Annotated in this window: 52 protein-coding genes, 2 tRNA genes and 1 riboswitch (1 of these 55 cut by a window edge); of the genes, 34 read left to right on the top strand and 20 right to left on the bottom strand. The window is 71.3% G+C overall.

Going from position 1 to position 55723, the window contains the following annotated elements:
• The 5 genes from AC07DU_RS03390 to AC07DU_RS03370 all read left to right on the top strand — a co-directional run.
• Positions 1–1381: the 3' portion of an ATP-dependent DNA helicase UvrD2 gene (locus AC07DU_RS03390; protein WP_360888048.1), read on the top strand. Its footprint begins 857 nt before the window's first position; only the last 1381 of its 2238 coding nucleotides appear in the window; the start codon falls outside the window, past its left edge; the stop codon is at positions 1379–1381.
• 167 nt (positions 1382–1548) lie between these two features.
• Positions 1549–1884, top strand: a complete 336-nt coding sequence (locus AC07DU_RS03385; RefSeq protein ID WP_479109401.1) for a hypothetical protein — start codon at positions 1549–1551, stop codon at positions 1882–1884.
• Between the two features lie 194 nt (positions 1885–2078).
• Positions 2079–2450 carry a WhiB family transcriptional regulator gene (locus AC07DU_RS03380; RefSeq protein ID WP_360888051.1) on the top strand — a complete coding sequence of 124 codons (372 nt, stop codon included), beginning with the start codon at positions 2079–2081 and terminating at the stop codon, positions 2448–2450.
• Positions 2447–2776, top strand: coding sequence for a hypothetical protein (locus AC07DU_RS03375; RefSeq protein WP_360888054.1), 330 nt, complete (start codon positions 2447–2449; stop codon positions 2774–2776). Before AC07DU_RS03380 ends, AC07DU_RS03375 begins: the two co-directional genes overlap by 4 nt.
• Before the next feature lie 101 nt (positions 2777–2877).
• The gene (locus AC07DU_RS03370) at positions 2878–3084 is read left to right on the top strand and encodes a hypothetical protein (RefSeq protein ID WP_479027025.1); all 207 of its coding nucleotides are present in this window, start codon (positions 2878–2880) and stop codon (positions 3082–3084) included.
• A gap of 12 nt (positions 3085–3096) precedes the next feature.
• Here AC07DU_RS03370 and AC07DU_RS03365 read toward each other — a convergent pair whose 3' ends face one another.
• A complete protein-coding gene (locus AC07DU_RS03365; RefSeq protein ID WP_479109399.1) occupies positions 3097–4425 on the bottom strand; it encodes an ABC1 kinase family protein in 1329 nt (442 codons plus the stop codon).
• A 181-nt stretch (positions 4426–4606) separates the two neighbouring features.
• On the opposite strand from AC07DU_RS03365, the gene AC07DU_RS03360 reads away from it, so the two are divergent.
• The gene (locus AC07DU_RS03360) at positions 4607–7555 is read left to right on the top strand and encodes a tetratricopeptide repeat protein (protein ID WP_479109397.1); all 2949 of its coding nucleotides are present in this window, start codon (positions 4607–4609) and stop codon (positions 7553–7555) included.
• Here AC07DU_RS03360 and AC07DU_RS03355 read toward each other — a convergent pair.
• On the bottom strand, positions 7549–8679 hold the full coding sequence (locus AC07DU_RS03355; protein WP_479109395.1) for a ThiF family adenylyltransferase: 1131 nt from the start codon (positions 8677–8679) through the stop codon (positions 7549–7551). The two genes, AC07DU_RS03360 and AC07DU_RS03355, sit on opposite strands and share 7 nt — an antisense overlap.
• Before the next feature lie 224 nt (positions 8680–8903).
• Between AC07DU_RS03355 and AC07DU_RS03350 the strand changes: the two genes are divergently transcribed.
• The 4 genes from AC07DU_RS03350 to AC07DU_RS03335 all read left to right on the top strand — a co-directional run bounded on the left by AC07DU_RS03350 (position 8904) and on the right by AC07DU_RS03335 (position 12739).
• Positions 8904–9443 (top strand): M48 metallopeptidase family protein, encoded by a 540-nt coding sequence (locus tag AC07DU_RS03350; RefSeq protein WP_360888065.1) that lies wholly within the window; start codon positions 8904–8906, stop codon positions 9441–9443.
• Between the two features lie 139 nt (positions 9444–9582).
• Positions 9583–11265 (top strand): TerD family protein, encoded by a 1683-nt coding sequence (locus AC07DU_RS03345; protein ID WP_479109393.1) that lies wholly within the window; start codon positions 9583–9585, stop codon positions 11263–11265.
• A gap of 20 nt (positions 11266–11285) precedes the next feature.
• The gene (locus AC07DU_RS03340) at positions 11286–11966 is read left to right on the top strand and encodes an AIM24 family protein (protein WP_360888748.1); all 681 of its coding nucleotides are present in this window, start codon (positions 11286–11288) and stop codon (positions 11964–11966) included.
• Positions 11967–11983: 17 nt separating this feature from the next.
• Positions 11984–12739 (top strand): AIM24 family protein, encoded by a 756-nt coding sequence (locus tag AC07DU_RS03335; protein ID WP_453373320.1) that lies wholly within the window; start codon positions 11984–11986, stop codon positions 12737–12739.
• 78 nt (positions 12740–12817) lie between these two features.
• Here AC07DU_RS03335 and AC07DU_RS03330 read toward each other — a convergent pair whose 3' ends face one another.
• Entirely contained in the window at positions 12818–13348 is a 531-nt protein-coding gene (locus AC07DU_RS03330; protein WP_479027036.1) for an NUDIX hydrolase, read from the bottom strand.
• On the bottom strand, positions 13345–14763 hold the full coding sequence (locus tag AC07DU_RS03325; RefSeq protein ID WP_479109391.1) for a zinc-dependent metalloprotease: 1419 nt from the start codon (positions 14761–14763) through the stop codon (positions 13345–13347). The genes AC07DU_RS03330 and AC07DU_RS03325 overlap by 4 nt, the downstream gene beginning before the upstream one ends.
• A gap of 192 nt (positions 14764–14955) precedes the next feature.
• Here AC07DU_RS03325 and AC07DU_RS03320 point away from each other — a divergent pair, with 192 nt between their 5' ends.
• The 4 genes from AC07DU_RS03320 to AC07DU_RS03305 all read left to right on the top strand — a co-directional run bounded on the left by AC07DU_RS03320 (position 14956) and on the right by AC07DU_RS03305 (position 18315).
• Complete coding sequence (locus tag AC07DU_RS03320) at positions 14956–16140, top strand: SDR family oxidoreductase (protein WP_479027039.1); 1185 nt, start codon at positions 14956–14958, stop codon at positions 16138–16140.
• Positions 16141–16302: 162 nt separating this feature from the next.
• A complete protein-coding gene (locus tag AC07DU_RS03315; RefSeq protein WP_360888078.1) occupies positions 16303–16764 on the top strand; it encodes a molybdenum cofactor biosynthesis protein MoaE in 462 nt (153 codons plus the stop codon).
• Positions 16765–16933: 169 nt separating this feature from the next.
• Positions 16934–17128 (top strand): hypothetical protein, encoded by a 195-nt coding sequence (locus AC07DU_RS03310; protein WP_360888080.1) that lies wholly within the window; start codon positions 16934–16936, stop codon positions 17126–17128.
• Positions 17129–17223: 95 nt separating this feature from the next.
• A complete protein-coding gene (locus tag AC07DU_RS03305) occupies positions 17224–18315 on the top strand; it encodes a YlbL family protein (protein ID WP_479027043.1) in 1092 nt (363 codons plus the stop codon).
• Between the two features lie 39 nt (positions 18316–18354).
• Here the strand turns inward: AC07DU_RS03305 and AC07DU_RS03300 are convergent, their stop codons facing one another.
• On the bottom strand, positions 18355–18924 hold the full coding sequence (locus AC07DU_RS03300; protein WP_360888086.1) for a PPA1309 family protein: 570 nt from the start codon (positions 18922–18924) through the stop codon (positions 18355–18357).
• Positions 18925–19054: 130 nt separating this feature from the next.
• Here AC07DU_RS03300 and AC07DU_RS03295 point away from each other — a divergent pair, with 130 nt between their 5' ends.
• The 4 genes from AC07DU_RS03295 (at position 19055) to AC07DU_RS03280 (ending at position 24279) form a co-directional block, all read left to right on the top strand.
• Positions 19055–21931, top strand: a complete 2877-nt coding sequence (locus AC07DU_RS03295; RefSeq protein WP_360888754.1) for a UPF0182 family membrane protein — start codon at positions 19055–19057, stop codon at positions 21929–21931.
• Positions 21932–21983: 52 nt separating this feature from the next.
• Positions 21984–22057, top strand: a tRNA-Met gene (locus tag AC07DU_RS03290).
• Positions 22058–22249: 192 nt separating this feature from the next.
• Positions 22250–24121 carry a tetratricopeptide repeat protein gene (locus AC07DU_RS03285; RefSeq protein WP_479027047.1) on the top strand — a complete coding sequence of 624 codons (1872 nt, stop codon included), beginning with the start codon at positions 22250–22252 and terminating at the stop codon, positions 24119–24121.
• An 84-nt stretch (positions 24122–24205) separates the two neighbouring features.
• Positions 24206–24279: transfer RNA gene (locus tag AC07DU_RS03280), tRNA-Met, on the top strand.
• 131 nt (positions 24280–24410) lie between these two features.
• Here the strand turns inward: AC07DU_RS03280 and AC07DU_RS03275 are convergent.
• Positions 24411–24827: a Fur family transcriptional regulator gene (locus AC07DU_RS03275; RefSeq protein ID WP_360888091.1), complete on the bottom strand. Its 417-nt coding sequence runs from the start codon at positions 24825–24827 to the stop codon at positions 24411–24413.
• Positions 24828–24955: 128 nt separating this feature from the next.
• On the opposite strand from AC07DU_RS03275, the gene AC07DU_RS03270 reads away from it, so the two are divergent.
• Positions 24956–26425 (top strand): catalase, encoded by a 1470-nt coding sequence (locus tag AC07DU_RS03270; protein ID WP_479109389.1) that lies wholly within the window; start codon positions 24956–24958, stop codon positions 26423–26425.
• Between the two features lie 89 nt (positions 26426–26514).
• On the opposite strand, the gene AC07DU_RS03265 is transcribed toward AC07DU_RS03270, so the two are convergent.
• Together AC07DU_RS03265 and hisN are read right to left on the bottom strand one after the other, a co-directional pair.
• Positions 26515–26907 (bottom strand): CBS domain-containing protein, encoded by a 393-nt coding sequence (locus tag AC07DU_RS03265; protein WP_479027158.1) that lies wholly within the window; start codon positions 26905–26907, stop codon positions 26515–26517.
• 208 nt (positions 26908–27115) lie between these two features.
• A complete protein-coding gene (hisN, locus tag AC07DU_RS03260; RefSeq protein ID WP_479109387.1) occupies positions 27116–27919 on the bottom strand; it encodes a histidinol-phosphatase in 804 nt (267 codons plus the stop codon).
• Between the two features lie 123 nt (positions 27920–28042).
• Here hisN and AC07DU_RS03255 point away from each other — a divergent pair, with 123 nt between their 5' ends.
• Entirely contained in the window at positions 28043–28585 is a 543-nt protein-coding gene (locus AC07DU_RS03255) for a TetR/AcrR family transcriptional regulator (protein WP_479027056.1), read from the top strand.
• Here AC07DU_RS03255 and AC07DU_RS03250 read toward each other — a convergent pair.
• The 4 genes from AC07DU_RS03250 to AC07DU_RS03235 form a co-directional block, all read right to left on the bottom strand.
• Positions 28551–28874 carry a DMT family transporter gene (locus tag AC07DU_RS03250; protein ID WP_360888101.1) on the bottom strand — a complete coding sequence of 108 codons (324 nt, stop codon included), beginning with the start codon at positions 28872–28874 and terminating at the stop codon, positions 28551–28553. The genes AC07DU_RS03255 and AC07DU_RS03250 overlap by 35 nt on opposite strands.
• A 124-nt stretch (positions 28875–28998) precedes the next feature.
• Positions 28999–30009: a ribosome small subunit-dependent GTPase A gene (rsgA, locus tag AC07DU_RS03245; protein WP_360888104.1), complete on the bottom strand. Its 1011-nt coding sequence runs from the start codon at positions 30007–30009 to the stop codon at positions 28999–29001.
• 8 nt (positions 30010–30017) lie between these two features.
• Positions 30018–31370, bottom strand: coding sequence for a 3-phosphoshikimate 1-carboxyvinyltransferase (gene aroA, locus AC07DU_RS03240; protein ID WP_479027060.1), 1353 nt, complete (start codon positions 31368–31370; stop codon positions 30018–30020).
• A gap of 64 nt (positions 31371–31434) precedes the next feature.
• On the bottom strand, positions 31435–32148 hold the full coding sequence (locus tag AC07DU_RS03235) for a M50 family metallopeptidase (protein ID WP_360888110.1): 714 nt from the start codon (positions 32146–32148) through the stop codon (positions 31435–31437).
• Between the two features lie 53 nt (positions 32149–32201).
• Here AC07DU_RS03235 and AC07DU_RS03230 point away from each other — a divergent pair, with 53 nt between their 5' ends.
• The 8 genes from AC07DU_RS03230 to def all read left to right on the top strand — a co-directional run bounded on the left by AC07DU_RS03230 (position 32202) and on the right by def (position 39662).
• Positions 32202–33020, top strand: coding sequence for an SOS response-associated peptidase (locus AC07DU_RS03230; RefSeq protein ID WP_360888113.1), 819 nt, complete (start codon positions 32202–32204; stop codon positions 33018–33020).
• Between the two features lie 18 nt (positions 33021–33038).
• Positions 33039–33683, top strand: a complete 645-nt coding sequence (locus tag AC07DU_RS03225) for an alpha/beta hydrolase family protein (RefSeq protein ID WP_360888116.1) — start codon at positions 33039–33041, stop codon at positions 33681–33683.
• A gap of 273 nt (positions 33684–33956) precedes the next feature.
• The gene (locus AC07DU_RS03220) at positions 33957–34601 is read left to right on the top strand and encodes a sigma-70 family RNA polymerase sigma factor (protein ID WP_326593567.1); all 645 of its coding nucleotides are present in this window, start codon (positions 33957–33959) and stop codon (positions 34599–34601) included.
• Positions 34598–34903 (top strand): mycothiol system anti-sigma-R factor, encoded by a 306-nt coding sequence (rsrA, locus tag AC07DU_RS03215; protein WP_360888119.1) that lies wholly within the window; start codon positions 34598–34600, stop codon positions 34901–34903. Before AC07DU_RS03220 ends, rsrA begins: the two co-directional genes overlap by 4 nt.
• Before the next feature lie 210 nt (positions 34904–35113).
• Positions 35114–36577, top strand: a complete 1464-nt coding sequence (locus tag AC07DU_RS03210) for an HD-GYP domain-containing protein (protein ID WP_479027068.1) — start codon at positions 35114–35116, stop codon at positions 36575–36577.
• The gene (locus tag AC07DU_RS03205) at positions 36574–37827 is read left to right on the top strand and encodes an HD-GYP domain-containing protein (protein WP_360888124.1); all 1254 of its coding nucleotides are present in this window, start codon (positions 36574–36576) and stop codon (positions 37825–37827) included. Before AC07DU_RS03210 ends, AC07DU_RS03205 begins: the two co-directional genes overlap by 4 nt.
• Positions 37828–37932: 105 nt before the next feature.
• Positions 37933–38934 carry a tetratricopeptide repeat protein gene (locus AC07DU_RS03200; protein WP_360888127.1) on the top strand — a complete coding sequence of 334 codons (1002 nt, stop codon included), beginning with the start codon at positions 37933–37935 and terminating at the stop codon, positions 38932–38934.
• Positions 38935–39017: 83 nt separating this feature from the next.
• Positions 39018–39662: a peptide deformylase gene (gene def, locus AC07DU_RS03195; RefSeq protein ID WP_360888130.1), complete on the top strand. Its 645-nt coding sequence runs from the start codon at positions 39018–39020 to the stop codon at positions 39660–39662.
• Positions 39663–39683: 21 nt separating this feature from the next.
• On the opposite strand, the gene AC07DU_RS03190 is transcribed toward def, so the two are convergent.
• On the bottom strand, positions 39684–40649 hold the full coding sequence (locus tag AC07DU_RS03190) for a helix-turn-helix domain-containing protein (RefSeq protein ID WP_479109384.1): 966 nt from the start codon (positions 40647–40649) through the stop codon (positions 39684–39686).
• A gap of 81 nt (positions 40650–40730) precedes the next feature.
• Between AC07DU_RS03190 and AC07DU_RS03185 the strand changes: the two genes are divergently transcribed.
• Positions 40731–40949 (top strand): hypothetical protein, encoded by a 219-nt coding sequence (locus tag AC07DU_RS03185; protein ID WP_479027075.1) that lies wholly within the window; start codon positions 40731–40733, stop codon positions 40947–40949.
• Between the two features lie 75 nt (positions 40950–41024).
• Here the strand turns inward: AC07DU_RS03185 and AC07DU_RS03180 are convergent, their stop codons facing one another.
• From AC07DU_RS03180 to AC07DU_RS03155, 6 genes are all read right to left on the bottom strand, one after another.
• A complete protein-coding gene (locus tag AC07DU_RS03180) occupies positions 41025–42041 on the bottom strand; it encodes a ribonucleotide-diphosphate reductase subunit beta (RefSeq protein WP_360888139.1) in 1017 nt (338 codons plus the stop codon).
• Complete coding sequence (locus tag AC07DU_RS03175; protein ID WP_360888142.1) at positions 42041–44428, bottom strand: ribonucleoside-diphosphate reductase subunit alpha; 2388 nt, start codon at positions 44426–44428, stop codon at positions 42041–42043. Before AC07DU_RS03175 ends, AC07DU_RS03180 begins: the two co-directional genes overlap by 1 nt.
• A 155-nt stretch (positions 44429–44583) precedes the next feature.
• Positions 44584–44660, bottom strand: a riboswitch (adenosylcobalamin-variant (AdoCbl-variant) riboswitch).
• A gap of 63 nt (positions 44661–44723) precedes the next feature.
• Positions 44724–45236 (bottom strand): GNAT family N-acetyltransferase, encoded by a 513-nt coding sequence (locus tag AC07DU_RS03170; RefSeq protein WP_453373336.1) that lies wholly within the window; start codon positions 45234–45236, stop codon positions 44724–44726.
• Positions 45237–45321: 85 nt separating this feature from the next.
• On the bottom strand, positions 45322–45519 hold the full coding sequence (locus tag AC07DU_RS03165; RefSeq protein WP_360888148.1) for a YbdD/YjiX family protein: 198 nt from the start codon (positions 45517–45519) through the stop codon (positions 45322–45324).
• Positions 45516–47735, bottom strand: a complete 2220-nt coding sequence (locus tag AC07DU_RS03160) for a carbon starvation CstA family protein (RefSeq protein ID WP_479109879.1) — start codon at positions 47733–47735, stop codon at positions 45516–45518. Before AC07DU_RS03160 ends, AC07DU_RS03165 begins: the two co-directional genes overlap by 4 nt.
• Before the next feature lie 130 nt (positions 47736–47865).
• Positions 47866–48630 (bottom strand): GntR family transcriptional regulator, encoded by a 765-nt coding sequence (locus AC07DU_RS03155; RefSeq protein WP_453373359.1) that lies wholly within the window; start codon positions 48628–48630, stop codon positions 47866–47868.
• A 290-nt stretch (positions 48631–48920) separates the two neighbouring features.
• Between AC07DU_RS03155 and AC07DU_RS03150 the strand changes: the two genes are divergently transcribed.
• The 4 genes from AC07DU_RS03150 to AC07DU_RS03135 all read left to right on the top strand — a co-directional run bounded on the left by AC07DU_RS03150 (position 48921) and on the right by AC07DU_RS03135 (position 53675).
• Complete coding sequence (locus tag AC07DU_RS03150) at positions 48921–50201, top strand: extracellular solute-binding protein (protein ID WP_361946713.1); 1281 nt, start codon at positions 48921–48923, stop codon at positions 50199–50201.
• Positions 50202–50291: 90 nt separating this feature from the next.
• Positions 50292–51287: a carbohydrate ABC transporter permease gene (locus tag AC07DU_RS03145; RefSeq protein WP_360888154.1), complete on the top strand. Its 996-nt coding sequence runs from the start codon at positions 50292–50294 to the stop codon at positions 51285–51287.
• Positions 51284–52168, top strand: a complete 885-nt coding sequence (locus AC07DU_RS03140) for a carbohydrate ABC transporter permease (protein WP_479027086.1) — start codon at positions 51284–51286, stop codon at positions 52166–52168. The genes AC07DU_RS03145 and AC07DU_RS03140 overlap by 4 nt, the downstream gene beginning before the upstream one ends.
• Positions 52169–52175: 7 nt before the next feature.
• Positions 52176–53675 carry a glycoside hydrolase family 3 protein gene (locus AC07DU_RS03135; RefSeq protein ID WP_479109381.1) on the top strand — a complete coding sequence of 500 codons (1500 nt, stop codon included), beginning with the start codon at positions 52176–52178 and terminating at the stop codon, positions 53673–53675.
• 78 nt (positions 53676–53753) lie between these two features.
• On the opposite strand, the gene nagB is transcribed toward AC07DU_RS03135, so the two are convergent.
• Complete coding sequence (gene nagB / locus AC07DU_RS03130; protein ID WP_479027091.1) at positions 53754–54539, bottom strand: glucosamine-6-phosphate deaminase; 786 nt, start codon at positions 54537–54539, stop codon at positions 53754–53756.
• 226 nt (positions 54540–54765) lie between these two features.
• Between nagB and AC07DU_RS03125 the strand changes: the two genes are divergently transcribed.
• Positions 54766–55632 (top strand): leishmanolysin-related zinc metalloendopeptidase, encoded by an 867-nt coding sequence (locus tag AC07DU_RS03125; RefSeq protein ID WP_479109379.1) that lies wholly within the window; start codon positions 54766–54768, stop codon positions 55630–55632.
• Positions 55633–55723 lie beyond the last annotated feature (91 nt).

Raw genomic sequence — 55723 nt, 5'->3', positions numbered from 1 at the left:
TGACGCCAGCCAGACCATCTACTCCTTCACCGGCGCCACCCCCGACCACCTGCTGAACTTCCGCACCCGCTACCCGCAGGCCACCGTGGTCAAGCTGGTCCGCGACTACCGCTCCACGCCCCAGGTGGTCCACCTCGCCAACGGGCTCCTGAACCAGGCCAAGGGGCGCGCCGCCGAGCACCGGCTGGAGCTGATCTCCCAGCGCGAGACCGGCCCCGACCCGGTCTACGCCGAGTATCCCGACGAGCCCGCCGAGGCCGAGGGCGTCGCCCACCGGATCCGCGACCTGATCGCCGCGGGCGTCCCCGCCGGCGAGATCGCCGTGCTCTACCGCATCAACGCCCAGTCCGAGGTCTACGAGCAGGCCCTCGCCGACGCCGGGGTGCCCTACCAGCTGCGCGGAGCCGAGCGGTTCTTCGAGCGCCAGGAGGTCCAGAAGGCCATCCTCGCGCTGCGCGGCGCCGCCCGCTCCGGCGGGAACGACCCGCTGCTCGACGACATCGTGGAGCTGGGCTCCCAGGTGCGGGCGGTGCTCAGCTCCACGGGCTGGACCTCCGAGCCGCCCGCCGGCTCAGGCGCCGTGCGCGACCAGTGGGAATCGGTGGCCGCGCTGGTCAGGCTCGCCGAGGACTTCGCCCGGACCCGGCCCGGGGCCACCCTGGCGGACCTCACGATCGAGCTGGAGGAGCGCAAGGCCGCCCAGCACGCCCCGACCATCCAGGGCGTCACCCTCGCCTCGCTGCACGCGGCGAAGGGCCTGGAGTGGGACGCCGTGTTCCTCGCCGGCCTCACCGACGGCATGATCCCGATCACCTACGCGAAGACCGACGAGCAGATCGAGGAGGAGCGGCGGCTGCTGTACGTGGGCGTCACCCGGGCGCGTTTGCACCTGACGCTCTCCTGGGCGCTCTCCCGGGCCCCCGGCGGCCGGGCCTCGCGACGCCCCAGCCGCTTCCTGAACGGCCTGCGGCCGGGCTCCGCGGCCCCGGGGAGCGGGCCGGGCTCCGCGGCCGAGCGGGGCGCGCGCGGCAAGCGCGGCCGCCGCGGCCCGGTGCTGTGCCGGGTCTGCGGCAAGACCCTGACCGAGGCCGGCGAGCTGAAGCTGATGCGCTGCGAGGACTGCCCGTCCGACATGGACGAAGGGCTCTACGAACGGCTGCGGGAGTGGCGCGCGGACCAGGCGAAGGAGCAGGGGCTGCCCGCGTACTGCGTCTTCACGGACAAGACGCTCATGGCGATCGCCGAGGCCGCGCCGGGCGAGGCCGGAGAGCTCTCGATGATCTCCGGAGTGGGCGGCCGCAAGCTTGAGCGGTACGGAGCCGAGGTCCTGGCCATCTGCACAGGTCAGGAGCCCGGCGGCGAGGATCCTGACGACGCGTGAAAACTCGTCGTAAAAATAGTTTGCACATGCCCAGCGAAGACCCATAGGTTCTTAGCAACGGAAACGGTGGCTTCTCCGAAGCCCTGGATCCGTGCTGTACTTATCCGAATACGTATGGGACAGGCCCCCGGGCCGGGTCCCCGAGACGCCGAGAGGAGGCGAGACCAGTGACCAGCTTCATGACCTTCACCAAAATGACCGATCGCCCGGTCCCCGCTTCCTGCCTGCTCGGTTCCGTCTCCCTCCGGGGTACCGGTGTGTCCGCGATTTCCGCCGACCGCCGCGCCCTGCTGGCGACCCTTGCGGTCAGTGAGCGCAACGAGCGACCGACCGAGGCACCGGTGGCAGTACTGGCAGCAGAAGCCCAGGCGCATGGCGCCTATGGCTCCGGTGCCGCAGCCGGTGCCGCCAGTGCCGGATTCAAGACGCAGCAGACGAAGAAGCAGCAGCACCACCTGATGTGGGCCTTCCGCGGGCTCGAACCCTGGAGTGATCCAGCCTGATCGCATGATCAGGCCGGCGCCTTCAGGGCCGCGGAACCCCACCCGGGATCCGCGGCCCTTCTGTTTGTCCCCGAACGGGGACGACGGAGCGAAGGGGCCACGGGACTGGCAGGACCAGTCGGTGTGAAACCAGCCCAGCCGACCCGGCCGACCGGCCGGAACGACTAGCCGACCAAGACGAGGAAGAAACCACCGTGCAACTCGAAGCGCACGCCCCGTCCGTATCGCAGACCCAAACGATCTCCCCGCCCGCAGTCCCGGAGGACCACACCTTGACCCCGCTCACCGCGCTGACCGCGCTCGACGACGCCATCGAGAACCTCGGCGTCCCGGTTCCCTGCCGCACCTTCGACCCCGAGGTCTTCTTCGCCGAGTCCCCGGCGGACGTCGAGTACGCCAAGTCGCTCTGCCGCACCTGCCCGCTGGTCGAGGCCTGCCTCGCCGGGGCGACCGAGCGCCGCGAGCCCTGGGGCGTCTGGGGTGGCGAGCTCTTCGTCCAGGGTGTCGTCGTCGCCCGGAAGCGGCCCCGTGGCCGCCCGCGCAAGAACCCGGTCGTCTCGGCATGACCGCCCTCGGCACCATCGACCGCCCCCTCACGCACGACCCCTTGAAGCAGGCCCTCATGACCGCCCACACCACGAGCGAGCAGCCCCACGGCGCCGCCCACGCAGACTTCATCACCGCCGGCGCGAACACCTCGCGTCAGAACAGGACCCGCGAAATGCAACTCATCCCAGAAGCCCTGGCTCGTGCCCATATGGACGACCGCATGCGCGAGGTGGACGCCGAGCGTCACGCCCTGCGCCTGGTCGCCGCCCGCCGCATGCAGCGGCGAGCCGAGCGCGTCTCGATGCGCGCCCGCCGCGCGCTGGCCATGGCCGTCATGCACTAAGAGCTGAAGAACAGGGTCCCCGGGGGGACCGGTCCGAACGGACCGGTCCCCCCGGGGCGTTGCGGACGGCTGTCCGCCCCCGACGGGGATATCGTCTGAAGGTGGACCATCCGACACCCCGCCCCACCCCGTCGGGATCCGAGGCCCAGCCCGTCGTCTGCGCGCGCTGCGGCACCCAGGCTCCCGACGGCGCCCCGCCCACCTGGACCTGCTCGGTGGAGAACGGCACCAGACAGTTCTTCTGCGTCGACTGCGCGCGCGCCAACCTCCGGGCGATCGAAGGCAGGCTCGACTCCTCCTGGTGGTGACCCGCTACGGCGTCACTCCGAGGCGGCGAACCCCGGCAGCCAGGCGTCCAGTTCGTCCCGCAGCCGCACCGTCGCGCCCAACTGGCACATCACCCCTATGGTGCTGAGCGTCACCCGGTGGATCAGCAGGTACGAGGGCGGCAGATTGATCTGGCGGCCCAACTGGTGCGCGGGGGAGCGGGGATCGGCGATCCGCGCCGCCTGGCCGCGCAGCCACGGCCGGGTGAAGGTGAACTCCTCCGCCTCGGCCGGCTCCAGCATCGGCCTGAGGTAGTCCAGCACCGCCTCGGGGTCCAGGTCGACGGACTCCTTGACGAACCCCTCGGCGCGCAGGTGCCCGTAGACCCCCTCGGCGTCATCGTCCAGCGTCATCCGCAGCGAGCGTCCGATGGGCCGGGGCCAGCCGCCGGGGAGCCGGTCGACGGTGCCGAAGTCCAGGACGCCCAGCCGCATCCGGCCGTCCGCCCCCGTGATCAGCCGGAAGTTGCCCGGGTGCGGGTCCGCGTGGAGCAGACCGGTGCGCGCGGGACCGGAGAAGAGGAAGCCGGCCAGCAGCTGTCCGGCCCGGTCGCGCTCCTCCTGGGTGCCGTCGGCTATCACCTCCGACAGCGGGGTCCCCTCCATCCACTCGGTGACCAGCACCTGGTCGCCCTGGTGCACCACGTCCGGCACGCACACGTCCGGGTCGTCCACGAAGGCGTCCGCGTGCGTCCGCTGGGCCTCGGCCTCCAGCTCGTAGTCGAGCTCCTCCGAGACCCGGTCGCGCAACTCCTTGATGAGCGGCTTGATTTCCATGCCGGGGACCAGCGGCCCCAGCAGCCCCGCGAACCGGCCCAGCTGCTTCAGGTCCGACAGCAGCGCCTCCCCGGCCCCCGGGTACTGGACCTTGACCGCCACGTGCCGGCCGTCGTGCCACACGGCCCGGTGCACCTGCCCGATGGAGGCCGCCGCGGCCGGCTTGTCCTCGAACTCCTCGAACAGGTCCCGCCAGTCCGCGCCGAGGCGCTCCGCCAGCACCTGGTGCACCGTCGCCGCGGGCAGCGGCGGGGCCGCCTCCTGGAGCTTGGTCAGCGCCGCCCGGTAAGGCCCCGCGACCTCCTCCGGCAGAGCCGACTCGAAGACCGAGAGGGCCTGCCCGAACTTCATGGCGCCGCCCTTCAGCTCCCCGAGCGTGCGGAACAACTGCTCGGCCGTGCGCTGCTGCAGCTCGCGCGCCACTATCTCCGCCGACCTGCCGCCTATCCGTTTGGTCAGCCCCCACGTGGCCCGACCGGCGATGCCGAGCGGCAGCGCGGCCAGCTTGGCGGTACGGGTGACCGCCTTCCGGGGAAGATCAGACATGCGCCCCTCCATTTCCCAGACAGCTGCGCCGCAAGCGGCGGTTTCAGGAAGGCCCTTCGGCCCGACAGACCCGACCCTCCGCATCCTGTCATGGCCTCGCCGCAGCCCGGAGTGGGGCACCTGCCCCGAAGACGAGGGGAATCCCGCCATCGGCGGACGGGGCCCGCTGTGGTGAGACAGCATGAATGGGCAGGGGGACGTGGTGATCGCGAGGGAGCTGTGGATGGCCGGGCGGGGCCCTACGAGGCAGGAACTCATCCGGCGGAGGCGTTCGAGCGGCTTCATCGGGCGGGAGGGGGAGGTATCGGCCTTCAGGGATGTGCTCAGGCAGGCCCCGGACGAGGCGGCACAGTTCCTCTTCCACGTGAGAGGCCCGGCCGGAGTCGGTAAGTCCACTCTCGTACGCCAGCTGGAGACCATCGCCCGTGACGGCCAAGCCGTCACCGCCTACGTGGACGAGTCAGTGGCGGACACAGTGGAAGCGATGGAGGTCATCAGCGCGCAGTTCGCCCATCAGGGGGCGGCACTGAAGGGTTTCGACAAGCTCCTCGCCACCTACCGTCAGCGCCGGCACGAGGTGGACGCCGGGATGGGTATCGCTGCGGCGGGCATGGACCTTCCCGCCGGGGGGGAGGCTCCGCCCCCTTCGCCGTCGAGCGTGATCGCCTCGCAATTGGGCCTGGCCGGACTGGGCATGATCCCCGGCGTCGGCATCTTCACCGGCGCGGTCGACCCGACCCAGGTTGCCGCCGGAGCGGATCGGATGAAGGCCCTGATCAGTACCCGGTTCCGCAACCATGGTGATGTTGAACTCGTCCTGTCCCCGCTGGACGCCCTGACCCCCCTCTTCCTCGAGGAACTGTCCGAGGTGGCGCGCCGCAAACCATGGGTCGTGCTCTTCTTCGACACCTATGAACGCACCGGCCGGATGCTGGACACCTGGCTGCGCGACGTACTGGTCAGTGACCGCTACGGGGAGTTGCCCGCGAACGTGCTGGTTACCTTGGCAGGGCAGGGCCGGCTGACGCCCGGGTGCTGGCAGGACTGGCAGGACCTAGTCACAGACTGGCCGTTAGACGCGTTCACCGAGACGGAAGCCCGCAAGCTCCTCACGGGGAAGGGTGTGACAGACGAGCGGGTCGTCAAAGTCATCCTCCAGTTGTCGGAGTGCCTTCCCGTCCTCGTATCCACCCTCGCCGAGACTCAGCCGGGCAGCGTGGAGGAGATCGGGGACCCGAGCGGCACCGCCGTGGAGAGGTTCCTCAAGTGGGTGTCCGATCCGGCCCGTCGGGCCGCGGCGCTGGCGTGCGCCTTCCCTCAGGAGCTTGACGAGGACGTGTACCGGGCCGCGGTGGAGGCGGATGCGGCCGAACTGTTCGGCTGGCTCCGGTCGATGCCCTTCGTCACCGACCGCTCGGGCCACTGCCGCTACCACGAACTCGTCCGCGGCACGATGCTCCGCCTACAGCGCAGGCAGTCGCCGACACGATGGGAGCAGCTGCACACCCGGCTCGCCGACGCCTTCGCGCAGCGCCGTAGACGGCTGGAGGAGTCCACCGCCCCGTCCTGCGGCTGGTGGGCGGACGAGACCTGGCGCGGATACCGGCTCCAGGAGACCTACCACCGCCTCTGCGCCGACCCCCGGACCGCCCTCCCCGCCGCGCTGCGGGAGCTCCTCGACGTCTACGGCCGCGACGTGACCCGTCTCCGCCGCTGGGTCCAGACCCTGATCAGGGGCGGCCGTGACGCAGACTCGGACGCGATCACTTACTGGGGCGAGCAGCTCCAAGCGGCCCTGGACGGTCCTCGGGCGGGCGTGGCGGTCCTGACCCTTCTCCTGCACCGTGCTGGTTTTGACAGCGCCGGCCAGGCCCTAGCCCTCGCCGTGCGCGGCCAGGACCACCGCAACGCCGAGAGGTATCCGCAGGCCCTGGCCGACTACAGCCGGGCCCTTGAACTGGATCCCCAGCTCGCCCGCGCCTACTTCGGTCGGGGTCAGACATACGCGTTGACGGGCCAGCACAATGAGGCAATCGCGGACTTCGACCGTGCCATCGAGCTGGACCCCGGACATGCCCGCCGTATCGGCAGCCGTGGGGCTTCCTATCGCCTCAGCGGACGGTACGAAGAGGCTCTCGCTGACCTGAACCGGGCGCTCGAAATCGCACCGGACTACGGCTGGGCCTTCACCAACCGGGGAGTGGTCCACCGGATGCAGGGGCGTTTCGAAGAGGCTCTGGCCGACTTCGGCCGTGCCATCGAGCTGAAGGACGACCCGTGGGCCCTCGTGAACCGGGGCCTCACCTTCAACGCGATGCGCCGCTTCGAGGAGGCGCTGCCCGAATTCGCGCGGGCTCTCGATGTCTCGCCGGACTACGGCTGGGCCTTCATCAACCGAGGTAACAGCTACTGGGGGCTCGGACGCCACGACGAGGCATTGGCGCAGTTCGACCGAGGCATTGAGCTCAGTCCCGACTACGTCTGGGGCATCCTCCAGCGTGCCCGGGCGCACGAGCATCTCAACCATCTGGAAGAGGCGCAGGCCGACTTCAGCCGTGTGATCGAACTCAGTCCCGAAAACATCGCGGCCCTGTGCGGACGAGGGCAAATGCGTAGCTTCCTGGGCCGGTACGTGGAGGCTGTAGACGACTTCTCCCGTGTCATGGAACTGAGATCGCCGGAGGATTGGGCCCTGACCGCGCGGGGGAAGACGAACAGACTCATGGGGCGGTACGACGAGGCGCTGGTCGATCTCACACGGGCTGTCGCCATCGCGCCGCACAACGCTCATGCGCACTACGAGACAGCGGTCGTCCTCTGCGCGCTCGGGCGTCCCGAATGCGAGCACAGTCTGGCGCGGGTCGTGGAGCTCCTCGGGCCCGACGGCGCCGGGATCACTTCCGATCCGGCGGCCGATACCGGCAATCTCGTCCTCGCCCACTGCCTGGCGCTGCGTTGGGAGGAAGCCAGGTTGCAGGTCTCGAAGTTCCTGGACGGCAACCCGCAGCGTGGACGGATGTGGGAGCTGATTACAGCCCTTCGCAGCCTGATACCGGTCATCCCATCGGTGGAGTGCGGGATCCTCGGTCTCTGTCGCCCCGTCGAGGAGAGACTCGCGGCGCATCAGTGACTCCCTTCCGGCGCAAGCCGGGCCGGGGACTGCGCTTCCGCCTCCAGAATGCTCGCGCCGCAGGGACAGTCGGGGTGGGGGCGGACGGGGGTGGGCTCCCAGTGGAGGGCGGGGAGGGCGGCCTCCCATCGGGACCCGGTGGAGGCGGGCAGTTCTCCGTCGAGGAAGGAGAGCGCGTGCGCCGCGGCCAGGCCGGCCACCGCCGTGGACAGGCCCAGGTCGCAGGCGGCGCTCACCCGGCGGCGGTGCGCCGAGCGCCACTGCACGAGCATGCGCGGCCAGGCCGTGTCCCGGTCCACGCGCTCGCGTTCCATGCACCCCGCGCACGCGGTCGCCCCCGGCAGGACCAGCGGCCCCACCACCCCGGTCCCCTCCAACACCCCCGCATACAGGTGGGGGACGCCCGTGGCGACCCAGTCGGCCGCGGTGTCCGGATCGGGGGCCCAGGCCTGCAGCCCGTCCCGCGGCGCCACGACCACCAGGGCCAGCCCCGGCTCCGGGCCCTCGGCCTCCCCCGCCCGCGGGGCCCGCCCCGGGGCCGACTCCCGCACCAGTTTCCCCGCGGCCTCGGCCCGCAGCCGGCCCACGCTCCCGGCACCCAGACCGCCCGGCGCCACGTCGGCCGCCTCCACCCGGCCGCCGTCGAGCACCTCGACCCGGCCGACGCCGGCGCCGGCCAGCACCGCCGCGATTAGGGCGCCCACCCGGCCGCTCCCGCGCACCCGCACCCGTATCGTCCGGCGCGCGGCGACCCCCAGTAAGTCACCGCCCGGCTGCCGGTGGACCAGGGACAGCGAAGCCAGATCGGGCCCGAGCCGTTCCAGGGCCTGCGGATGTCCCCGTACGGCCTGGGCCCGCGGGCCGCCCGCGGTGGCGTCGTCGAGCAGACCGGCCCCCGCCAGCCGCCTGACCAGTTCGTCGGCCTGCCCCTGCGGCAGTCCCATCGCCGAGGCCTCGGCCCGCAGCCGGTCCATGCCGCGCGTCCCGTCGATCCGGTCGAGCAGCGCACCCGTCGCCGTGTCCACGGGGCCGAGCACCACCGCATGCGCCGGGGTCACCCCGAACTGCACCGTCTGCATATCCCGCCAGGCCCGCGCCAAGGCCGGCTTCACCTTCGGATACATGTCCCGTCCCCCTCATTTCCCGTGCGAACCCGGGCCGCCCCGTTTCCTCTTCTCCCGCAACACTGCCCGTCCTTGGGAATCCGTGCCGGAATTTGTCCACAGGTGGGGCGTATTAGGTATATGAGATGAAGAGAAATGCGGTTTCGGATAGCCGCCGCGAATCGATCATGTTCGAACCCTGGACGCGCGGGACTTCCGTCACCGCTTACGGGTAACGTCGTGGCGTGTCCGCCGACCCACCGCAGAGCACCGTCGAAGTCCGCCGGAGCGCGCGCCGCCGCAGGACCGTATCCGCCTATCGCGAGGGTGACCGTACGGTCGTCCTCATCCCTGCCCGGATGTCCGAGGCGGAGGAGCGGCGCTGGGTGGGCGTCATGCTCGACAAGCTGGCGGCCCAGGAGAGCAAGCGCACCTTCGGGGACGCGGAACTCACCGAGCGCGCCGAGCGTTTGTCCGAGCAGTACTTCAGCGGCCGCGCCCGCCCCCGCTCGGTCCGCTGGGTCACCAACCAGAACACCCGCTGGGGGTCCTGCACCCCGGCCGAAGGCAGCATCCGGCTCTCCCACCGGCTCCAGGGGATGCCCGAGTACGTCGTCGACTACGTACTCCTCCACGAGCTGGCCCACCTCCTCGTGCCCGGCCACGGCCCCCGCTTCTGGGAACTCCTGGAGGCGTACCCGCGGACCGAGCGGGCCCGAGGGTACCTGGAGGGCGTCGTGGCGGCCGAGCGACTTCCCCAGGTCCCGGCCGCCCGCGAGGAATGAGCCCGCAGGACCGATTCCCACCCGTGACGTCACACAGCGTGATATGTACCGGGTCGGTACCGACTTGGCCCGATGTCGGCAGTTGCCGTTAGCCTGAGCGGCACGTATTCACAGTCGGGATGGGGGACGGTCGTTACGTATGGCCAGGGAATTCCAACGCGGCCACAAGGCCAAGATCAGTGACCTGACGGCGGGCACCGATCTGTATGTAGGCGTTCAGATCGCCGGGCCCGGACTCACCTTCGACATCAGCTGTTTCGGCCTCGACGCCAACGAGCAGCTGTCGGACGACCGGTACTTCGTCTTCTTCAACCAGCCGAAGTCGCCGGAAGAGTCCATTCAGCAGCTCGGGCCGCAGGCCGGTGACACCGAATCCTTCCGGGTGACCCTGGACCGGATTCCGGCGTCCATCCACAAGCTGTCCTTCACCGCCACCATCGACGGCGCCGGACAGATGTCGCAGATCGGCCCGGGCCACATCCGGATCGTGGCGGGCGGCGAAGAGGTCGTCCGGTACGCGTTCACCGGTGCGGAGTTCACCACCGAGCGGGCCGTGATGCTCGGCGACTTCTACCTGAAGGACGTGTGGCGCTTCGCCGCCGTCGGCCAGGGCTTCGACGGCGGCCTCGACGCGCTGCTGCGCAACTTCGGCGGCGAGGTCGCCGAGGAGGCGCAGCCGGCCCAGCAGGCCCCGGCCGCCGCCGCGCCCGGTTTCGCGCCCCCGCCGCAGGCGGCCGCCCCCGCCCCGGCTCCGTCCTTCGGTGCCCCGGCCCCGGCCCCGGCCCCGGCCCCGGCCCCGGCCCCCGCCCCGGCCCCGGCCCCCGCCCCGGCCCCGGCTCCCGCGCCGGCCTTCGGCGCGCCCGCGCCCGCCCCGGCCCCGCAGCCGCAGGCGTACCAGCAGCCGGCGCCCGCCGCCCCGGTGCACGCCGCGCCCACCATGGCCGCGCCGTTCGCCCCGCCCGCCCCCGCCCCGTACGGCCAGCCGCCGCAGCAGCAGCCCTCGTACGGCCAGGTACCGGGCCAGGTGCCCCCGCCCGCCCCGGCCCCCGCCCCCTACGGACAGCAGCCGCAGCCGGGCTACGGCCAGGTCCCGGGTCACGTCCCCGGACAGGTCCCCGGCCAGGTCCCGGGCTACGCCCCGCAGGCCGTGGCCCCCGCCGGAGGCGGACTCGCCGCCGCGCTCCAGCCGTACAAGGAAGCCCGCACCGGCTCCCGCTGGACCGCGCAGAACCAGCAGCTCATGCGCGTCGACCTCGCGATGGGCGGCCAGGCCGTCCTCGCCCGCCAGGGCAGCATGGTCCTGTACCAGGGCAAGGTCGACTTCAGCTACAAGGGCGCGGGCTTCGCCGGCCGCATCGTCGGCAACGCCACCGGCCAGGAGATGCAGCTGATGCGCTGCACCGGCCGCGGCCAGGTCTTCCTCGCGGAGAACGGTGCCCACCTGCACGCCATCGAGCTCCAGGGCGACGGAATCTGCGTCTCCGCCGAGAACGTGCTCGCCTTCGACGAGTCGCTCCAGCACGAGGTCCGCCGCATCGAGGGCCACGGCATCCCCGGCGGCGCCCTGTTCACCATGCAGTTCCAGGGCGCCGGCACCGTGATCGTCAAGACGCACGGCGTCCCGGTGGTCCTGCCCGTCACCCCGACCACCTTCGCGGACAGCAACGCCATCGTGGCGTGGTCCTCCGCCTCCCAGGTGATCCTGTCCAGCCAGGTCCGGCTGCGGCGCAACGCCTACCCCGGCCACAGCGGGGAGACCGTGAACCTCCAGTTCCGCGGCGCTCCCGGCAACTTCATCGTCGTCCAGCCGTACGAGGTCTGAGGGAGCCCGACATGAACGCAATGAACCAACAGCTCGCGGGCTACGCCCCGACCCCCGTCACGGCCCGCATGGAGAACCACGGCCGGTCCATGCTCAAGGTCGCCATGCAGAGCGGCCAGGACCTCTTCGCCCGCACCGGCTCGATGGTCGCCTACGAGGGCTTCGTGCAGTACGAGCCCAACCCGCCGGCCGTCCGCCAGATGGCGGCCCAGTGGGTCACCGGCGAAGGCGCACCGCTGATGAAGTGCACCGGCGACGGCCTGCTCTACCTCGCGGACTACGGCGCCGACGTCGTCGTCATCAATCTCAACAACGACTCGCTCTCGGTCAACGGCACCAACCTGCTCGCCTTCGACGCGCACCTCCAGTGGGGCGTCGAGCGGGTCAAGGGACTCGCCAAGTTCGCCGGCCAGGGCCTGTTCAACGTGCAGGTCGCGGGCACCGGCTGGGTCGCCCTCACCTCCCGCGGCACCCCGATGGTGGTCGACTGCGGCCGCGGCGAGGACGAGACGTACGTCGACCCGGACGCGCTCGTCGCCTGGTCGCCGAATCTCAAGGTGAAGGGCAAGCGCAGTTTCAAGGCCTCGTCGATGATCGGCCGGGGCAGCGGGGAGGCCTACCAGATGGCCTTCTCCGGCCAGGGCATCGTCGTCGTGCAGCCCAGCGAGGACAGCACCGACCGGCTCCGGGCCCGGGGCTGAGGGGGAGCGGACACATCATGCAGAGCACACTTTTCGCCCACGCCGAAGCGCAGTCCCAGGACCGCTACACCGTCCAGAACCCGCAGCTGCTGCGGGTCTCGCTGACCGGCTCCGACGACGTACTCGCCCGCAAGGGCGCGATGGTGGCCTACCAGGGACTCATCGACTTCGACGGCGAGTACCAGAGCACCAGCCAGCGGAACGCCCGCCGGCGCACCGGTGAGGGCCTGGACCTCATGCGCTGCTCCGGGCAGGGCACGGTCTACCTGGCCAACCTGGCCCAGTACGTTCACGTCGTGGACGTGGACCAGGAGGGCCTGACGGTCGACAGCAGCTATGTGCTGGCCCTGGACTCCACCCTGCACACCGAGGTCATCGCGGTGGACAGCCAGTACGGGATCTCCGGATCCGGCAAGTATCAGCTCAACATCACCGGCCGCGGCAAGGTCGCGCTGATGACCTCCGGCCAGCCGCTGATGATGCACGTCACGCCCGACAAGTACGTCAACGTCGACGCGGACGCGATCGTCGCCTGGTCGACCTCACTGCGCGTCCAGATGCAGGCCCAGACGCACTCCAGCGGAGTCTGGCGGCGGCGCGGCAACACCGGCGAGGGCTGGGAGCTCAGCTTCCTCGGCACCGGCTACGCGCTGGTGCAGCCCAGTGAGGCGCTGCCGCCGCAGAACGCCCAGCTCGGACAGGGTGTCGCGGCGCAGTTCGGCATGGGACAGCACGGTTCCCACGCGCAGAACCAGAACAACGCCTGGAACTAGCCCTTCCAGCAGGCGGTACGGCGAAGGGGCGGCCCCGCGAGGGACCGCCCCTTCGTCACGCCCGCGGGTCACCGCGGGTCAGCCCCGCAGCCGCTCCAGGGTCGCCTCCATCAGCCGCACGACCGAGATGTCGGCCACCGCCGCCACCTCCTCGTACGGGAACCAGCGCAGGTCCAGGGACTCCTCGCTGATCTCAGCCTCCGCACCGGCCGGAGCCAGCGCCGCGTACTGCACGTCCAGATGCCAGTTGCACGGCGCCGGGATCGGATGCCGGTCCAGGCGCACCGGTCCGCCCGCGAGCAGCGTCAGCCCCGAGGCGATGCCCGACTCCTCGCGGGCCTCGCGCAGCGCCACGTCCGCGAGGGTCGCGTCGCCGGACTCGCAGTGGCCGCCCATCTGGAGCCACATGCCGAGCTTCCTGTGGAGGGTCAGCAGGACGCGCCCGCGCTCAGGGTCGATCACCAGCGCGCTGCCCGTGACGTGCCCGGCCTGACAGGGCTTGTAGACCCCGTCCGGATGGGCCGCCAGGTGCTCGAGGTAGAGGTCGCGCAGCTCGGGCTGGTCCTCGTAGGTCTTCAGTACGAGGACCGCGTCTTCGTGCAGGCTCACTTCTTGTCGTCGCCGTCCTCTTCGCGCTTCTCGGCGGCCTCGCCGAGCATCTTGTCGATCTCGGAGAAGTCCAGCTGCTCGCGGTGCACGAAGCCGTCCGGGTCGTCCAGGTCGGAGGCCGTCGGCAGCATGTCCGGGTGCTCCCACAGGCCGTCGCGGCCGTCCACGCCCCGCGCGTCGGTGAGCGAGGCCCACAGCCGCGAGGCGTCGCGCAGCCGCCGCGGGCGCAGCTCCAGGCCGATCAGCGTCGCGAAGGTCTGCTCCGCCGGTCCGCCCGAGGCGCGCCGCCGCCGCATGGTCTCGCGCATGGCGTCCGCCGAGGTCAGGCGCGGCTTCGCGGCCTCGTGCACCACCGCGTCGACCCAGCCCTCGACCAGCGCGAGCGCCGTCTCCAGGCGGGCCAGGGCGGTCTTCTGCTCGGGGGTGTCCTCCGGCTGGAACATGCCGCCCTGGAGCGCTTCCTGCAGCTGCTCCGGGTTCGACGGGTCCAGCTGGCCGACCACGTCCTCCAGCTTCGAGGTGTCGACCTTGATGCCGCGGGCGTAGCCCTCGACCGCGCCGAACAGGTGCGAGCGCAGCCACGGCACGTGCGCGAAGAGGCGCGCGTGGGCCGCCTCGCGCAGGGCCAGGTACAGCCGCACCTCGTCCGAGGGGACGCCCAGGTCCTTGCCGAAGCTCTCGATGTTCAGCGGAAGCAGCGCGGCCTTGCCGGCCGGGCCCAGCGGCAGCCCGATGTCGGTGGAGCCGACGACCTCGCCCGCGAGCACACCCACGGCCTGGCCGATCTGCTGACCGAACATGGCGCCGCCCATGGAGCGCATCATGCCGAGCAGCGGGCCCGCCATCGCCTGCATCTCCTCGGGCAGCACGCTGCCCATGGCCGCGCCGACGCGCTCCGCGACCGGGTCCACGAGCTCCTTCCACACCGGCAGGGTGGCCTCCACCCACTCGGCGCGGCTCCACGCGACGGCCGTGGTGGCGCCCGAGGGCAGCGAGGTCACGCCGTCCAGCCAGTGGTCCGCGAGGCGCACGGCCTCCTCCACGGCGGACTTCTCGGCGACGCCGACGCTCGTGTCCTTCACGCCGTCCGCCGTGCCCTGGGCGACGGTACGGCGGGCGATGTCCTTGGCCATGTCCCAGTTCACGGGACCGCCCTCGTAGCTGAGCATCTGGCCGAGCTGCTGGAAGGCCGCGCCGAGGTCGTTCGGGTTCATCGCGCCGAACATCGCGGCGAACGGATTGTCCGCACCACCGAAACCGCCGGCGCCGCCTGCGCCGCCCGGCAGGCCCATGCCCGGGAACCCGAAGGGATTCGCAGGGCCGCCCTGAGCGCCCTCGTTGCCCTTCTTCTTGCCCTCGTCGCCGTTCTCCGGCTCCTCCGGCGGAAGGCCGAATCCGAATGGGGTCTCGCTCACGGGTTTCCTCGGCTCGTAGGGCCGCCGGCGGGAGCCGACGGGCAATGGTCCGACAACACCACCCAGCGTAGACACCCGAACCGCATACGGGCTCGGTGCTCCGCCGGCTCCTGGGCTGCGGCAGGATGGACGTCAACTGGTAGGTACGCGTCACGGCGCGTCCCCACTGAAGACAACCGCTGGAGACGCCTGGTGAGTTCCCCGGATCCGCACGCTTTGGACAAGCACAGCTCGGACAAGCACAGGCACGCGCCGAACGACGCCGAAAACCGCCCAGAGCGGGGCGACAGCGCCGACGGTGTTCGCCAGCCGCGTAACGCGGCCCAACGGGGCCCCGTGATCGCGGTGACCGGCGCCGCGTCCGGTGTCGGCGCGGCCCTGGTGAGCCGCCTGGCCGTCTCGGACGAGGTCAAGCAGGTCGTGGCCATCGACGAGCGGCGCGGTGACTGCGCGGCCGCACAGTGGCACATCCTGGACGTACGGGACCCCGCCATCGCCGAGAAGCTGCGCGGCGCGGACGTCGTGGTCCACCTCGCCCTGGACCTCGATCTGGAGACGGACCCGGCCGCCCGCACCGCGTACAACGTGCGCGGGACCCAGACCGTCCTCACGGCGGCCGCCGCGGCCGGCGTGCACCGGGTCGTGCTCTGCACGTCGGCCATGGTCTACGGGGCCCTGCCGGACAACGACATCCCGCTGTCGGAGGACTCCGAGCTGCGGGCCACCGCAGAGGCGACGGGCGTCGGTGACCTGCTGGAGATCGAGCGCCTCGGGCGGCGAGCCCCGCGCGCGCACCCCGGCCTGAACGTCACCGTGATCCGTCCGGCCGTCCTGGTCGGCGGCACCGACACGGCCCTGACCCGCTACTTCGAGTCCCCGCGCCTGCTCGTGGTGGCCGGCTCCCGCCCCACCTGGCAGTTCTGCCACGTGGACGACCTGGTCAGCGCCCTGGAGTACGCGGCCCTGGAAAAGGTCGAGGGCGAGCTGGCCGTGGGCTGCGAGGGGTGGCTGGAGCAGGAGGAGGTCGAGGAGCTGAGCGGCATCCGCCGCATGGAGCTGCCCTCGGCGGTCGCGCTGGGCGCGGCGGCCCGGCTGCACCGGATCGGCCTGACGCCGTCCCCGGCGGGGGACCTGGCGTACACGATGCACCCGTGGGTGGTCAGCGTCAGCGGGCTGCACGCGGCGGGCTGGCGGCCGCGCTGGACCAATGAGGAGGTGCTGGCCGAGCTCCTCCAGGAGGTGGCGGGCCGGCACACCGTGGCGGGGCGGCGGCTGGGGCGCAAGGACGCCACCGCCGCGGGCGCCGCCGGTGCGACGGTCGCGCTGCTGGGCGCTGCCGCGGTGGTCCGCGCCGCTCGCCGGCGCAGGGGTATCTGACCCGGCCGGGCCGGGTCCGGGTCCGGGTCCCGGGAGGTGCGGCGCCGTCTCCGGGGCGCCGCCCCCGGGCCCCCCGGTTCGTAGGAGGATCCCAAGGTCGTGGGTGCGGCACGGGTGAAACTGCTATTTCGCCGCGTCAGCGGCTAGGGCACGATGGACGGTATGGCACCGCACTTCGATCACCCCGGCGAGCAGGCCGCTCAGGACCCGATCCGGCTGCTCGACATCCGTGACACCCCCCTCTCGATCGACGAGGTCTTCCAGGCCGTCGGCGACGACGCGACGGGCGGGACGACGCTCTTCGTCGGCACGGTGCGCAACCACGACAGCGGCGCGGACGTCGACTCCCTCGGCTACTCCTGCCACCCGACGGCCCAGGCCGAGATGCGGCGGGTCGCCGAGCGGGTCGTGGCCAAGTACCCGGTCCGCGCCCTGGCCGCCGTGCACCGCATCGGTGACCTGGCCGTCGGTGACCTGGCCGTGGTCGTCGCCGTCTCCTGTCCGCACCGCGGCGAGGCCTTCGAGGCCTGCCGGATGCTGATCGACGACCTCAAGCACGAGGTCCCGATCTGGAAGCACCAGACCTTCGCCGACGGCACCGAGGAGTGGGTCGGCGCCTGCTGACTCCGCCGGCGCGGACGTCTGTCGGACCCCGGTCGCGGAGCGGCCCCCGGATGGGGGTAGCCTCGCACCCGTTCGGCCGCGCAACACGCCCTCGATTTGCGTAACCCCCTTCCGGGCACGAGCGTTGAAGCCACCAACGACATGCACTTCGGGGTAGGGAGGCACGCCCATGGCGTCTCTGGTGTGGTTGCTGATTCCGCTGTTCGCCGCGATAGGCGCGGGCATATGGGGCAGCTGGGCGGCGCGCGACCGTACACAAGGCGACATATCCGAGCTCGCCGGATACGCCCGGTTCCGCGAGGTCATGGGCAACGCCGAGGCCAAGGTGAAGGCACAGGCCCACTCCGGCTCCGACGCCGTCTGAGTCCGGACCCCGCACGCCCGCGCAGGCCCCGTACGGACCCCGTACGGACCGGCCCCGAGGGCCGCCCGCCAGGGCCGTCCCGTACTGTCGGATCCATGCCACGCCGCACCGCGACGATGCTCGCCTCCACCCTCGTGCTGTTCGCGCTGCTCATCGCCGGGGTCTTCATCAAGGTCCCGTACTCCGAGATGAGCCCGGGCCCGACCGTGAACACGCTCGGGGACTCGCAAGGCGAGCCCGTACTGAACATCTCGGGGCACAAGACGTACCCGACCAGCGGTCACCTCAACATGACGACGGTCCGCGTCACGGGCGCGGACTACGACATGAACCTGGTGGAAGCGGTGTACGGGTGGCTGGCCGGCGACGACATCGTCGTGCCGCACGAGAACCTCTACCCGAACGGCAAGACGGACGCGGAGTCCACCCAGGAGAACGCCGAGGAGTTCACCCAGTCTCAGCAGAGCGCCAAGGTGGCGGCCCTGAAGCAGCTCGGCATCCCGGTCACCGCACGCGTGATCGTCGCCTCCGTGGTCAAGGGCAGCCCCTCCGAGGGCCAGCTGCACGCCGGTGACCTGATCAAGGCGGTGGACGGCGCCCCCGTCACCGCCCCCGAGGACGTGGCCAAGCTCGTCACCAAGCACAAGCCCGGCGAGCCGGTCGAGTTCACCATCGTGCCGGCCGCGGAGGCCGCCCAGGCGGCGAAGGCGAACCGCGAACCCGTCGGCGAGACCAAGGTCGCCATCACCGCGGGCAAGGCGGAGGGCGACGGCCGCGCCATCGTCGGCATCCGGGCCGGGACCGACCACACCTTCCCGTTCACGATCGACATCAAGCTCGCCGACGTCGGCGGCCCGAGCGCCGGTCTGATGTTCGCCCTCGGCATCGTGGACAAGCTCACGCCGGAGGATCTGACCGGCGGCAAATTCATCGCGGGCACCGGCACCATCGACGACGCGGGCAAGGTCGGCCCGATCGGCGGCATCCAGATGAAGACCATCGGCGCCCGCCAGGCCGGCGCCGAGTTCTTCCTGACGCCCGCCGAGAACTGCGCCTCCGCGGCGTCCCACGTGCCGGGCGGGCTGACCCTGGTGAAGGTCTCCACCATCGACGACGCCACGAAGGCGCTGGAGAAGATCCGCAAGGGGGACACGGCCGGGCTGCCGCAGTGCAGCACCAAGCCCTGACCCCCCTGCTACATCCCAGCGGGACCGGGACCCCGAGGCCTACGAGAAGGTCGCGGCCAGGGCCTCCGCCAGCCCGGGCACCAGACCCCCGCCGGTGAGGACCTCGGTCGAGGAGTCCTTCTCGCGCAGCCGTACGGCCGACTCGCGCGAACCGTCGCGCAGCACGGCCACGGTGATGCGGACCTCCTGCCGCTCCGGGTGCCCGGCGACCCACTTCGCGAGCTGCTTGTCGTTCAGCCCCTCCGGGACGGAGGCCTCCGCGGACGGCGGCAGCATCAGCCGCTCCACCGTCAGCGCGCAGCCGACGACCGCGTCGGGCCAGGCGATGGTGCCGAGGAACTTGTCGAGCGGGGTCCCGGCCGGGACCTCGTCCTGCTCGACGGGGGTGAGGGAGGACTTGCCGGCGTCGTCCTGGTCGAGACCGAGCTGGCCCGCCAGGCGCGGCTCCTGCTTCTTGAGCCGGGCCGTGTCGACGAGGGCGAACAGCCGCGCGGGCTTGTCCCAGCCGAGGCCGGCCGCGTACTCGTCGATCTCGAGGCAGGCACGGGTCAGCGGGCTGGCCGCCATGGGAGTGCCGGGGGAAGGCGAAAGGTTGGACATGGACAACATCCTGCCTCCTTTCCACCGGATACCGGGAACTGACTAAAGCCTCAGTAAGTTGCATGAGTGGGCTCTACGATCGGGGGCCCGTTCACCACCAGACTCAGCGACTTTCGAGGTGCGCACCTTGGCTTTCCAGATGCCGGACCGCGGCGGAGGCCCTTCCGGGCCACGGATGAGAGTCGGCCGCCCGTCCCGGCGGGCCCGCACTCTCCTCATGACCCTGGGCGTGCTGGCCGTGCTCGCCATGCTCTTCATCATGTTCGCGGGCTTCTGGACGGACTGGCTCTGGTTCCGCTCCGTGAAGTACTCCTCCGTCTTCACCACCACCCTGTGGACCAAGATCGGTCTTTTCGCCGTCTTCGGCCTGCTGATGGCCGGGGCCGTCGGCTTCAACATCTGGCTGGCGCACCGGCTCCGGCCGCCGCTCAGCGCGATGTCGATGGAACAGCAGAGCCTCGACCGCTACCGGATGAGCGTCGCCCCGTACAAGAAGTGGATGCTCCTCGGCATCGCCGTGCTCGTCGGCCTGATCGCGGGTGCCTCGGCGGCCGGTCAGTGGAAGACCTGGCTCATGTACGTGAACGGGGTGACCTTCGGCACGAAGGACCCCCAGTTCCACATGGACGTGTCCTTCTACACCTTCGACCTGCCCTGGTACCGCTTCCTGCTCGGCTTCGGCTTCGCCGCGGTCGTGCTGTCGGTGATCGCCGCGGCCGTCGTGCACTACCTGTACGGCGGACTGCGCGTGACCAGCCCGGGCGCCCGGGCCACCGCCGCGGCCACCGGGCACCTGTCGGTGCTGCTCGGCCTGTTCGTCACCCTCAAGGCGGTGGCCTACTGGCTCGACCGGTACGGCCTGGCCGTGAAGTCCAGTGACTTCAAGGCCGCGGACAACTGGACCGGCCTGCGCTACGTCGACGCGAACGCCTACCTGCCGGCGAAGACGATCCTCGTCGCCATCGCCGCCATCTGCGCCGTGCTGTTCTTCGCGACGCTGTGGCGCCGTACCTGGCAGCTGCCCGTCATCGGCTTCGGCCTGATGGTGCTCTCGGCGATCCTCATCGGCGGGCTCTACCCGGCGATCGTGCAGAAGTTCCAGGTCCAGCCGAACGAGCAGGCCAAGGAATCCCCGTACGTCCAGAAGAACATCAAGGCGACGCGCGACGCCTACGGGATCGAGGGCTCCGAGGTCACGGACTACCCGGGCGGCCCGCAGACGCCGGACCGGACCAAGCTGCGGCCGCAGGCCGACACCACGGCCAGCATCCGCCTCCTCGACCCGAACATCGTCTCGCCCGCCTTCCAGCAGCTCCAACAGGTCAAGGGCTACTACGCCTTCCCGTCCACGCTCGCCGTGGACCGCTACAGCGGGCAGGACACGGTGATCGGGCTGCGCGAGCTGAACATCGGCGGCATCCCGAAGAACAACTGGATCAACGACCACTTCAAGTACACGCACGGCTACGGCGTGGTCGCGGCCAAGGGCACCACCGTCGGCGACCAGGGCGCCCCGGACTTCACCCAGTCCGACCTCCCCTCCAAGGGGATGTTCGGCACGGACTTCGAGCAGCGCATCTACTACGGCGAGCAGACGAAGCAGTACTCGATCGTCGGCGGGCCGCAGAAGGAGCTCGACTACTCCGACGACAAGGGTGAGAAGGAGACGTCCTACAAGGGCGACTCCGGGGTCAACCTCGACAACCCGATCAACCGGGCCGCGTACGCGCTCACCTTCAGCGAGCCGCAGATCCTGTACTCGGGCGCCATCGGCGACGGCTCGCGGATCCTGTACAACCGCACGCCGAAGGACCGCGTGGAGGCCGTCGCCCCCTGGCTGACCATCGACGGCGCCCCGTACCCGGCCGTCATCGGCAAGCGGGTCGTCTGGATCGTCGACGCCTACACGACGACCAACGGCTACCCGTACGCCTCGCGCACCACGCTGGGCCAGAGCACGGCCGACTCGCTGACCAACAGCCAGCGCGCGGTGGTGGCCCAGGAGAACCAGGTCAACTACATCCGCAACTCGGTGAAGGCCACCGTCGACGCGTACGACGGCTCGGTCAGCCTGTACCAGTGGGACACCGAGGACCCGGTCCTGAAGACCTGGATGAAGGCCTTCCCGGGCACGGTGAAGCCCAAGAGCGAGATCGCCAAGCCGCTCATGGACCACCTCCGGTACCCGCAGGACCTCTTCAAGGTCCAGCGCGAGCTGCTGACCCGCTACCACGTCACGGACCCGCAGACCTTCCTCAGCGGCAGTGAGGCCTGGGCGGTCCCGGACGACCCGACGACCAAGGCCGGCACGGCGGTTCCGCCGTACTACCTGTCGATGAAGATGCCGGGCCAGAAGGAGAAGGACCAGGTCTTCTCCCTCACCACGACGTTCACGCCGAACGAACGGCCCAACCTGAGCGCCTTCATGTCGGTCAACGCCGATCCGGGCACTCCGGACTACGGCAAGATCAGAATCCTGAAGATGCCGACGAGCAAGCCGCCGGACGGCCCCGGACAGGTGCAGAGCAAGTTCCAGTCCGAACCGAAGATCGCCGAGTCGATCCGCCTGCTGCGCGGTGGTGACTCCGAGATCGAGTACGGAAACCTGCTCGCGGTGCCGCTGGACGGCGGAATGCTCTACGTGGAGCCGGTGTACGTCCGCAGCTCCGGTCTGAAGTACCCGCTGCTGCGCAAGGTGCTCGTGACCTACGGGGGCCAGACCGCCTTCGAGGACACCCTGGAGAAGGCGCTGAACGTGGTGTTCGGGGCCGAGGCCGCGACGACGCCGGTGCCCCCGACCCAGCCACCGGGCGACGGCACCACCACGCCGCCCAGCCAGGACCCGACGGTCAAGGCGGCCCTCGCCGACGCGCAGAAGGCCGTCGACGACGCCGAGAAGGCCAGGCAGGCCGGCGACTGGGCGGCCTTCGGCAAGGCACAGGACGAGATCAAGGCGGCGCTGAAGCGGGCGATCGACGCGGAGGCGAAGCTGACGGCGCCCAAGCCGGGCGGCTGATGATCAAGGGGTAAGGGCTCCGTCCCGCGTCGTGATACTGTGGTTTCACCGACGCGGGGTGGAGCAGCTCGGTAGCTCGCTGGGCTCATAACCCAGAGGTCGCAGGTTCAAATCCTGTCCCCGCTACTGAAGACGAAGGCCCGGATCCATGGGATCCGGGCCTTCGTCATGCCCGGGAGGGACACGCGGTAGCTGATACGGGTGAGTTGTCGGTGGAGCGTGTTTGACTTACCCCACTGTGGGCATGTCGACAAAACGCTGTAGTGACCTCACTGGCTGCGACATACCAGGTGTACGCGGGTAGCAGGTGATGCGACGATGGGATTTATGGGGGACAGGTCAACTCTGCTGGAGACAGGGCGGTTTGTGAGGGCGGAGACCGAGCCGGGTACGGGAGCCGGTGACTCGGCTCCCGTTGTCAACGCGCAGACCCCGCTGACCGATGCGGAATTCTTGGACAAGCACAGTGCGGAGGAAGTGTTCGCCGAGACCGACGCGGCGAGCGACGCCGAGCTGGAAGCCCGCCACCGGGTGGCCGCCGACCAGGGCGACCCCGGTGCCATGAGCGTGCTCGGTGCGCTGCTGCTGCGCCGCGGTGACCTGGTCGGGGCCGAGCCGTACCTGCGGGGGGCCACCGCCGCGGGGGACCGCGCCGCCGCGAACAACCTCGGCGTGCTCCTGCACCAGCGGGGCTACCCGGAGGAGGCCGCCGGCTGGTGGCGGGTCGCCGCCGTGGCCGGATCGGCCCCGGCCGCGCACGCCCTGGGCCGCTACTTCCGCGAGCGCGGAGACGAGCCCGCGGCCGAGTACTGGATGCGGCAGGCGGCGGAATCCGGCCACGCCCTGGGCGCGTACGGGCTGGCCGACCTGCTGGAGCACCGCGGGGACAAGGGGGTGGAGCGGTGGTTCCGCGCCGCCGCCGAACAGGGGCACCGCGAGGCCGCCTACCGGCTGGCGCGGCACCTGCGCAAGGGCGACCCCGCCGAGGCCGAGCAGTGGTACCGGCAGGCCGCCGCGCGCGGACACCGGCGTGCCGCGCTGCACCTGGGCGCGCTGCTGGAGGCGCGCGGGGAGCTCAAGGAGGCCGGGCGCTGGTACCTGACCTCCGCCAAGCAGGGCGAGGCCCGGGCCGCGTGCGCGCTCGGCTTCCTGCTGCGTGACGCGGGCGACGAGGACAGCGCGGCCGCGTGGTGGCACCGGGCGGCGCAGGACGGCGACGGCAACGCCGCCAACGCGCTGGGCGCGCTGCACGCGGCCCGCGGGGAGACCCAGACCGCGGAGCGCTGGTACCGGGCCGCCATGGACGCGGGCGACCAGAACGGGGCCTACAACCTCGCGCTGCTGTGCGTCGCCCAGGAGCGGACCGCCCAGGCCGAGCAGTGGTACCGGCGTGCCGCCTACGCCGGGCACCGCGAGGCCGCCAACGCGCTGGCCATCATGCTGCTCCAGGTCGGGGACGCGGCGGGCGCGGAGCCGTGGTTCTCGAAGGCGGCGGAGGCGGGCAGCGTCGACGCGGCGTTCAACCTCGGGATCCTCTTCGCCAGCCGGGACGACGACCGGACGGCGCTGAAGTGGTACGAGCGGGCCGCGTCGGCCGGCCACACCGACGCGGCACTCCAGGTCGGCATCGCGCTGGTCCGCGACGGCGAGGAGCGGGCCGCCGAGCGCCATCTGCGGTGTGCGGCGGGCGGCGGCAGCGCGGAGGCGGCGTTCCGCCTGGCCGCGCTGCTGGAGTCGCTGGCTCCGCCGCCGGAGCCGGTCGCGCTGGGCGAGCCCGTGGGCAGCGCCCCGCGCACCGAGAGCGAGGAGTGGTACGAGCGGGCCGCCGAGCTGGGGCACCGCCGGGCCCAGGTGCGGGTCGGCATGCTGGCCGCCGCCCGCGGTGACCTGGCGGTCGCCGCGCGCTGGTACCGGGAGGCGGCCGAAGCCGGTTCCCGCAACGGGGCGTTCAACCTGGGGCTGCTGCTGGCCCGCGAGGGGAGCGAGCCGGAGGCCGCCCTGTGGTGGACCCGGGCGGCGGTGGCGGGCCACGGCCGCGCGGCCCTGCGGCTGGGTCTGCTGGCCGCTCGCCACGGTGACCTGGCGGAGGGCCAGAAGTGGTGCGTTCGCGCCATGGAACTGGGGCCGGCCGAGGTCTCGGAGCGGGCGGCCCGCCTCCGGGAGGCGCTGGCGGAGGAGCTCTCGGCCTGACCGGGAGACGGCCGGGGCTCGGCCGTCTCCCGGTTAACCGATTTGCATCTGCCGCGGGCGTTCACGTAACGTTGGGTTTACCGACGCGGGGTGGAGCAGCTCGGTAGCTCGCTGGGCTCATAACCCAGAGGTCGCAGGTTCAAATCCTGTCCCCGCTACTGAAGCCTCAGGGCCCGGATCCCATGGATCCGGGCCCTGAGTCGTTTCCGTGCAGTAAATCCGTACAGCAGATCCGTGCAGCAGAAGGGCCCGGACCCCGTGGGGGCCGGGCCTTCGGCGTTCGCAGAAGTCAGGCGCCCGCGCAGTTCGGGCAGATCCCGCGGTACGTCACCTCGGCCGCCGATACGACGAAGCCGAAGCGCTCGCTGTCCGGCAGGTCGGAGAGGGGGTTGCCGACGGGGTGGACGTCGCGGATCGCACCGCACTGGGCGCAGACCAGGTGCTGGTGCGGCTGGTGGGCGTTCGGGTCGTACCGCTTGGCCCGGCGGTCCGTGGAGACTTCCAGGACCTCACCGAGGGTGACCAGCTCACCCAGCGTGTTGTAGACGGTGGCGCGGGAGATCTCGGGCAGCTTCGCCACGGCGCGCGCGTGCACCTCGTCGGCCGTCAGGTGCACGTGGTCACCGTCGAGCACCTCGGCCACGACGCGCCGCTGTGCGGTCATGCGCCAGCCGCGTCCGCGAAGTCGTTCCAGCAGGTCACTCATAGACATCAGCCTAACAGCGAGGGGTTCGGTGCAACTCCCGAACCAGTGCGGACTTGGATGCTTGCTTGACTTAGACAAAGTCCATTGTAGGATCGATTACGGCGAACGCCAAGGACAGGCATGCAGGAATGACGCAGGAGGCGCACGTGACGCAGGGACCGCTCACCACGGAGGCCGGGGCTCCGGTCGCCGACAACCAGAACAGCGAGACGGCCGGCGTCGGCGGCCCCGTCCTGGTCCAGGACCAGCTCCTGCTGGAGAAGCTCGCGCACTTCAACCGCGAGCGCATCCCGGAGCGCGTCGTCCACGCCCGCGGCGCCGGCGCCTACGGCACCTTCACGCTGACCCGTGACGTCTCGCAGTGGACGCGCGCCGCGTTCCTGTCCGAGGTCGGCAAGCAGACCGAGACGTTCCTGCGCTTCTCCACCGTCGCGGGCAACCTCGGCAGCGCCGACGCGGTGCGCGACCCCCGCGGCTGGGCGCTGAAGTTCTACACCGAAGAGGGCAACTACGACCTCGTCGGCAACAACACCCCGGTGTTCTTCATCAAGGACGCCATCAAGTTCCCCGACTTCATCCACACCCAGAAGCGCGACCCGTACACGGGCTCGCAGGAGGCGGACAACGTCTGGGACTTCTGGGGGCTGTCGCCCGAGTCCACCCACCAGGTGACCTGGCTGTTCGGTGACCGCGGCATCCCGGCGTCCTACCGCCACATGAACGGGTACGGCTCGCACACGTACCAGTGGAACAACGAGGCGGGCGAGGTCTTCTGGGTCAAGTACCACTTCAAGACCGACCAGGGCATCAAGAACCTCACCCAGGCCGAGGCCAACAAGCTCGCCGGTGAGGACCCCGACTCCCACCAGCGCGACCTGCGCGAGGCCATCGAGCGCGGCGAGTTCCCGTCCTGGACCGTGCAGGTCCAGATCATGCCGGCGGCCGAGGCGGCGGACTACCGCTTCAACCCGTTCGACCTCACCAAGGTGTGGCCGCACGAGGACTACCCGCCGATCGAGATCGGCAAGCTGGAACTCAACCGCAACCCGGAGAACGTCTTCGCCGAGGTCGAGCAGTCGATCTTCTCCCCGGCGCACTTCGTCCCCGGTATCGGTCCGTCCCCGGACAAGATGCTCCAGGGCCGTCTGTTCGGCTACGGCGACGCCCACCGCTACCGCGTCGGCATCAACGCCGACCACCTGCCGGTGAACCGTCCGCACGCCACCGAGGCGCGCACCAACTCCCGCGACGGCCACCTGTACGACGGCCGCCACAAGGGCGCGAAGAACTACGAGCCGAACAGCTTCGGCGGCCCGCACCAGACGGACCGCCCGCTGTGGCAGCCGATCGCGCTGACCGGCGGCACCGGCAACCACGCCGCGCCCGTCCACCGCGAGGACAACGACTTCGTCCAGGCGGGCAACCTCTACCGCCTGTACTCGGAGGACGAGAAGGCCCGCCTGATCGAGAATCTCTCCGGCTTCATAGCCAAGGTCTCCCGCGACGACATCGTCGAGCGGGCGATCAACAACTTCCGTCAGGCGGACGGTGACTTCGGCAAGCGGCTCGACGCCGCGGTCCAGGCCCTCCGCGGCTGAACCGATCGCTTGCCGTAGCGGAACGCCGGGCCGCGACCCTCCTCGGAGGATCGCGGCCCGGCGTCGTTTCGCGCCGGTGCCCGCGCCGCTCAGGCCGACACCGCGCGCCGCGCCGGCGCCCAGCAGCGGATGACGTCGCGCACGGACACGATGCCGACCGGGCCGCCGTCCTCCAGGACGATCAGATGCCGGAAGCCGCCGTGGGCCATGGCCTCGGCGGCTTCCTGGACGGTGGCGTCAGGGGTGCAGAAGACGACGTTGTTGGTGGTGTGCGCGCCCACGGACTCCCGGTCGGGATCGTGGCCCGCGCCGAGCGAGTTGAGGATGTCGCGCTCGGTCAGGATGCCGATGCCGCTGTGGTCGGGGTCGAGGACGACGGCCGCGCCGACGCGTCGGCCGGACATCAGGCAGGCCGCCTGCCGGAGGGTGTGGGCGGGTCCGAGGGTGAGGATCACGGTGCTCATGGCGTCGCGGACGAGCATGAAGAGAGCCACCTCCTGGTGTGTCCCCCCGCTCGGGTGGGGTGCGCCCGCAATCGCTGGGGAGCGGAGTCCCTAGAGAAAGGCTTCACAAGCGCACAAGCGGGGGATTCTCAGATTCCCACTCCCGGGCGGTGCCAACAAGAGGGCGCACAGGGTGACGAGTTCGGGCTCGGGCGGACCACGAGCCCGGTTCAGACCCGGTCCCGTCTCAGCCGCGCGGGCGCAGCAGCTCCAGCAGCTCCTCGTGGAGCAGCCCGTTGGAGGCCGCCGCGTTCCCGCCGTGCACGCCCTCCACCCCGTCCAGGCTCGTGAAGCGGCCCCCCGCCTCCTGGACCACGACCGCGATGGCCGCCATGTCCCACAGGTTCAGCTCCGGCTCGGCGCACAGGTCCAGCGAGCCCTCCGCGACCATCATGTACGGCCAGAAATCGCCGTAGGCGCGCGTGCGCCAGCACGCCCGGGTCAGGTCCAGGAAGCCGGCGAGGCGGCCCTGCTCCTCCCAGCCGCCCAGCGAGGAGTAGGCGAACGAGGCGTCGCCCAGCGAGGCCACCTTCGACACGCCGATCGCGCTGGTCTCGCCCAGCGCACCGCCCGCGTAAGCGCCCCCGCCCTGCGAGGCCCACCAGCGGCGGCCCAGCGCCGGCGCGGACACCACGCCCACCACCGGGCGGAACTCACCGTCCGCGCCCTCGGTCATGAGGGAGATCAGGGTCGCCCAGACGGGCACCCCGCGCACGTAGTTCTTCGTGCCGTCGATGGGGTCCACGACCCAGCGGCGCGGACCGCTGCCCTTCAGGCCGTACTCCTCGCCCAGGATCGCGTCGTCGGGCCGCGCGGCGGCGATGCCGGCCCGGATGATCTCCTCGGCGGCCTTGTCCGCCTCGCTCACCGGCGTCATGTCGGGCTTCGTCTCGACCTTCAGGTCGAGGGCTCGGAAGCGCTCCATCGTGGCGGCGTCCGCCGCGTCGGCGAGCTCAAGGGCAAGGCGCAGGTCATCGTCATACTCGGGCATGTCCGAACAGTATCGACACTCCCGGACCCCGACCACCGAGGTCCACAGTGCGGCCAGAACGCGCCCTTGACAGGTTCTGTCGGCCCGTCAAGTCTGGCCGGAGAGCCGAGCGGGGAGGCGAAGATGCCGGCAGCCCGGGAGTCCTTGCTGGAGGCGGCGGGAGCAGCGCTCTCGGTGCGCCCCTGGCCCTCCGTGCGGATGGTCGACGTGGCCGCCGCCGCCGGGGTGTCCCGGCAGACCCTCTACAACGAATTCGGCGGAAAGGCGGGCCTGGGCCGCGCCCTGGTCCGCCGCGAGGCCGAGCGGTACCTCGACGGGGTGGACCGGGCCCTGACCGCTCCGGCCCGGACGGCCGAGCGGCTCGCCGCGGTCGCGGAGTGGACCGTACGGGCGGCCCGCGCCTACCCCCTCGTACGGGCCCTGCTCACCGGCGGCTGGGACGCGGGCCTGCCGGCCGCGGGAGGCAGGACGCCCGGCCCCGGCGAGCTGGCCCGGGCCGTGCGCGACCGGGCGGCCGCGGCGCTCATGCCGGGGGAGGGCGTCGAGCAGTGCGAGCTCGCCGTACGCCTGGCCCTGTCCTACGTGGTCGCCCCGGGGGAGGAGCCGGGGACGGGCGAGCTGCTCAGGCTGCTCAGTGCGCCGACCCGGACAGCTGGAGCCCGATGACGCCCAGGATGACCAGGGAGATCGAGACGATCTTCAGGGTGGAGACCAGGTCGCCGAGGAAGACCATGCCGTAGATCGCCGTCCCGGCCGCGCCGATGCCCGTCCACACCGCGTACGCCGGGCCCACGTCCAGCTTCTTGAGCGCCAGCGTCAGCAGACCGAAGCTGCCGAGCGCGAAACACGCGAAGGCGACGGTCGGCCACAGCCGGGTGAACCCGTGGGAGAGCTTGAGGCAGACCGCGAAACCGGTCTCCAGGAAACCCGCGACGACGACCAGCAGCCACGCCATGCCGAATGCCTCCCCGCGTCACGTGACATCGCGTCACTGGGTGCGATTATGCATTTACCAGACACCGTTGCCCGGCACACCCCGCCGTGAACCGGCCGCCGATCGACAGCCGGCCGGTGGGTGGTCAGTCGCCCTCGCGCCGCTCGCGCGTCTGCAGCAGCCGCCGCAGCGAATACAGCCGCGCCGGATCCGCGTGGCCCTCCTCCACCCACGTGTCGAGCGCGCAGTCCGGCTCGTCGTGGCTGCACGCGCGCGGGCACCCCTCCGTACCCGGCACCAGGTCCGGGAAGGCCAGGATCACCCGGGACGGATCCACGTGGTGCAGGCCGAAGGAGCGCACGCCCGGGGTGTCGATGACCCAGCCGTCGCCGCCCGGCAGCGGCAGCGCGAGCGCCGACGTCGTGGTGTGCCGGCCGCGGCCGGTGACCGCGTTGACGTGCCCGGTGGCGCGCTGGCGGCCCTCGGCGACCAGCGAGTTCACCAGGGTGGTCTTGCCGACGCCCGAGTGGCCGACGAAGGCGGTGATCCGGCCGTTCAGGCGCTCGCGCACCCGGTCGGCGGCGTCACCGGTCGCCAGCTCCTCGCGGTTGGTGACGACGTAGTTCAGGCCGAAGGTCGAGTAGATCTCCAGGATCTTGTCGGCGGAGGTCAGGTCGGACTTGGTGAGCACCAGCAGCGGCTCCAGCCCGGCGTCGTACGCCGCCACCAGACAGCGGTCGATCATCCGGGGCCGGGGCTCCGGGTCGGCCAGGGCCGTGACGATGGCCAGCTGGTCGGCATTGGCGACGACCACCCGCTCGTACGGGTCGTCGTCGTCCGCGGTGCGCCGCAGGACGGACTTGCGCTCCTCGATCCGCACGATCCGCGCGAGCGTGTCCTTCTTGCCGGACAGGTCACCCACGATCCAGACCCGGTCGCCGACCACCGCCGCCTTGCGCCCCAGCTCGCGGGCCTTCATGGCGTGCACCGAGCGGCCGTCGACCAGGCAGGTCAGCCGGCCGCGGTCGACGGTCAGGACGAAGCCCTCGGCCGCGTCCTCGTGCTTGGGCCGGATGGTGGTCCGCGGCCGGTTGCCCTTGGGGTTCGGGCGCTGGCGGATGTCGTCCTCGTCGGTGTTCTTGCCGTACCTGCGCATGACGGGCCCTACGCTCCCGTTCCCCGCGGGGTTTGCCCGAGCATGTCGGTCCACATCGCAGGGAAGTCCGGCAGGGTCTTCGCGGTCGTCGCCACGTTCTCGATCTGTACGCCCTCCACGGCCAGGCCGATCACCGCGCCCGCGGTGGCCATCCGGTGGTCGTCGTACGTGTGGAACACGCCGCCGTGCAGCCGGCGCGGCCGGATGCGCAGACCGTCAGCGGTCTCGGTGACGTCGCCGCCGAGGGCGTTGATCTCCTTGGTGAGCGCGGCCAGCCGGTCCGTCTCGTGCAGGCGCAGGTGCGCGACCCCGCGCAGCACCGACTCGGAGTCGGCCAGGGCCGCCACGGCCGCGATGCCCGGGGTGAGCTCGCCGACCTCGCTCAGGTCCACGTCGATGCCGTGGATCTTGCCGGAGCCGGTGAAGACCAGACCCGCGTCGGTCAGCTCGCAGGAGCCGCCCATCTCGGTGAAGATCCGGCGCAGCGCGTCACCGGGCTGAGTGGTGCGGCGCGGCCAGTCCGGGATGGTCACCGTGCCGCCGGTGATCAGAGCCGCGGCCATGAAGGGCTGGGCGTTGGACAGGTCCGGCTCCACGACCATGTCGCGGCCCAGCAGCGCGCCGGGGGCCACCCGCCACACGTCCTTCTCACCGCCCGCCTCGGGGGTGTCGACCTGGGCGCCCGCCGCGCGCAGCATCTCCACGGTCATCCGGATGTGCGGCATCGAGGGCAGGTTGCCGCCCACGTGCCGGACCTCGACGCCCTGGTTGAAGCGCGGGGCGGAGAGCAGCAGCGCGGAGACGAACTGCGAGGAGTTGCTCGCGTCGATCTCGACCGTGCCGCCCTCCAGGGCGCCGCCGCCCTGGACGGTCATGGGCAGCGCGCCGCGGCCCTCGTCGTCGATCCGGGCGCCGAGGGTGCGCAGGGCGGTGATGACCTGGCCGAGCGGACGCTCGTAGGAGCGCGGGTCGCCGTCGAAGCGGATGTCGCCGTCGGCGAGGGTGGCGACGGGCGGCAGGAAGCGCATGACCGTGCCCGCGTTGCCGACGTCCACGGTCGTCGGGCCGTGCAGGGCCGCCGGGATGATGCGCCAGGCCTCGCCGCTCTCGCCGTCACCGGCCGAGCTGGACGAGACGGTCTCCTCGATGCCCACGCCCATCGCGCGCAGCGCGTCCGACATCAGCTGGGAGTCGCGCGAGCGCAGCGGGCGGCGCACCCAGCCGGGCTCAGCGGCGAGCGAGGCGAGCACGAGCGCGCGGTTGGTGACCGATTTGGACCCCGGCACCGTGACGGTGGCGGTGACGGTCCCATCGGCGAGCGGAGCGGGCCAGAGGGCAGGGAGCGCGGGGGTGTCGGTCATGGCCCCCACTTTAGTGGCTTCCTCCGGCCCCAGATCTTGATCGCGCCCCCGTCTCGGAGGGCGGTCACAGGCCGAGCAGCCAGCGGCCGCCGCCGATCAGCGAGCACAGCGCGACGACGTGGAAGAAGAGCAGCCACACCACCGGGTGCAGGTGGGTGAGCCGCCCCAGCTGGTCGGCGTCGGAGTCCGGCGCCCCGCCGCGGCGGCGCTGGGCCCCCAGCTCGAACACCGGCCGCACCGCGCCCAGGAGCAGGAACCACACCACCCCGTACGCGAAGGCGGCCTGCACCTCGGCCGGGGTCAGCCAGGACACCAGCAGGAAGGTCCCGCCGGTCAGCAGCACGGTCATCGCCCCGTACGCGTTGCGGATCATCAGCAGCATCACCAGGAGCAGGGCGGTGGCCACCCACAGCAGCAGCGTGATCCGGTGCGCGGACAGCAGCGCCGCCCCGCCGAGCCCGAGCAGCGCGGGAGCCGGGTAGCCGGCCGCGGTGGTCAGGACCATCCCGGGGCCGGTGGCCTTGCCCCAGCTGACGGTGACACCGCTGGTGTCGGAGTGCAGCCGTATCCCGGCCAGGCGCCGCCCGCTCAGTCGCGCCACCAGACCGTGCCCGCCCTCGTGGGCGATGGTGACGGCGTTGCGCGACAGCAGCCACAGCGGGCGGGGCCCGACGACGGCCAGGGCGACCAGGCCGGTCACGATGACCAGCCAGCGGTCGGGGGCGGTCTGTATACCCGTGAGCCGGTCCCACAGGCCGGCCGTCGTACTGCTGTCCATGAGGTGGCGGACTCCTTGCGGTCGCGGTCTGGTGCCATGGCAGTGTGGCAGCCATGTGCGGAAGGTATGCGTCGAGCCGTAAGCCCGAGGACCTCGTGGAGGCCTTCGGGATCGAGAGGTGGGAGCCCGAGGAGGCGCTGGCCCCCGACTGGAACGTGGCGCCGACGAAAGAGGTCCACGTCGTCCTCGACCGTCCCCTGAAGGACGCCGCGCATCCGCGTCCGGTTCGCCAGCTGCGCGTCGTGAAATGGGGACTGGTCCCCTCCTGGGCGGCCGGCACCGACGGCGCCGCCCGGATGATCAACGCCCGTTCCGAGACCCTCGCCGAGAAGCCGTCCTTCCGCCGCCCCTTCGCGCAGCGCCGCTGCATCGTCCCCGCCGACGGCTACTACGAATGGGTCACCGCCCACGACGAGCGGCAGCTCGAAGTGGAGGGGAAGCGCAAACGGGCCCGCAAGCAGCCCTACTTCGTGCTCCCCCGCGACGGCTCCGTCTTCGCCATGGCCGGGATATACGAGTTCTGGCGCGACCGGACCCTGCCCGACGGGCACCCGCAGGCCTGGTGGGCCACCTGTTCGGTGATCACCACCGAGGCCGAGACCGGGCCCCTGGCCGCGGCCCCGGCCGAGGGACCGCGCTCGCTGTCCGACATCCACCCGCGGATGCCGCTGATGCTGACCCCGGACCGCTGGGACGCCTGGCTGGATCCCGCGAACACCGACACCGAGGGGTCGCTGCGGCACCTGCTGGCACCGCCGCCGGGCGGACTGATGCGGGCCTACCCGGTGTCCACCGCCGTGAGCAACGTCCGCAACAACGGGCCGGAGCTGCTGGAGGAGCTGGCCGCGCCGCAGGAGGGCACCTTGTTCTGACCGGGGCAGGATGGGTGCATGAGCAGCCGCACCGAGAGCGTCCCCACCCCGGCGGGCGAGGCCCGCATCACCTGGCACACCGCCCGCGGGGCCCGGCTCGTGCTCGCCGTGAGCCATGGCGCCGGCGGCGGCATCGAGGCCCGGGACCTCCAGGCGCTGGCCGCCGCCCTGCCCGCCCGCGGGATCACCGTCGCACTGGTCGAACAGCCCTGGCGGGTCGCCGGGAAGAAGGTCGCCGCCGCGCCCAAGGTGCTGGACGAGGGCTGGCGCGGGCTGTGGCCGGCGCTCGCGGGGCCCGGGCTGCCGGTGGTCGCGGGCGGGCGCAGCGCCGGGGCCCGGGTGGCCTGCCGGACCGCCGCGGAGCTCGGCGCGGCCGGGGTCCTGGCGCTGGCCTTCCCGTTGCACCCGCCGGGCCGGCCGGAGAAGTCCCGGGCCGGGGAACTCACGGGGGCCGGGCGGCCCACCCTCGTCGTCCAGGGAGGCCGCGACCCCTTCGGGCGCCCGGAGGAGTTCCCCGCGGGCGGGCACACGCTGGTGGAGATCCCGTACGGCGATCACGGCTTCGCCGTGCCGAAGAAGGCGGAGCTCACCCAGGACGAGGCCCTCGGGATGATCAGCGACGCGGTCGCGCGGTGGCTGCTGGAGCTCCCGGCCGGGAAATGAACGGGATCAAAGGCCGAAACCCCTCCCGTACGCGGGAATGCGCGGTCCCGCCCTTCTGTTGTCCCGGATGTCGGTACGTACGGGAACTTGTCGGAGGAGAGGGAGCGCATGACCCAGGTCATCAGTCAGAACCGTCGGCAGGCCGCTGACCTGGACTGGACTGTTCTTCCTGCCCCCAAGCGCAGCACGCTTCGGGCGGCGGAGGAGCCTGATGGTCGACTATTCTCCGATTCGAGCGGAACCGCTTTCGGAGCCGCCACGCAGTCGGAGGAGGTGGGTCCTGTCGCTGGGACCGACGAAGGCCACGCGGAGGAGACGACCCCGGAGCGCAACGCGCGCTTCGAACGGGACGCCCTCGGCTACCTCGACCAGATGTACTCGGCCGCGCTGCGCATGACGCGCAACCCGGCCGACGCCGAGGACCTGGTCCAGGAGACGTACGCGAAGGCATACGCGTCCTTCCACCAGTTCCGCGAAGGCACCAACCTGAAGGCGTGGCTCTACCGCATCCTGACCAACACGTTCATCAACTCCTACCGCAAGAAGCAGCGCGAGCCCCAGCGCAGCGCCGCGGAGGAGATCGAGGACTGGCAGCTGGCGCGCGCCGAGTCGCACATGTCGACCGGTTTGCGTTCCGCCGAGTCGCAGGCGCTCGACCACCTGCCGGATTCGGATGTGAAGGAAGCCCTTCAAGCCATTCCGGAGGAGTTCCGCATCGCGGTCTATCTCGCCGACGTAGAGGGCTTTGCGTACAAGGAGATCGCGGACATCATGGGTACACCCATCGGTACGGTCATGTCGCGACTGCACCGTGGCCGCCGTCAACTCCGCGGAATGCTGGAGGACTACGCCCGTGAGCGCGGGCTCGTTCCCGCAGGCGCGGGAGAGTCGAACGACCGGAAAGGCTCGGACTCATGAGTTGCGGAGAGCCGCACGAGACAGAGTGCTCTGAGGTCCTGGACCACCTGTACGAGTTCCTCGACCATGAGATGCCCGACAGCGACTGCACGAAGTTCGAGACCCACTTCGGCGAGTGCAGCCCCTGTCTGGAGAAGTACGGCCTGGAGCAGGCCGTCAAGAAGCTGGTCAAGCGGTGCTGCGGATCGGACGACGTGCCGAGCGACCTGCGGTCGAAGGTGATGGGCCGGATCGAGCTCATCCGGTCGGGACAGGCCGTCCCCGATCACGACGTCGCCGCCGACAACCCGGCTCCCGGCTGAGCGGGCCGGCCTGCGGTGAGCAGGTCGGCCCCCTAGGGAACAACCGCCCCCGGAAGAGCAGTTCATTCACCCGAATGTGCTAATCCGGGGGCGTCCGCATGCCGCAATACGAAATTGTGGCCCCTCTCGCCGGTGGCCCCACCTATTCTCCCCATTCGGTGCCGGTCGGATTCGGCGCCCGGCGTGCACGGCACAGGGGAGGAGAGCGCCATGCGGGCACTTCCGCCGGGGGCGCGCGGATACATCCTGTGCGCCGTTCTCGCGGCAATGGCGTGCGTCGCCCCCGCCCTCACCGGTTCCCCCACGCCCTGGGCGGCCGTGGGCCTGCTCGCCCTGCTCTCCCTCGGCTGCGAACTCGTGAGGCTCTGGCCGCCGCTGGGCAGCCGGGTGCCCGAGGGCATCGGCGCCTTCTTCCCCGTCGTGCCGGCCGCCGTTTTCCTGCTTCCGCCCGCCGCGGCGGCGCTCGTGGCCCTGCCCGGCGGCCTCGTCGGCACCGTGGTCCAGCGGCCCGTCGCGGTGCGCCGCGTGTGGCACTGCGCGCAGCAGTCCATAGCCGCCTGGACCGCGGGGCAGACGTTCGGGCTGCTGCGCGGCCCCTCCGCCCTGGGCGGCGGGCCCTCCGCGGGCTCCGGGCCGCCGGCCGGGTTGGCCGACTTCCCCTACGTGATGCTTCCCGCGGCGGCCTCGGCCGTCGCCTTCTGCCTGGTGCTCACCGCGCTCGACTCGGGCATCCTGGCCACCGCCGAACGCAGGCCCGCCGCCGTCGCCTGGCGCGGACTGGTCACGCTCTCGCTGGTCCCGCACTGCGTCCACGGCCTCGCCGGGCTGATGATGGCCGTCATGTGGCGCAGCCCGTACGGGCTCCCGGCGGCCCTGCTCGTACTGCTGCCGATGTACATCTCCTGCTGGGTGTTCGCCCAGTACCACCGCGAGCGCGCCGCCCACCAGGCCACCATCCGCGCCCTCGTCCAGGCCGTCGACATCAAGGACCGCTACACCCGCGGCCACAGCGAACGTGTCGGCCAGGCCTCCGCGATGATCGCCCGCGAGCTGGGCATGGCCGAGGACCGGATGGAGGTCGTGCGCATCGCCGGGATCCTGCACGACGTCGGCAAGCTCGGCGTCCCCACCCGGCTGCTGCGCAAGGACGGGCCGCTCACCCCGCAGGAGCGCCGGATCATCGAGCTGCACCCCGAGTACGGGCACGAGATGGTCCGCGGCATCGGCTTCCTGGGGGAGGCCCGGGCCGCGATCCTGCACCACCACGAGCGGGTGGACGGCACCGGCTACCCCTACGGGCTGACCGGTGAGCAGATCCCGGTACTGGCCCGGGTGGTGGCGGTGGCCGACGCCTTCGACGCGATGACCTCGACCCGCTCCTACAGCCGGGCCCGGCCGGTGCCGACGGCCCTCGCCGAGCTGGAGCGGTGTGCGGGGGCCCAGTTCGACCCGGCGATGGTCCGGGCCCTGACGGGCGCCATCGGGCGGCACGGCTGGCACCCCGTGGTCACCTCCGACGAGGACCTCCAGGTGATCAGCCCGTCCGCTCCCCCCGCGGGGGGCGGCGGTGGGGGGCCGGCGCTGTCCGCGCTGCCGGGCCAGGGCCCGCGGCAGGCCGCACCGCCCGCACCGGCCGACGCGCCGGGCCCCCGGCGGGCGGGGGACGGGACATGAGGGGGACGGCCGTGTGGGGCGTGCGGGGGGCCGCGGCCGTGCTCACCGCCGTCGGGCTGGGGCACACGCTGTGGAGCGGCGTCGCCGAGCCCGGCGCGGCCCTCGCCTTCGGGACCCTGATCGCCGTCGGGGAGCTCGCCCGCCGGGCGGACGGCGACGACCGCCAGCCCGCCCCGCTCGGCTCCGCCGGCGCCCTCGCCTACGCCCTGCTCGGCCAGAACGCCGCCCAGCCCACCCACCACGGGGTGTTCCAGATCGTCGCGGTCGTCGTCGCGGCCGCCCTCCTCGGGATCGTCCCGCACGTGGCCCGCGGGCGCGGCCCCGCCGTGGACCACCTCTCCCGGCGGGTCCTGACCGTCGCCTTCGCCGCCGCCTGTTTCCAGCCGCTCTACAACTCCGGCCGACTGGAGGAGCGGGTGGGCCAGGGCCCGTACCTCGTCCTCTTCCTGGTCTGTCTGCTCGGTCTCACCGCCCTGTGCGACGCCGTACTCGCCGCCGCGCTGGCCGGGGCCCGCACGGGCTGGCCGTACGGGCCCCTGCTGCGCGACGAGCTGCGCGCCCAGCTCGGCATCGGCGCGGCGATCTGCGCCACCGGCGTCGTGATGGCCCTGGGCGTGGCCGTCGCGGGCCTGTGGGCCCTGCCCGTCTTCAGCGTGCCGCTGCTGCTGACGCAGCTGTCCTTCCACCGGATCACCGCGATCCGCACCACCTACCGCCAGACCATCACCTCACTGGCCCGTGCCACCGAGATCGCCGGTTACACCCGGCCGGGCCACGCCCGCCGGGTCGCGGCCCTGAGCTGCGCCGTCGGCCGGGAGCTCGGCCTGTCGGAGCGGGAGCTCACGGTGCTGGAGTACGCCGCCCTGATGCACGACATCGGGCAGCTCTCCCTCGTCGACCCGGTCCCGGACGGGGCCACCGCCGAGCTGCCGGCGGCCGAGGCGCGCCGGATCGCCGGGCTGGGCGGGGAAGTGGCCCGGCAGACCGGGGTGCCCGCCGAGGTCGCCGTCGTGGTGGAGCGGCAGGCGGATCCCTACCGGGAGCAGCCCGCCCTGGCCCGCATCGTGCGTACGGTGAACGCGTACGACGACCTGGCCGGCGGGAGCCGTCACCCGGGTGGCTCACTGGCCGCCCTGGAACAGCTGCGCCTGGGCACCGGGCACGATTACCAGCCGGAGGTCGTGGAGTGCCTGGCGAGGGTTCTGGCCAGGGGCGGACGTGACAGAGTTGTTCCCGCCCCACCTGGGTAACCCATGGGTAATGAGCGGCCGTCCGAGTGGGCATGGTTGGATGCCAGTAAGGGGGACCGTGAGAGTGTCCGCAAGGCTGCATCGTAGGACCGGCAGGCGGGAATCGTGAGGATCTTCGGGAAGGTACGGCATCGGCCCTCCGCCTCGTGGCGGCAGGCCACCGACCGCGCGTTCACGCTGATCGGCGACGGGCGGTACGAGGACGCGGGCGCGCTGCTGACGAGAGCCGCGGACCTGGAGCCCTGGCTGTCCGAGTCCTGGTTCAACCTGGCGCTGCTGCACAAGTTCCGGCACGACTGGGAGCAGGCGCGGGCCGCCGGGCTGCGCGCCGTGGCCCTGCTGGACCGCGAGACCGGCGCCCCGGACTGGTGGAACGTCGGCATCGCCGCCACCGCGCTCCAGGACTGGCCGCTGGCCCGGCGGGCCTGGCAGGCGTACGGGCTCAAGGTGCCCGGAGACCCGCACGGCGCGGGCGGCAAGGGCAGCGGCGAACCGGTCGGCATGGAGCTGGGGAGCGCCGCCGTGCGGCTCTCGCCCGAGGGCGAGGCCGAGGTCGTGTGGGGCCGCAGGCTCGACCCGGCCCGGATCGAGGTCCTGTCGATCCCGCTGCCCTCCTCGGGGCGGCGCTGGGGCGAGGTCGTGCTCCACGACGGGGTCCCGCACGGCGAGCGGGTGACCGCTGCCGGCCCCTCGTACCCCGTGTTCGACGAGATCGAGCTGTGGGCGCCGTCGCCGGTGCCGACCTGGGTGGTGCTGCTGGAGGCGGCCACCGAGGCGGACCGCGACGCGTTGGAGCAGCTCGCCTCCGACGCCGGTTTCGCCGCCGAGGACTGGTCCTCGTCGGTGCGGCTGCTGTGCCGGACCTGCTCGGAGAGCGAGATGCCGAGCGACGAGGGCGACGGCGAGCACCTGGATCCGCACGACCACAGCGAGCCGGGGCACCCGGGCCCGCTGGGGCACCGCACGGCCGGCTCCGGCTCCCTGTGGGTCCCCGAGCGCGAATGCGGCATCGCCGCGCCGGCCGGACTGGTGCGGGGACTGCTCGACGGCTGGGTCGCGGACAGTCCGGGCACCCGGGAGTGGCGGGATCTCGAAGAAGTCTGCTGAGCCTTGGCCGTAGGCTGTACGGGCACATCGGTGGCCATCGGCGACCACCGGTGACCGGTACTTACGGAAGGCGTACGGCGGACATGTCGCAGCAGGAGAACGAGTTTGTCGGCGATGTCGGGGTCGCGAACGACGGGTACGTCGTGGACACGGAGGACTGCGCGGCGCGCGAGCTCGCCCACCGTGAGCGCGGCACCGCCCGCCCGATCACCGTCGTCGGCAACCCGGTCCTGCACCGGGAGTGCAAGGACGTCACCGAGTTCGGCGACGAGCTGGCGCAGCTGATCGACGACATGTTCGCCAGCCAGAAGGCCGCGGAGGGCGTGGGCCTGGCCGCGAACCAGATCGGCGTGGACGCCAAGGTCTTCGTCTACGACTGCCCGGACGACGACGGCGTGCGCCACACCGGTGTCGTGGTCAACCCGAAGCTGGTCGAGCTGCCGGCGGGTGCGCGGGTGCTGGACGACTCCAACGAGGGCTGCCTGTCGGTCCCGACGGCGTACGCCTCGCTGGCCCGCCCGGACTACGCCGAGGTCGAGGGCCAGGACGCGCAGGGCAACCCGATCAAGGTGCGCGGCACCGGCTACTTCGCCCGCTGCCTCCAGCACGAGACCGACCACCTGTACGGCTACCTGTACATCGACCGGCTCTCGAAGCGGGACCGCAAGGACGCCCTGCGCCAGATGGAAGAGGGCACCCCGCGCTACGAGACCGTCCCCAACGCGTAGTCGCCGACGCCTTCGCGGTGTCTAGGCGGCCTGCGGACCTCGGAAGACACGCCTGAAGGAATTCGGCGTGGTCCCCAGGGTCCGCAGGAAGTGGTGGCGGAGGGCGGCCGCGTTGCCGAAGCCGCAGCGGCCGGCGATCGCGTCCACCGTCTCGTCGGTGGACTCCAGCAGTTCCTGGGCGAGCAGCACGCGCTGGCGCAGCACCCACTGGTACGGGGTGGTGCCGGTCTCCTGGAGGAAGCGGCGGGCGAAGGTCCGCGGGGACATGTGCGCGCGCTCCGCGAGGTGCTCGACGGTGATCTCGTCCTCCAGGTGGCGGGCCATCCAGGCGATCACCTCGCCCACCGTGTCGCAGGCCGTGCGCGGCAGCGGCCGCTGGATGTACTGGGCCTGCCCGCCGTCCCGGTGGGGCGGTACGACCATCCGCCGCGCGATGGTGTTGGCCACCTCGGCGCCGTGCTCCTGGCGGACCACGTGCAGGCAGGCGTCGATGCCCGAGGCGGTGCCCGCCGAGGTGATCACCTGGCCCTCGTCGACGTAGAGCACGTCCGGGTCCACCTTCGCCCGCGGGAAGCGCCGGGCCAGGGCCGGGGCGTGCATCCAGTGTGTGGTGCAGCGCCGGCCGTCCAGCAGACCCGCCGAGCCGAGCACGAAGGCCGCGCTGCACACGCTGAGCACCCGCGCCCCCCGGTCCACGGCCCCGCGCAGGGCGTCGAGGAAGGGCTCGGGGTACTCCCGCACGGGCGCCCGCCGGTCGGCGGGCAGACAGATCAGGTCGGCCTCGTGGAGCCGCTCCAGGCCGTGCGCGGGTGAGACGGTGAAACCGACGTCGGCCATGGTCAGGGGGCCTTCCTCGGCCGCGCACACGGCGAAGTCGTAGACCGGCAGCCCCTGCTCGCTGCGGTCGATCCCGAAGACCTCGCAGAAGATCCCGAACTCGAAGGGGGTCACTCCGTCGACGAGCGCCACCGCCACGTTTTTCAGCATGACCCCAGTGTGGCAGTAATTCGCTCCTTCATGACAGTCCTGCCACTGTTTGATGTTGGTCGCCCCGGCGAGAGTGGAGCCATGAACAGCTTCCTGAACTACCTCGCCGTCCTCGCCGTCGCCGCCCTCCTGCTCGGCCCGGCGCTCTACGGCATCGTCCGCGACCGCCGGATCGACCGGCAGATACGCGCCGTCCAGCAGCGCGAGCAGCTCATCCGCCACGGGCAGCCGCGTCCGCGGCCCCGCCCGCGCACGGCCGGCGCGGCCCGCATCGTCCTGCGGCACGCCCCCGGCAAGTGAACGCCGAAGGCCCGGCGGGTGAGGTGCTCACCCGCCGGGCCCGAGATCGGCGCACGCCGCGCGCCGTCGCGCGGTCTAGAAGTCCTCGTCCAGGTCGACCGTGCCCTCGACCGCGACCTGGTAGGCCGACGGCCGGCGCTCGAAGAAGTTCGTCAGCTCCTGGACGCCCTGCAGCTCCATGAAGGAGAACGGGTTCTGCGAGCCGTACACCGGCGGGAATCCGAGACGGACCAGGCGCTGGTCCGCGACGCACTCCAGGTACTCGCGCATCGACTCGGTGTTCATGCCCGGCAGGCCGTCACCGCACAGGTCGCGGCCGAACTGCAGCTCCGCCTCCACGGCCTCCTTCAGCATGTCGGTGACCTGCTGCTGGAGCGCGTCGTCGAAGAGCTCCGGCTCCTCCTTGCGGACCGTGTCCACGACCTCGAACGCGAAGTTCATGTGCATGGTCTCGTCGCGGAACACCCAGTTGGTGCCCGTCGCCAGGCCGTGCAGCAGGCCGCGCGAGCGGAACCAGTAGACGTACGCGAAGGCGCCGTAGAAGAACAGGCCCTCGATGCACGCCGCGAAGCAGATCAGGTTCAGCAGGAAGCGGCGGCGGTCGGCCTGCGTCTCCAGCCGGTCGATCTTCTCGACGGAGTCCATCCAGCGGAAGCAGAACTGCGCCTTCTCGCGGATGGAGGGGATCTCCTCGACCGCGTCGAAGGCGGCCGCGCGGTCGTCCGGGTCGGGCAGGTAGGTGTCGAGCAGCGTCAGGTAGAACTGGACGTGCACGGCCTCCTCGAACAGCTGGCGCGACAGGTACAGGCGCGCCTCCGGGGAGTTGATGTGCTTGTAGAGCGTCAGCACCAGGTTGTTCGAGACGATCGAGTCGCCCGTCGCGAAGAACGCGACCAGACGGCCGATCATGTGCTGCTCGGCGGGCGTCAGCTTCGCGAGGTCGGCGACGTCCGAGTGGAGGTCGACCTCCTCGACGGTCCAGGTGTTCTTGATCGCGTCCCGGTAGCGCTCGTAGAAGTCCGGGTAGCGCATGGGGCGAAGGGTCAGCTCGAAGCCCGGGTCGAGGAGGTTCTTCTGTTCGCTGGTGGTCATTACTGGCAGGCCTCGCAGGACTCGGGGTTCTCAAGGGAGCAGGCCAGCGCGTCGGCGTCGACGGCCTGCGGGAGCTGGGCGGCGGCCGCCGGGACGGCGGAGCCGGACGCGGCGCGGGCGATCTTCGTCGCGGGCCGCGAGCGCAGGTAGTAGGTGGTCTTCAGGCCCTGCTTCCAGGCGTACGCGTACATCGAGCTGAGCTTGCCGATGGTGGGCGTCTCCAGGAACAGGTTCAGCGACTGCGACTGGTCGAGGAACGGCGTACGGGCCGCCGCCATGTCGATCAGACCGCGCTGCGGGATCTCCCACGCCGTGCGGTACAGCTCGCGCACCTCGGCCGGGATCCAGCCGAAGCCCTGGACCGAGCCGCTGGAGTCGCGCAGCGCCTCGCGGGTCTGGGCGTCCCACACGCCGAGCTGCTTCAGCTCGTCCACCAGGTAGGCGTTGACCTGGAGGAACTCACCGCTGAGCGTCTCGCGCTTGAAGAGGTTGGAGACCTGCGGCTCGATGCACTCGTAGACGCCCGCGATGGAGGCGATGGTCGCCGTCGGGGCGATGGCGAGGAGCAGGGAGTTGCGCATGCCGCTCTCGGCGACCCGGGCGCGCAGCGCGTCCCAGCGCTCCGGCCAGTTCAGCTCCACGTCGTAGTGGTCCGGGTGCAGGACGCCGCGCGCGGTGCGGGTCTGCTCCCAGGCCGGCAGCGGGCCGCTGCGCTCGGCGAGGTCGCAGGAGGCCTCGTAGGCGGCGAGCATGATGCGCTCGGAGAGCTTGGTGGACAGGGCCTTCGCCTCGGGGGAGTCGAAGGGCAGCTTCAGCTTGAAGAAGACGTCCTGGAGGCCCATGGCGCCCAGGCCGACCGGGCGCCAGCGGGCGTTGGAGCGGCCCGCCTGCTCGGTCGGGTAGAAGTTGATGTCCACGACGCGGTCGAGGAAGGTGACGGCCGTGCGGACGGTCTCGTCGATCCGCTCCCAGTCGATCTCGCCGTCGACGACGAACGCGCCCAGGTTGACCGAGCCGAGGTTGCAGACGGCCGTCTCGCCGTCGTTGGTGACCTCGATGATCTCGGTGCACAGGTTCGAGGAGTGCACGACCGTGCCCGGCTCGGCGGTCTGGTTCGCCGTGCGGTTGGAGGCGTCCTTGAAGGTCATCCAGCCCTGGCCGGTCTGCGCGAGGGTGCGCATCATCCGGCCGTACAGGTCGCGGGCGGGCATGGTCTTGCGGGCGAGGCCGTCGGCCTCGGCCTTGCGGTAGGCGGCGTCGAACTCGTCGCCCCACAGGTCGACCAGCTCGGGCACGTCGGCCGGGGAGAACAGCGACCAGTCGGCGTCCGCGTTCACGCGGCGCATGAACTCGTCCGGGACCCAGTGGGCGAGGTTCAGGTTGTGCGTACGGCGCTGGTCCTCACCGGTGTTGTCGCGCAGCTCCAGGAACTCCTCGATGTCCGCGTGCCAGGTCTCCAGGTAGACGGCGGCGGCGCCCTTGCGGCGGCCGCCCTGGTTCACGGCGGCGACGGAGGCGTCGAGGGTCTTCAGGAACGGCACGATGCCGTTGGAGTGGCCGTTGGTACCGCGGATCAGCGAACCGCGGGCGCGGATGCGGGAGTACGACAGGCCGATGCCGCCCGCGTGCTTCGACAGGCGCGCGACCTGGTGGTAGCGGTCGTAGATCGAGTCCAGCTCGTCCAGCGGGGAGTCCAGCAGGTAGCAGGAGGACATCTGCGGGTGCCGGGTGCCGGAGTTGAAGAGCGTGGGGGAGGAGGGCAGGTAGTCGAGGCGGCTCATCAGCCGGTACAGCGAGGCCACTTCCTCGACGGCCTGGACGCTCTCGTCGGCGGCCAGGCCACACGCCACGCGCAGCATGAAGTACTGCGGGGTCTCGATGACCTGGCGGGTGATGGGGTGGCGCAGCAGGTAGCGGCTGTGCAGGGTGCGCAGGCCGAAGAAGCCGAAGCGGTCGTCGGCGCCCTCGGCGAGGGTGTGTTCGACCAGCGCGTCCAGGCGGGCGGCGTGGGTCGTCACGAACTGCGCGGTCCGGTCGGCGATGAGGCCCTCGCGGTGGCCGACCGCGACGGAGGCGGAGAAGGAGGTGGAGCCCTGGCCGGCGGCCTCGTCGCGGACGGCCAGCGTCAGCAGGCGGGCGGCGAGCCTGGAGTACGCCGGGTCCTCGGAGATCAGGCCGGCGGCGGCCTCGGTGGCCAGGCCGCGCAGCTCGGCGTCGTCGGCGGCGGCGCTGCGGCCGCGCAGGGCGGCGGCGGCGACCCGGCCGGGATCGGTGTCCGGGAGGTCCGCCGTCAGTTCGGTGAGGGTACGCAGCAGCGTGGCCCCCGGGCCCTCGGTGTTGTCGCCAGAAGTGGACTCGGCGCGCGGTGCTGAAGGCGCGATGGTCACGGCGGGAGCTCTCCCTCGCTCGGCCCGGTCATCGGCGGAGCGGGGCGCGGGCGGGCGCATGCGGGCGCGCCGGAGCGCGACCTACCGCATGGCGTCCACCGGCCCAACCGCGAAGCCCGGACGTGTCGGCACCCGGTTCGGTCGAGCCGGGCGCGCTGTCGGCAGGTCCTCGGACTTTTCATACCGTTGCGGGACAGTTCCGGATTCGCACCGGATTCCCCTGCGGCGACAGCAGCCCTGAGCATACATGTGGGGGGCTGCGGATGCGCGACCCCCCACATGTTGTGTCGGACTGCTACTGCCCCGGTACGCGCAGCTCCAACGCGTAGGCCAGCAAAGGCACGGTGGGGACGGGTGACCAGTCCCGCTCGGGGATCCGGACGAACCCCAGCCGCTCGTAGATCCGGTGCGCGGCCGGGCTCTGGGCCTGGGTGGAGAGCACCAGACGGGTCACACCGTCGATCGCCCGGGCCCGCTCGACACAGGCCCGCACCAGGGCCTCGCCCGCCCCGCGGCCCCGCCCGGCGCGGGCAACGGTCAGCATCCGGAACTCGGCCTCGCCGGGCCCGGCGATGTCGGCCATGCGGCTGCCGGGCGGCGCGAAGGTCACCCCGCCCAGCAGGACACCGCCCAGGGTGGCGACCAGCACCTCGGCGTCGGCTGCCCGGCCGGCGACATCCCGCAGCGCCCGTTCGTACGAGTCGTCCGTGTTGTCGTCCAAGAGTCCGTCGTCGAGGTACGCCTGCGCGGTGATGGCGCCCAGTTCCGCGTAGTCGTCCGGGGTGGCTGTCCTGATCACGAGGTCCATGCCGTCGAGTGTGCGGCAGCCGACGCGAAGGGCCGCCGCGTTTCTCCCGGGGGAGACGCGGCGGCCCCTGTGGCAGCGGGGTGGCTCAGCAGCAGCCGAAGCCCTCGCGGGGGTCGGCCTCGCGCGCGTCCGTGCGGGCGCGCTCGAACTCGCGGCGGGTCATGACCCGCGCCTGCGGGTCGTGGGAGCGGGCGTGGGCCGCGTAGCGGTCGTAGGCCGCCTCCCCGGAGAACTCCCGTACGTAGAACCGGGCCCTCGCCAGCACGTCCCGTACGGCGCTCACGCCACCGGCTCCTTGACCCGTCCGCCGCCCGAGTCGAGGCCCGCCGCGGCGAGCTCCGCCTTCTCCTCGGCGGTCGCGATCAGCCCGGCCGGGGCGATGATCTTCGACTCGGTCCACGGCACCTCGGCGAGCGTGACCGACTCCGGCGAGCGGACGGCCTTCAGGCAGGTCCGGGCGGCGTCCAGCAGCACGATGACGATCAGCAGGGCGAACACCACGGACAGCACCCCGTCCACCGTGGCGTTGGTGACCACGGTGTGCATCTCGCCCATGTCCTTCGCGGGCTTGAGGACCTTCCCGGCGTCGATGCCGTCCTGGTAGGTGCTGCGCTGGGCGAAGAAGCCGATCTTCGGGTTGTCGGAGAAGATCTTCTGGTAGCTGGCGGTGAGGGTCACGGCCACGTCCCACACCAGCGGAACGGCCGTCACCCACGCCCACTTCAGCCGGCCCGACTTCACCAGCAGGGTGGTGCAGACGGCCAGAGCCACGGCGGCCAGCAGCTGGTTCGCGATCCCGAAGAGCGGGAACAGCTGGTTGATCCCGCCCAGCGGGTCCTTGACGCCCACCCAGAGGAAGTAGCCCCAGGCGCCCACGACGACCGCGCTGGCCAGCCACACGCCCGGCTTCCAGCTGACGTCCTTGAACGGCTTGTGCAGGTTGCCGAGGGTGTCCTGGAGCATGAACCGGCCGACGCGGGTGCCCGCGTCGAGCGTGGTGAGGATGAACAACGCCTCGAACATGATGGCGAAGTGGTACCAGAAGGCCTTCATGCCGGCCCCGCCGAACACCGACGAGAAGATCTCCGACATTCCGAGTGCGAAGGTCGGCGCGCCACCCGTACGGGACAGCAGGCTGGCCTCCTCCACGTCCTTCGCGGCCTGCGTCAGCGCCTCGGGGGAGATGGCGAAGCCGAAGTTCGTCACCGCCTGCGAGGCCGACTCCACGGTGGCGCCGACGACGCCGCCGGGGGAGTTGACCGCGAAGAAGAGGCCCGGCTCGATGATGCAGGCCGCGATGATCGCCATGACGGCGACGAAGGACTCGGTGAGCATCGCGCCGTAGCCGATGACCCTGACCTGGGTCTCCTTCTGGATCATCTTCGGGGTGGTGCCGGAGGCGACCAGGGAGTGGAAACCGGACAGGGCCCCGCAGGCGATGGTGATGAAGACGAACGGGAACATCGACCCGGCGAAGACCGGGCCGTCGCCCCGCGAGGCGAAGTCCGTGATGGCGGGCATCTTCAGCGTCGGCATCGCGATGACCACGCCCAGGGCGAGCAGGGCGATGGTGCCGATCTTCATGAAGGTGGAGAGGTAGTCGCGGGGCGCGAGCAGCATCCACACCGGCAGCACCGAGGCGACGAAGCCGTACGCGACCATCCAGAGGACCAGCGTCTCCTTCTCCAGCGTGAAGGTGTCGGCGAAGGAGGACTCCGCGACCCAGCCGCCCGCGACGATGGCGATCAGCAGCAGGACGACGCCGATGGTGGAGACCTCGGTGACCCGGCCCGGCCGCACCACGCGCAGGTAGAAGCCCATGAACAGGGCGATCGGGATGGTCATCCCGATGGAGAAGACGCCCCAGGGGGAGTGCGCCAGGGCGTTGACGATGACCAGCGCCAGCACCGCCAGCAGGATGATCATGATGGCGAACACGGCGATCAGGGCGGCGGCCCCGCCGACGGGGCCGATCTCGTCCCGGGCCATCTGGCCGAGCGAGCGGCCGTTGCGCCGGGTGGAGAAGAACAGCGTGACCATGTCCTGCACGGCGCCCGCGAAGATCACGCCCGCGACGATCCAGATGGTGCCCGGCAGGTAGCCCATCTGCGAGGCGAGCACGGGGCCCACGAGCGGCCCGGCGCCGGCCACGGCCGCGAAGTGGTGGCCGAAGAGCACCCGCCGGTCGGTCGGGTGGAAGTCGACACCGTTGTCGAGGCGTTCGGCGGGGGTGGCCCGCGTCTTGTCCACCTTCAGTACGCGGTGGGCGATGAAGCGCGCGTAGAAGCGGTAGGCGATCGCGTACGAGCCCAGGGCGGCGGCGAGCAGCCAGGCGGCGGAGACCTCCTCGCCGCGCGAGAGCGCCAGTACGCCCCAGCCCATGGCGCCGATGAGTCCGACGAGCACCCACGCGGCGACGGACTTCGGGGAGGGCGAGCCCGTCGTGGTGCCCGGACTCGCCGCGTCCCGTTCTGTCCCTGTTGCTTCCGGTTCGGCCATGACCCTCGTCCCCTCGTCGATCATCTGCGTAAGCGCAGGGAATCTACGGGGGATTGGCCGGTGAACGTAAGGCCCCGTCCGCATTGCGGTCTGTGAAGATTCCGGGCGGGACCGTGTGCGGGGGCCGGGGTCAGACGGCGGGGCGCTTGAGCCGGGCGACGAACTTGTACCGGTCCCCGCGGTACACCGACCGCACCCATTCCACCGGTTCGCCCTCCGCGTCCAGCGAGTGCCGGGAGAGCATCAGCATCGGCAGCCCGACGTCGGTGCCGAGCAGACCGGCCTCGCGCGGGGTGGCGAGCGAGGTCTCGATCGTCTCCTCGGCCTCGGCGAGGTGGACGTCGTAGACCTCGGCCAGCGCGGTGTAGAGGGAGGTGTACTTGGCGAGCGAACGGCGCAGCGCCGGGAAGCGCTTGGCCGAGAGGTGGGTGGTCTCGATGGCCATCGGCTCGCCGCTGGCCAGCCGCAGGCGCTCGATGCGCAGCACCCGTCCACCGGTGGTGATCTTGAGCAGGCCGGCGAGGGTGTCGTCGGCCGTCACGTAGCCGATGTCGAGGAGCTGGGAGGTCGGCTCCAGGCCCTGGGCCCGCATGTCCTCCGTGTAGGAGGTGAGTTGGAGCGCCTGGGAGACCTTGGGCTTGGCGACGAAGGTGCCTTTGCCCTGGATCCGCTCCAGCCGTCCCTCGACGACCAGTTCCTGGAGGGCCTGGCGGACGGTGGTCCGGGAGGTGTCGAATTCGGCCGCGAGCGTGCGCTCCGGCGGCACCGGGGTGCCGGGCGGCAGTGTCTCGGTCATGTCGAGCAAGTGCCGCTTGAGTCGGTAGTACTTGGGTACACGCGCCGTACGGGTGGCCGCCCCGCTCTCCGGCTCCGTGATCGCCCCTTCGGTGGCCATCGCCGCCCGCCTTCCCGACTCCAGTTTCGCTGCCGTCACCGGCTCCTCCGATATGTGCGGTCACATCGTGACACGTGTGGGGGGACAGGCCTTCTCTCTCCCCAGGTGTCGGTCCGATAACGGACCGAGCACCCGCTCATTAGACCCTTGACACCCCTAAAGGTCTAGGCCAAGCTCCAGCTACTGGTCTACACCAATATGGATCGGATCCCGGCCCCACGTGCAGTACTTCGCGTATGTCGCCGCGGCGGGCAAGGGAAGTGCAGGCAGGCATCCCTGAGGAGGGTGGCGTGAAGCGCAAGCTCATCGCGGCGGTTGGAGTCGCAGGCATGGTTATCGGCCTCGCGGCATGCGGTGATTCCGACAGCAAGGGGGGCGACAAGGCCTCCGGCGCCAAGGAGCTCACCGTCTGGCTGACGGTCGACGCCCAGAACAACTGGCCGGAGCTGGTGAAGGCGGCCGACGACGCGGTCGTCGCGAAGCACCCGGGCCTCACGATCAAGCACGAGTACTACGGCTGGCCGGACAAGAACGCCAAGCTGGACGCCGTGCTCGCCACGGACAAGGCCCCGGACGTTGTCGAGATGGGCAACTCCGAGATGATCGGCTACATGTCGACCGGCGCGTTCGCCGACGTCGACCCCTCGAAGTTCGAGAACTCCGGCGCCTGGCTGGACGCCCTCAAGCAGTCCGTCACCTACGACGGCAAGACCTACGGCGTCCCCTACTACGCCGGTGGCCGCGTGGGCACCTGGCGCAAGGACATAGCCGCCGAGGTCGGCGTCACCGCCGCCCCGAAGACCTGGGCCGAGTACACCGCAGCCCTGGACAAGATCCAGGCCGCGAAGGGCGACAAGTTCAGCGCGCTCTACCAGCCCTCCCCGGACTGGTACGCCGCGATGTCCTACGTCTACGACGCCGGCGGCGCCATCGCCAAGAAGGACGGCGACAAGTGGAAGGGCGCCCTGTCCTCCCCCGAGTCGCTGAAGGGGCTCAAGCAGTACAAGGAGCTCCTCGACAAGTACATGCACGCGGACAAGACCAAGGACGAGGCCGACCGCCCGGTCGTCTTCGGCCAGGGCAACTCCGCCGCGATCTTCGCCGCCGGCTGGGAGGGCGCCACCGCGGCCGCCCCGGAGAGCGACAAGGTCGGCGGGCTCAAGGACAAGCTGGAGAACTTCGTCCAGCCCGGCCCGAACGGCAAGAACCTGCCGGTCTTCCTCGGCGGTTCGGACCTCGCCATCCCGGCCAAGTCCAAGGCCAAGGACGTCGCGGCCGAGTGGATCAACGTCTTCACCGGCGCCCAGGGCCAGAAGGGCCTGATCGCCAAGGGCAACCTGCCCAACAACAAGACGGACCTCGGCCCGCTGAAGGCCGACCCGAAGACCGAGGTCGCCGCCACCGCGGCCGAGTCCTCCTGGTTCGTCCCGACGGCGTCCGGCTGGGGCCAGATCGAGAAGGCCAAGGTCCTCCAGACGATGCTCCGTGACATCGGCACCGGCAACAAGTCGGTCGAGGACGCGGCCAAGGCCGCCGACGCCGAGATCGACAAGGTCATCAACACCAAGTGACCTGAAGTCGGCAGGGCCCCGCCCCCGCCCGGTCCGGGCCCGGGCGGGGCCCTGCTGCCCGTCAAGAGAGGGACTCCCGAGGAGCGCGCGATGAGTGCCGCACAGACAACCACCGCCGACCTGCCGCCGGCGAAGCAGAAGACTTCTCCCGGAGCGAAGACGGGCGGGGCCGCCTCGCCGGGCCGGCCCGTTCGCAAGGGCCCGGGCGCCACCCCCTGGCTGCTGCTGGCCCCGTGCCTGCTCGTCATCGTCCTCGTCATGGGGTACCCGCTCTTCAGGCTGGTGTCCCTCTCCTTCCAGAAGTTCGGCAAGTCCGAACTCTGGGGCTTCAAGGAGGCCGAGTTCGTCGGCTTCGACAACTTCACGAAGATCCTCGGCGACGGCGTGTTCTGGTCCGTCGTCCTGCGCACCGTGATCTTCGCGGTCGGCGCGGTCGTCCTGACCATGGTCATCGGCATGCTCATCGCGCTGCTGCTGCAGAAGGTCTCCGGCTGGGTCAAGGCACTCATCAGCATCGCCCTCGTCGCGAGCTGGGGCATGCCCATCATCGTGGCCACCGCCGTCTTCAAGTGGCTCTTCGACGCCGACTACGGCGTCCTCAACTATCTGATGAGCAAGCTCCCCGGCGTCGACATGATCGGCCACAACTGGTTCGCCAGCGGCCCCCAGGGCCTCGCGGTGATCACGCTCCTGGTGGTCTGGGGCGCGGTCCCCTTCGTCGTCATCACCCTCAGCGCGGGTCTGACGCAGGTGCCCAAGGAGCTGGAGGAGGCCGCCCGCCTCGACGGCGCCGGCGCGTGGGGCGTGTTCCGGCACGTGACCCTGCCCATCCTCAAACCGATCATCGTCATGCTGACGACCCTCTCGGTGATCTGGGACATGGGCGTCTTCCCGCAGGTCTTCGTGATGCGGGGCGGCAACCCCGAGGCCGAGTTCCAGCTGCTGACCACCTACTCGTACCAGCAGGCCTTCGTGGTCAACGACTACTCGGGCGGCTCCGCCATCGCCCTGGTGACCGTCCTGCTGCTGCTCGGAGTGGTCGCCGTCTACATGCGCCAGATGCTCAAGATCGGAGAGGTGGAATGACCGTCACCACCACGTCGACCAGGTCCACCGCGCCCCCGCGCGCCGCCGCCCGCCTGAAGCAGAGGAAGAAGTCCAGGCTCGGCTGGAACCTCGTCGGGCTGCTGGTCTTCGTCATCGCGGGCTTCCCGGTCTACTGGATGCTCAACACGGCCTTCAAGCCGGCCAAGGACGCGATCGACCCGAACCCGCACTTCTTCCCGTCCACCTTCACACTGGACAACTTCCGGCGCGCGCTGGAGATCTCCGACTTCTGGGGTCCCGTCGGCCGCAGCCTGATCGTCTCGCTCGTCGTGGTCACCATCGGCATCGTCGTGGGCATGCTAGCCGCCCTGGCCATCTCCCGGTTCGCCTTCCGCGGCCGCAAGGTCGTGATCGTCGGCATCCTCGCCGTCCAGATGATCCCGCTGGTCGCGATGATCATCCCGGTCTTCCTGCTGCTGAACGACCTCGGCCAGTACGACAAGCTCACCGGCCTGATCATCACGTACCTGACCTTCATCCTCCCCTTCACGGTGTGGACGCTGCGCGGCTTCATCGTCAACATCCCCAAGGAGCTGGAGGAGGCGGCCATGGTCGACGGCTGCACGCCCACCGGCGCCTTCATGCGGGTGGTCTTCCCGCTGCTGGCCCCCGGCATGGTCGCCACCTCCGTCTACGGCTTCATCCAGGCGTGGAACGAGTACCTCTACGCGCTGATGCTCATGAGCCAGCAGAACCAGACGGCCACCGTGTGGCTCGGCAACTTCACCACCAAGAACGGCACCGAGTTCGCCCCGATGATGGCGGGCTCCACCATGATGGCGCTGCCCATCGTGGTCCTCTTCCTGATCGTCCAGCGCAAGATGGCCGCGGGCCTCACCGCCGGCGCCGTGAAGGGATGACGCCGTCATGACTGTCCTCGCGCACCGGGTCACCGCGTCTGATGCGAACGACGCCGTCACCCGCGACGCCCTCGCGGTCCTCCAGCCCGGCTTCGAGGGCACCACCGCCCCCGCCTGGCTGCTGCGCCAGGTCGCCGAAGGGCTCACCGCCGTCGGCCTGTTCGGCCGCAACATCGCCTCCCCCGAGCAACTCGCCGCGCTGACCGCGCAGCTGCGCGCCGAGCGGGACGACGTCCTGGTCGCCATCGACGAGGAGGGCGGTGACGTCACCCGCCTGGAGGTCGGGGCCGGCTCGTCCTTCCCCGGCAACCTGGCCCTCGGCGCCGTCGACGACACCGGCCTCACCCGCGACGTCGCCCGCGAGCTGGGCCGGCGCCTCGCCGAATGCGGGGTGAACCTCAACTGGGCCCCCTCCGCGGACGTCAACTCCAACCCGGACAACCCGGTGATCGGCGTACGGTCCTTCGGCGCCGACACCCACCTCGCCGCCCGGCACACCGCCGCCTACGTCGAGGGCCTCCAGGCCGCCGGCGTCGCCGCATGCACCAAGCACTTCCCGGGCCACGGCGACACCAACGTCGACTCGCACCACGCCCTGCCGCGCATCGACGTGGACCTCGACACCCTCGCCGCGCGCGAACTCGTCCCGTTCAAAGCCGCCATCGAGGCCGGCACCAAGGCCGTGATGAGCGCGCACATCCTCGTGCCCGCACTCGACCCGACCCGCCCGGCCACGCTCAGCCCGCAGATCCTGACCGGCCTGCTCCGCAAGGAGCTCGGCTACGAGGGGCTCATCGTCACCGACGGCATGGAGATGAACGCCATCGCCGGGACGTACGGGATCGAGCGCGGCTCCGTCCTGGCCATCGCGGCGGGCGCCGACGCCATCTGCGTCGGCGGGGGACTGGCCGACGAGGCCACCGTCCTGCGGCTGCGCGACGCGCTGGTCGCGGCCGTGCGCGAGGGCACGCTCCCCGAGGAGCGCCTCGCCGACGCCGCCGACCGGGTGCGCGCCCTGGCCGCGTGGACACACGCGGCCCGGCCGGACGCGCGGCCGGAGGGGAGCCGCGCGTCCGGCATCGGGCTGACGGCCGCCCGCCGGGCGCTGCGCGTCACCGGCGCGGCGGGGGCGCTCCGCGCGCCGTACGTCGCCACCCTCGCGCCCGTCGCGAACATCGCGGTGGGGGACGAGACCCCGTGGGGCACGGCCGGTGAACTGGCCGCGCTGCTCCCGGGCACGCAGGCGGGCGTCTACCCGCAGGGCGCCACGGCCGCGGACATCCTGGCGGCGGCGGGGTCGCGTACGGTCGTCGCGGTCGTCCGGGACGCGCACCGCCACCCGTGGATGACCGAGGCCCTGGACGCCCTGGTCGCCGCGCGGCCGGACACGGTGGTGGTGGAGATGGGCGTCCCCCGGGCCACGCCGCGCGGAGCCCTCCACATCGCGACGCACGGCGCGTCCCGCGTGTGCGGCCGCGCCGCGGCGGAGGTCATCGCCGGGGCGTAGCACCGCTGCCGGGACTGGACGGGCGAAGGGCCGGGCTCCCCCGAGGGGAGCCCGGCCCTTCGCGGTGTGCCGGTATGCCTAGAGGCCCTGCCAGGCGGGCTTGTTCGCGTACGCGTGGCGGAAGTAGTCCGCCAGCTTGAGCTTCGAGGCGGCCGCCTCGTCCACGACGACGGTGGCGTGCCGGTGCAGCTGCAGCGCGGACGCCGGGACCAGTGCGGACAGCGGGCCCTCCACCGTCTGCGCGACGGCGTCGGCCTTGCCCTCGCCGGTCGCCAGGAGCACCAGGTGGCGGGCGTCGAGGATGGTGCCGATGCCCTGGGTGATGACGTGGTGCGGCACCTGCTCCATGTCGTGGTCGAAGAAGCGCGCGTTGTCCACGCGGGTCTGCTCCGTCAGCGTCTTGATGCGGGTGCGGGAGGCCAGCGAGGAGCAGGGCTCGTTGAAGCCGATGTGACCGTCCGTGCCGATGCCGAGCAGCTGGAGGTCGACACCGCCGGCCGCGGCCAGGGCCCGGTCGTAGGCCTCGCACGCGCCGACGAGGTCCGCGGCCCCGCCGTCGGGGCCCATGAAGGAGGCCTCCGACAGGCCGAGGGGCTCGACGACCTCGCGGAGCACGACGGCGCGGTAGGACTCGGGGTGACCGGCCGGCAGGCCGACGTACTCGTCGAGCTGGCAGATGCGGGCACGGGAGACGTCGACCTGGCCGGCCGTGACCTTGGCGGCCAGGGCCTCGTAGATGGGCAGCGGGGTAGAGCCGGTCGCCACGCCGAGCAGGGCGTCGGGCTTGCGGCGCACCAGGGCGGCCATGGCCTCCGCGATGAGCTCGCCGCCTGCCTTGGCGTCCGGGACGATGACAACTTCCACGCGGGGCCTGCCGATCTGGAGTGGGTGGTGTGGTATAGACCAATCTAGCAGAGCCCCGCCCCCGCGGCAGGGTCTCCTCGCATCCATCGTGGTCCGGATCCGGGCGTCCGGCCTCCCGTGCGGTCCGGAGAACCTTCAACCTTTTGGTTGCTCTGTCTACAACTCTGTTGTCCCGTACGGTGGTTTATGGAGGTAAATCGTGGTATGTGCGATTGGAGTGGTAGTCATGGGTAGGCAAACCACCTACGCCTTCGAGACCTACAGGGCGGTCGCGGATGCCGGTCGCGCCGAGCTGCTCGCAGCCACCACCTCTCCGTTCACCATCGAGGTGCGGTTCGTCGGAGGGCTCACGAGCGGCCAGCGGGACGTCTTCGCCGAGGCCGCCGAACGCTGGGCGAGGGTCATCGTGGGTGACCTGGAGACTGCGATCCTTCGCGACTTCACCGGCGATGTCGTCATCGACGACCTCTTGATCGACGCCGAGGGCGTGGCGATCGACGGTGTCTTCGGCACGCTCGGGGAGGCGGGTCCGACCCGCTTCCGGCGGGAGACGGCCGCCACCGGAGCGCGCCTCCCCGCGACGGGCATCATGCGCTTCGACAAGGCCGACCTGGGGCAGATGGAGGACGACGGCTCGCTGCTCGACGTCATCACGCACGAGATGGGCCATGTGCTGGGAATCGGGACGATCTGGGACACTTTCGGTCTGCTGAAGGGCTTCCCCGGCCTCAGGCCCACCTTTGTCGGTCCCGGCGCCATGAAGGAGTTCGGCGCACTCATCGGGACCGGGCAGTCCACTCCCGTACCGGTCGCCAACGTCGGCGGCGAGGGAAGTGCGGGCGGCCACTGGCGTGAGCGGGTCTTCGGCACCGAGTTGATGTCGCCGACCATCGGGGGCCCCGGCAATCCGATGAGCAGGCTGACCGTGGCGAGCCTCGGGGACCTCGGCTACAAGGTCGACCTCGACGCCGCGGAGCCCTATGAACTCCCCGACCCCTTGGTCATCGCGATGGCCGGCGACGAAGAGCCCGCCGCTCCAAGGGGCATCATGCTGCCGACCGTCCCCAGCAGCATCCCCGCCGACCGGCCCTAGCTTGATCTTTAACCCTTGCGGCGTGGGCGAGGAGTCGTGGACTTCTTCGCTTTCGGTTTCGCGGTGTCTTGTTTGCGGACTGTGTGCACGT

It is taken from the genome of Streptomyces sp. NPDC045695 (assembly GCF_056432025.1).
Note: the sequence above shows the minus strand (reverse complement) of the source record. Positions and strands in the feature narration are given on the sequence as shown.

Bases quoted from the DNA above. Each gene is read 5' to 3' on its own strand.
- AC07DU_RS03375 (WP_360888054.1), top strand. From the start codon at position 2,447: ATGACCGCCCTCGGCACCATCGACCGCCCCCTCACGCACGACCCCTTG.
- AC07DU_RS03365 (WP_479109399.1), bottom strand. From the start codon at position 4,425: ATGTCTGATCTTCCCCGGAAGGCGGTCACCCGTACCGCCAAGCTGGCC.
- AC07DU_RS03360 (WP_479109397.1), top strand. From the start codon at position 4,607: ATGAATGGGCAGGGGGACGTGGTGATCGCGAGGGAGCTGTGGATGGCC.
- AC07DU_RS03355 (WP_479109395.1), bottom strand. From the start codon at position 8,679: ATGTATCCGAAGGTGAAGCCGGCCTTGGCGCGGGCCTGGCGGGATATG.
- AC07DU_RS03345 (WP_479109393.1), top strand. From the start codon at position 9,583: ATGGCCAGGGAATTCCAACGCGGCCACAAGGCCAAGATCAGTGACCTG.
- AC07DU_RS03340 (WP_360888748.1), top strand. From the start codon at position 11,286: ATGAACCAACAGCTCGCGGGCTACGCCCCGACCCCCGTCACGGCCCGC.
- AC07DU_RS03335 (WP_453373320.1), top strand. From the start codon at position 11,984: ATGCAGAGCACACTTTTCGCCCACGCCGAAGCGCAGTCCCAGGACCGC.
- AC07DU_RS03315 (WP_360888078.1), top strand. From the start codon at position 16,303: ATGGCACCGCACTTCGATCACCCCGGCGAGCAGGCCGCTCAGGACCCG.
- AC07DU_RS03310 (WP_360888080.1), top strand. From the start codon at position 16,934: ATGGCGTCTCTGGTGTGGTTGCTGATTCCGCTGTTCGCCGCGATAGGC.
- AC07DU_RS03305 (WP_479027043.1), top strand. From the start codon at position 17,224: ATGCCACGCCGCACCGCGACGATGCTCGCCTCCACCCTCGTGCTGTTC.
- AC07DU_RS03300 (WP_360888086.1), bottom strand. From the start codon at position 18,924: ATGTTGTCCATGTCCAACCTTTCGCCTTCCCCCGGCACTCCCATGGCG.
- AC07DU_RS03295 (WP_360888754.1), top strand. From the start codon at position 19,055: ATGCCGGACCGCGGCGGAGGCCCTTCCGGGCCACGGATGAGAGTCGGC.
- AC07DU_RS03285 (WP_479027047.1), top strand. From the start codon at position 22,250: ATGGGATTTATGGGGGACAGGTCAACTCTGCTGGAGACAGGGCGGTTT.
- AC07DU_RS03275 (WP_360888091.1), bottom strand. From the start codon at position 24,827: ATGAGTGACCTGCTGGAACGACTTCGCGGACGCGGCTGGCGCATGACC.
- AC07DU_RS03270 (WP_479109389.1), top strand. From the start codon at position 24,956: ATGACGCAGGAGGCGCACGTGACGCAGGGACCGCTCACCACGGAGGCC.
- AC07DU_RS03265 (WP_479027158.1), bottom strand. From the start codon at position 26,907: ATGCTCGTCCGCGACGCCATGAGCACCGTGATCCTCACCCTCGGACCC.
- hisN (WP_479109387.1), bottom strand. From the start codon at position 27,919: ATGCCCGAGTATGACGATGACCTGCGCCTTGCCCTTGAGCTCGCCGAC.
- AC07DU_RS03255 (WP_479027056.1), top strand. From the start codon at position 28,043: ATGCCGGCAGCCCGGGAGTCCTTGCTGGAGGCGGCGGGAGCAGCGCTC.
- AC07DU_RS03250 (WP_360888101.1), bottom strand. From the start codon at position 28,874: ATGGCGTGGCTGCTGGTCGTCGTCGCGGGTTTCCTGGAGACCGGTTTC.
- rsgA (WP_360888104.1), bottom strand. From the start codon at position 30,009: ATGCGCAGGTACGGCAAGAACACCGACGAGGACGACATCCGCCAGCGC.
- aroA (WP_479027060.1), bottom strand. From the start codon at position 31,370: ATGACCGACACCCCCGCGCTCCCTGCCCTCTGGCCCGCTCCGCTCGCC.
- AC07DU_RS03235 (WP_360888110.1), bottom strand. From the start codon at position 32,148: ATGGACAGCAGTACGACGGCCGGCCTGTGGGACCGGCTCACGGGTATA.
- AC07DU_RS03230 (WP_360888113.1), top strand. From the start codon at position 32,202: ATGTGCGGAAGGTATGCGTCGAGCCGTAAGCCCGAGGACCTCGTGGAG.
- AC07DU_RS03225 (WP_360888116.1), top strand. From the start codon at position 33,039: ATGAGCAGCCGCACCGAGAGCGTCCCCACCCCGGCGGGCGAGGCCCGC.
- rsrA (WP_360888119.1), top strand. From the start codon at position 34,598: ATGAGTTGCGGAGAGCCGCACGAGACAGAGTGCTCTGAGGTCCTGGAC.
- AC07DU_RS03210 (WP_479027068.1), top strand. From the start codon at position 35,114: ATGCGGGCACTTCCGCCGGGGGCGCGCGGATACATCCTGTGCGCCGTT.
- AC07DU_RS03205 (WP_360888124.1), top strand. From the start codon at position 36,574: ATGAGGGGGACGGCCGTGTGGGGCGTGCGGGGGGCCGCGGCCGTGCTC.
- def (WP_360888130.1), top strand. From the start codon at position 39,018: ATGTCGCAGCAGGAGAACGAGTTTGTCGGCGATGTCGGGGTCGCGAAC.
- AC07DU_RS03190 (WP_479109384.1), bottom strand. From the start codon at position 40,649: ATGCTGAAAAACGTGGCGGTGGCGCTCGTCGACGGAGTGACCCCCTTC.
- AC07DU_RS03185 (WP_479027075.1), top strand. From the start codon at position 40,731: ATGAACAGCTTCCTGAACTACCTCGCCGTCCTCGCCGTCGCCGCCCTC.
- AC07DU_RS03180 (WP_360888139.1), bottom strand. From the start codon at position 42,041: ATGACCACCAGCGAACAGAAGAACCTCCTCGACCCGGGCTTCGAGCTG.
- AC07DU_RS03170 (WP_453373336.1), bottom strand. From the start codon at position 45,236: ATGGACCTCGTGATCAGGACAGCCACCCCGGACGACTACGCGGAACTG.
- AC07DU_RS03160 (WP_479109879.1), bottom strand. From the start codon at position 47,735: ATGGCCGAACCGGAAGCAACAGGGACAGAACGGGACGCGGCGAGTCCG.
- AC07DU_RS03155 (WP_453373359.1), bottom strand. From the start codon at position 48,630: ATGGCCACCGAAGGGGCGATCACGGAGCCGGAGAGCGGGGCGGCCACC.
- AC07DU_RS03145 (WP_360888154.1), top strand. From the start codon at position 50,292: ATGAGTGCCGCACAGACAACCACCGCCGACCTGCCGCCGGCGAAGCAG.
- AC07DU_RS03140 (WP_479027086.1), top strand. From the start codon at position 51,284: ATGACCGTCACCACCACGTCGACCAGGTCCACCGCGCCCCCGCGCGCC.
- AC07DU_RS03135 (WP_479109381.1), top strand. From the start codon at position 52,176: ATGACTGTCCTCGCGCACCGGGTCACCGCGTCTGATGCGAACGACGCC.
- AC07DU_RS03125 (WP_479109379.1), top strand. From the start codon at position 54,766: ATGGGTAGGCAAACCACCTACGCCTTCGAGACCTACAGGGCGGTCGCG.